The organism is Pseudomonas sp. LAIL14HWK12:I1 (assembly GCF_003202095.1).
In the GTDB taxonomy this organism is placed as follows: domain Bacteria; phylum Pseudomonadota; class Gammaproteobacteria; order Pseudomonadales; family Pseudomonadaceae; genus Aquipseudomonas; species Aquipseudomonas monteilii.
The window spans coordinates 56,747-114,417 of the sequence record NZ_QJKG01000008.1 but is presented as its reverse complement, the minus strand read 5'-3'; the positions used below and the strand labels follow the sequence as shown (position 1 = coordinate 114,417).

Genomic DNA, 57,671 nt, shown 5'->3' with positions numbered 1-57,671 from the left:
ACCGCCAGCTCGTAGCCGTAGGTTGGATCGTAGGTGCGGCAGTTCGGGATGGTGCCCGCCATCATGTGGCTGTGACCGTCTTCGTGCTGCAGGCCTTCACCGTTCAGGGTGGTACGGCCGGCGGTACCGCCGATCAGGAAGCCACGGGTGCGGCTGTCGCCAGCGGCCCAGGCCAGGTCGCCAATGCGCTGGAAGCCGAACATCGAGTAGAAGATGTAGAACGGCAGCATCGGCTGGTTGTGGCAGCTGTACGAGGTACCGGCAGCGATGAACGACGACATGGCGCCGGCTTCGTTGATGCCTTCTTCGAGGATCTGGCCCTTCTTGTCCTCGCGGTAGAACATCACCTGGTCTTTATCGACTGGCTCGTAGAGCTGGCCGACCGACGAGTAGATGCCCAGCTGGCGGAACATGCCTTCCATACCGAAGGTACGGGCTTCGTCCGGGATGATCGGGACGATGCGCTGACCGATTTCCTTGTCCTTGACCAGCTGCGCCAGAATGCGCACGAAGGCCATGGTGGTGGAGATTTCGCGGTCGCCCGAGCCGTCCAGGATCGCTTTCAGCGTTTCCAGTGGCGGGGTCGGTACGCTGAAGCTCTTGGCGCGGCGCTGTGGCACGAAACCGCCCAGGGCAGCACGGCGCTCGGCCAGGTACTTGGCTTCGGCAGAACCTTCTTCCGGCTTGAAGAACGGCAGGTTCTCCAGGTCGGCATCCTTGACCGGGATGTCGAAGCGGTCACGGAAGTGACGCAGGCTGTCGACGTCGACCTTCTTGGTGTTGTGCGCGGTGTTCTTGGCTTCGCCGGCACCGGTACCGTAACCCTTGATGGTCTTGGCCAGGATGACGGTCGGCTGGTCTTTGTGGTTGACCGCCTGGTGGTACGCCGCGTAGACCTTGTACGGGTCGTGGCCGCCACGGTTGAGCTTCCAGATCTCATCGTCGGACAGGTCTTCGACCATGGCCTTGAGCTCTGGGGTGTTGAAGAAGTTCTCACGAACGTACGCGCCGTCTTTGGCTTTGTAGTTCTGGTACTCGCCGTCGATGACTTCGTCCATGCGGCGCTGCAGGGCACCGTTGGTGTCCTTGGCGAACAATGGGTCCCAGAAACGGCCCCAGACAACCTTGTTGACGTTCCAGCCACCGCCACGGAACACGCCTTCGAGTTCCTGGATGATCTTGCCGTTGCCGCGAACCGGGCCGTCGAGGCGCTGCAGGTTGCAGTTGATGACGAAAATCAGGTTGTCCAGCTTCTCGCGGCCGGCCAGGGCGATTGCGCCCAGGGATTCCGGCTCGTCGCACTCGCCGTCGCCCATGAAGCACCAGACTTTCTGCTTGCCGGCCGGGATGTAGCCGCGCGCTTCCAGGTACTTCATGAAGCGTGCCTGGTAGATGGCCTGGATCGGGCCCAGACCCATCGATACGGTCGGGAACTGCCAGAAGTCAGGCATCAGCCATGGGTGCGGGTACGAAGACAGGCCGTTGCCGTCCACTTCCTGACGGAAGTTGTTCATCTGGTCTTCGGTGATGCGGCCTTCCATGAAGGCGCGGGCGTAGATGCCTGGGGAGGCGTGGCCCTGGAAGAAGATCAGGTCGCCGCCGTGTTCTTCGGTCGGGGCCTGGAAGAAGTAGTTGAAGCCGATGTCGTACAGGGTGGCACTGGAGGCGAAGCTGGAGATGTGTCCGCCCAGGTCCGAGTCTTTCAGGTTGGTGCGCATGACCATGGCCAAGGCGTTCCAACGCACCATCGAGCGAATGCGGCGTTCCATGAACAGGTCGCCAGGCATGCGTGCTTCGTGGGTGACAGGGATGGTGTTGCGGTATGGCGTGGTGATCGCATACGGCAGCTGGGAGCCACTACGGGTGGCCAGCTCGCCCATACGGGTCATCAGGTAATGAGCGCGGTCTTCGCCTTCTTTGTCGAGGACCGACTCCAGGGCATCCAGCCATTCCTGGGTTTCGATTGGATCGAGGTCTTGCATGGCTTGCTCCAGGGCGGAAAGGCAACCAGAATCGATTGCCTGAAGTTGCGACTGGCCTTATGGGCAGACGTCGTGAATTCTTGGATTACCGGGGTGTCTTCCGGCGCGTTGTAGTTTTACTACATTTGCTTTCGCATTTCATGCTTTTACACGACGCGAGTAGTAGTAAAACTACATTTGTGCGACGTTTGGTCGCACCTTGGCTTGTGAGGAAAAACGTTCATGTTGGTTGGCATTGTGTCGCGAACGGGTGGTTCTTGATGTTTGTTGCCAAGTTTTCGTTTTTTTCAGCTATTTCCAACTTTTGTACGACAGTCCAACCGTGGTCCGGCTTCCCCTTGGCCGCTTTTTCCCCTCTATTTCACGCCGATCAAGGATAGACCATGCGCCTGCCTTTGCCGTCCGATCTGCCCGCCATCCTTCAGCCACTGGTCGCTCGCAACCAGCAATTCCTCAGCGATGCGCTAGCGGCTCACCCTGAGCTCGACCTGAATGCATGGAGCCCGCTGCACCGGCAGCAATTCGACCAGGTGGCCGCAGCCAGCGATTTTGTCCTGGGCCTGGCCCAGCGCGAGCCGGCCATGCTGTTCGGCCTGCTGACCAGTGGCGAACTGGAGCGTCGTTATGCGCCGGGTGAGCTGCGCGGGCACATCGCGGCGGTCGCCCAGGCGGCGCAAAGCGATGATGAGCTGGCGCGCAACCTGCGCCGCGAGCGCAACCGCCAGCAGTTGCGCATCATTTGGCGCGACATCACCCGTCAGGCGGAACTGAGTGAAACCTGCCGCGACCTGTCGGACCTGGCCGATGCCGCCATCGACGAAGCCTACCAATGGCTGTACCCGCGCCATTGCCAGCAGTTCGGCACGCCCATCGGCAACCGCAGCGGCCAGCCGCAGCACATGGTGGTGCTGGGCATGGGCAAGCTGGGGGCGGTGGAGCTGAACCTGTCGTCGGACATCGACCTGATCTTCGGCTTCCCCGAAGGCGGCGAAACCGAAGGGGTGAAGCGTTCGCTGGAAAACCAGGAGTTCTTCACCCGCCTGGGCCAGCGGCTGATCAAGGCGTTGGACCCGGTTACCGTCGATGGTTTCGTGTTCCGCGTCGACATGCGCCTGCGCCCCTATGGTTCGGCCGGCGCACTGGTGCTCAGCTTCAATGCCCTGGAGCAGTACTACCAGGACCAGGGTCGCGACTGGGAGCGCTACGCGATGATCAAGGCGCGGGTGGTGGCGGGTGACCAGGCTGCCGGCGCACAACTGCAGGAGATGCTGCGCCCGTTCGTGTACCGCCGTTACCTGGACTTTTCCGCGATCGAAGCGCTGCGCACCATGAAGCAGTTGATTCAGCAGGAAGTGCGGCGCAAGGGCATGGCCGACAACATCAAGCTGGGTGCCGGTGGTATCCGCGAGGTTGAGTTCATCGCCCAGGCTTTCCAGCTGATCCACGGCGGGCGCGACCTGAGCTTGCAGCAACGGCCGTTGCTCAAGGTGCTGGCCACCCTCGAAGGCCAGGGTTACCTGCCGCCGGCGGTGGTCGCCGAGCTGCGCGAAGGTTATGAGTTCTTGCGTTATACCGAGCATGCCATCCAGGCCATCGCCGACCGCCAGACGCAAATGTTGCCAGAGGGCGAGACCGACCAGGCGCGGGTGGCCTACATGCTCGGTTTTGCCGACTGGCAGAGCTTCCACGACCAGTTGACCTATTGGCGTGGCCGTATCGACTGGCACTTCCGCCAAGTGATCGCCGACCCGGATGATGAAGACGGTGAAGGCGAACTGGTGGTGGGTGGCGAATGGTCGCCGCTGTGGGAACAGGCGCAGGATGAAGAAGCCGCTGGCCGGCAGCTGGAAGAGGCTGGCTTCAAAGAGCCTGTCGAAGCCTTGCGGCGTTTGGCGGGGCTGCGCTCAAGCCCGCAGTTGCGGTCGATGCAGCGCATTGGCCGTGAGCGGCTGGATGCCTTTATTCCGCGCCTGCTGGCCCAGGCGGTCGAGCACGATAATCCCGACTTGGTGCTGGAGCGTGTGCTGCCACTGGTCGAAGCCGTGGCGCGGCGTTCGGCTTACCTGGTGCTGCTGACCGAAAACCCGGGTGCCCTGCGCCGTCTGCTGACCTTGTGCGCCGCCAGCCCGTGGATTGCCGAGCAGATTGCGCTGTACCCGTTGCTGCTCGACGAACTGCTTAACGAAGGCCGCCTGTTCAGCCCGCCCCTGGCTCCCGAGCTGGCCAGCGAGTTGCGCGAACGCCTGACGCGCATCCCCGAGGATGACCTGGAGCAGCAGATGGAGGCACTGCGCCACTTCAAGCTGGCCCACAGCCTGCGTGTGGCCGCGTCGGAAATCAGTGGCAACCTGCCGTTGATGAAAGTCAGCGACTACCTGACCTGGCTGGCCGAAGCCATCCTCGACCAGGTACTGGCCCTGGCCTGGCGCCAGACCGTGGCCCGCCATGGCCAGCCCAAGCGCAGCGACGGCAGTCTCTGCGATCCGGGATTCATCATCATTGGTTATGGCAAGGTCGGCGGCCTGGAGCTGGGGCACGGCTCTGATCTGGACCTGGTGTTCATCCACGACGGCGACCCGCAAGAGGAAACCGACGGTGCCAAGCCCATCGACAGTGCGCAGTTCTTCACCCGGCTGGGCCAGCGCATCATCCACCTGCTGACCACCCAGACCAACTCGGGCCAGCTGTATGACGTGGACATGCGCCTGCGTCCGTCCGGCGCCTCCGGCCTGCTGGTGAGTTCGCTGGGCGCCTTCGAGCGCTACCAGCAGAACGAAGCCTGGACCTGGGAGCATCAGGCCTTGGTGCGGGCCCGCGTGCTGGTGGGCTGCAAGCAGGTTGGCGCGGCGTTCGAAGGCGTGCGTGCCAAGGTGCTGGGCCAGGCCCGCGACTTGGAAAAACTGCGCACCGAAGTGAGTGAAATGCGCGCCAAGATGCGTGACAACCTGGGGACCAAGGCCACGGCTGCGGGTACTGCGGCTAACGCGTTCGAGGCCGGTGTGCCCTTCGATATCAAGCAGGATGCCGGCGGTATCGTCGATATCGAATTTATGGTGCAATACGCGGCTTTGGCCTGGTCCCATGACCACCCGGCCATACTCCGATGGACCGATAACATCCGCATTCTGGAAGAACTGGAGCAGGCGAGTTTGATGCCGGCCAGTGACGCGGTGCTGTTGCGTGAAGTGTACAAGGCGTTCCGCTCAGCCTCCCACCGCCAGGCCCTGCAGAAGCAGGCCGGGGTGATCGACGCGGCGCAGTTTGCCGATGAACGCCGTCAAGTGCGGCGGATCTGGGGGGAACTGGGTTTGACCTGACGGCCCACCGTCCCCACAGGGGCTGTGATCAGCCATGGACTTGCCTGAGTGGTACACTGTCCGCCACATAGCCTGAATATAAAGAGGGGAGGCCAGGCTGTACCGCAGTCTGTAGCCTCCCCGAGCGTTTCTGGACTAAGCATGAGAATACTGATCATTGGCCCCAGCTGGGTCGGCGACATGGTGATGGCGCAGACCCTGTTCCAGTGCCTGAAACAGCAGCACCCCGACTGCGTGATCGACGTGTTGGCCCCCGAGTGGAGCCGGCCGATCCTGGAGCGCATGCCCGAGGTGCGCCAGGCCTTGAGCTTCCCGCTCGGTCACGGCGCGCTGGAGCTGGCCACGCGCCGGCGCATCGGCAAGTCCCTGGCCGGCCAGTACGACCAGGCCATCCTGCTGCCCAACTCGCTGAAGTCGGCACTGGTTCCGTTCTTCGCCGGTATCCCCAAACGCACCGGCTGGCGGGGCGAAATGCGCTTTGGCCTGCTGAACGATGTGCGCAAGCTGGACAAGGCCCGCTACCCGCTGATGATCGAGCGCTTCATGGCTTTGGCCTACGCGCCTGGTGCCGAGCTGCCGCAGCCGTACCCGCGCCCCAGCCTGCAGATCGAAGCGCAAAGCCGCGACGCCGCACTGGCCAAGTTCGGCCTGGAGCTGGACCGCCCGGTACTGGCGCTGTGCCCTGGTGCCGAGTTTGGTGAGGCCAAGCGCTGGCCGTCCGAGCATTACGCTGCCGTGGCCGACGCGATGATCCGTCAGGGCTGGCAGGTGTGGCTGTTCGGCTCGAAGAAAGACCACCCGGTCGGTGAGCAGATCCGTGACCGGTTGATCCCGGGTTTCCGTGAAGAGTCTTCCAACCTGGCCGGCGAAACCTCGCTGGCCGAGGCCATCGACCTGATGTCTTGCGCCCATGCCGTGGTGTCCAACGACTCCGGCCTGATGCACGTGGCCGCCGCGCTGAACCGCCCACTGGTGGCCGTATACGGCTCGACGTCGCCCGGATTCACCCCGCCGCTGGCCGACCAGGTGGAAGTGGTGCGCACCGGCATCGAGTGCAGCCCGTGTTTCGACCGTACCTGCCGCTTCGGTCACTACAACTGCCTGCGTCTGCTGGAGCCGGGCAAAGTCATTGCCGCCCTGCACAGCCTGAGCGGGCCGGACCTGATCGATACCGTGGCCGAGGTCGACTAAGTGCGGGTACTGATCATCAAGACCTCGTCGCTGGGTGATGTGATCCACACCTTGCCGGCGCTTACCGATGCCGCCCATGCCATCCCGGGCATCCGTTTCGACTGGGTGGTGGAAGAAGGCTTTGCCGAAATCCCCAGCTGGCACCCGGCGGTCGACCAGGTTATCCCGGTGGCCATCCGCCGCTGGCGCAAGAACCTCTGGCAAACCCTCAAGAGTGGCGAGTGGAAGGCGTTCAAGCAGCGTGTGCGCGAACGCCAATACGACCTGGTGATCGACGCCCAGGGCCTGGTGAAGTCGGCCTGGCTGACCCGCTACGTGAAGGCCCCCGTCGCCGGCCTGGACCGCTACTCGGCCCGCGAAGGCTGGGCCAGCCGCTTCTATGACCGGCGTCTGTCGGTTGCCACCGGCCAGCATGCGGTGGAGCGGGTACGCCAGTTGTTCGCCATGGCCTTGGCCTACGACTTGCCGGAAGGCATCGGCAACTACGGCCTGGACCTGGACCGCCTGCAGCTGCCGCCGGCTGCGCCCTATGTAGTGTTCCTGCATGGCACCACCTGGGCAACCAAGCATTGGCCTGAAGCTTATTGGCGCGAACTGGCCGAGCGCATGGGCCGGCGCAAGCTGGAAGTACGTCTGCCTTGGGGTAACCCGGCCGAGAAGGCGCGCGCCGAGCGCATCGCCCAGGGCTTGAACAACTGCCAGGTACTCCCCAAATTGAACCTTGCCGGCGTTGCCCGCGTGCTGGCAGCGGCTAAAGCCTGCGTGGCGGTCGATACTGGCCTTGGCCACCTGGCCGCAGCACTCGATGTACCCACCATTTCGCTGTTCGGCCCGACCAACCCGGGCCTGACTGGTGCCTACGGACGGACCCAGATTCACCAGGCCAGTGACTGGCCTTGCGCTCCCTGCCTGCAGAAGAAGTGCACCTACAAACCGAGCGCCGATGACCTGCGCCGATTCGATCTGAAACGCGAGTGGCCGCTGTGCTTCACTCGCCTGAATCCCGAGCATGTGGCGGGCCGCTTGAGCGCGTTGCTGCTGGCTGAGGATGTCCGTTGATGCAACTGGCTTTCGTGCTTTACAAATATTTCCCCTTCGGCGGGCTGCAGCGCGACTTCATGCGCATTGCCCTGGAATGCCAGAAGCGGGGCCACCAGATCCGTGTATACACGCTGATCTGGGAAGGTGACATTCCCCCGGGCTTTGAAGTGCTGGTGGCGCCGGTGAAGGCGATTTTCAACCACCGCCGTAACGAGAAGCTCAGCGCCTGGATGGCCGCCGACCTGGCCAAGCGCCCGGTCGACCGCCTGATCGGCTTCAACAAGATGCCGGGGTTGGACGTGTACTACGCCGCCGACGGTTGCTTCGAAGACAAGGCGCAGACCCTGCGTGGCGGCCTGTACCGCCGCTGGGGCCGTTACCGGCACTTTGCCGAGTACGAGCGTGCGGTATTCGCCAAGGACGCGCACACCGATGTGCTGATGATTTCCGAAGTGCAGCAGCCGCTGTTCATCAAGCACTACGGCACCCCGGTGGAACGCTTCCATCTGCTGCCGCCAGGCATTTCCCAAGACCGCCGTGCGCCGGCCAATGCCGCTGAAATTCGCGCCGAGTTCCGCAAGGAATTCAACCTGGGCGATGACGACCTGCTGCTGGTGCAGATTGGCTCGGGCTTCAAGACCAAGGGTGTGGACCGCAGCCTCAAGGCGCTGGCCGCACTGCCTTCGGCCCTGCGCAAACGCACCAGACTGATGGTGATCGGCCAGGACGACCCCAAGGTGTTCCAGCTGCAAAGCGCCACCCTGGGCCTGGGCGACCAGGTGCAGTTCCTCAAGGGCCGCAGCGACATCCCGCGCTTCCTGCTGGGTGCCGATTTGCTGATTCACCCGGCCTACAATGAGAACACCGGTACGGTGCTGCTCGAAGCGCTGGTGGCCGGCCTGCCGGTGCTGGTGTCCAAGGTGTGCGGTTACGCCCACTACATTGCCGAGGCCGACTGCGGCCTGGTGCTGGACGAGCCGTTCGAACAGGACCAGCTCAATGGCTACCTGCAACGCATGCTCGAAGACTCGCAGGCCCGCGCCAGTTGGTCGCGCAACGGCCTGGCGTTCGCTGAAACCGCTGATCTGTACAGCATGCCGCAGCATGCTGCCGACGTGATCCTGGGGCAGAAAACCGCATGAAGCTGATAGTGGCCGAGCCCTTCAAACGCCTGTGGGCCGGGCGAGATGCCTTCGACGCCGTCGAGGCGCTGCAAGGCGAGGTCTATCGCGAACTGGAAGGGCGCCGCACGCTGCGTACCGAGGTGGAGGGCGAAGGGTTTTTCGTCAAGATCCACCGCGGCATCGGCTGGGGCGAGATCTTCAAGAACCTGTTCACCGCCAAGCTGCCGGTGCTCGGTGCCGGCCAGGAATGGCAGGCCATCCAGCGCCTGCACGAGGTGGGCGTGCCGACCATGACCGCCGTCGCCTATGGCGAGCGCGGCAGCAACCCGGCTACGCAGCACTCGTTCATCATCACCGAGGAACTGGCGCCGACTATCAGCCTGGAAGATTTCAGCATCGACTGGGTCAAGCAGCCGCCCGCGCCACGCCTGAAGCGCGCGCTGATCGCCGAAGTGGCGAAGATGACCGGTGGCATGCACCGCGCCGGGGTCAACCACCGCGACTGCTACATCTGCCACTTCCTGCTGCACACCGACCGCCCGGTGACGGCGGATGACTTCAAACTGTCGGTTATCGACCTGCACCGTGCCCAGACCCGAGCGAAAATCAGCCGCCGCTGGCGCGACAAGGACCTGGCCGCGCTGTACTTCTCGGCGCTGGACATCGGCCTGACCCAGCGCGACAAACTGCGCTTTTTGCGGGGTTACTTCCAGCGCCCACTGCGGCAAATCCTGAAGGACGAAGCCCGTTTGCTCGCCTGGCTGGACCGCAAGGCGCAGAAACTCTATGACCGCAAGCAACGCTATGGGGATGCACTCTGATGGCGGGTTGGACACTGGCGCCAGGCTATGAACACCTGGCGGCGGACTTCGGCAGCCTCGATGCGGTATTTGCCCTCCAGGGCGAGCGCCTGACCCGCGACCCGCTCAGCGAGGTGGTGCGCATTGAGCGTGACGGGGTCAACTACTACGTCAAACGCTACACTGGGGCCGGCAAGCACATGCGCCGCTACTTGGGCCGACCACGCATCAAGGCCGAATGGCAGAACCTCAAGCAGTTCGCCAAGTGGGGTATTCCCACTGCCGAAGTGGTGGCGTGGGGGCTTGAGCGCAATGGCCTGGCTTTTGGCCGTGGGGCGATGATCACCCGCGAGCTGCCGCGCACCGAAGACCTGTCGGCGCTGGCTGAACGCAACGATGCACGCTTGGCCGACCGGGCCTGGGTCGATCACCTCAGCCGCCAGCTGGCGCGCCATACCCGGGTGATGCACGAGCACCGCTTTGCCCATAACGACCTGAAGTGGCGCAACCTGCTGGTCGATGACCAAGGCACGCTATTCTTCATCGACTGCCCTACCGGCGACTTCTGGCGCGGCTTCATGTGGCGGCACCGGATGATCAAGGACCTGGCCTGCCTGGACAAAGTGGCCAAATACCACCTGTCGGCCACCCAGCGCCTGCGCTTCTACCTGCAATACCGTGGCCGTGACCGGCTGAATGTGCGTGACAAGAAGCGCATTCGCCAGGTGCTGGGCTTTTTCGAGGGAAGGGAATGACCGATTACCTGGCCAGCGCGGACCTCGCGCTGCTCAAACGCCATGGCCTGGACGACTTCGAGGCGCTGTGGGCGCTGCAACTGGATGCCGTGGACGAACCCAACACGGGCCGTGGCGGCTGGAGCAGCGTGTTCCGCCTGGAACTCGAAGGCAAGGGCTACTACCTCAAGCGCCAGAGCGACTACCTGACCCGCACCCTGCACCGACCGTTCGGCGAGCCGACCTTCGCGCGAGAATTTCGCAACATCAGCCGCTACCAGAAGCTGCACATTCCGGCCTTGCAGGCGGTGTTCTATGGTGAGCGCAAGCAAGGCGGCAAACACCGGGCCATCCTGATGACCCGTGCCCTGGACGAATGGGCCGACCTCGACAGCCTGCTGGCCCAATGGCCGCAGCTAGGCGATGGCGAACGCACCGGCATCCTGCAGGCGTGTGGCCAGCTGGCGCGCACCCTGCACAGCGCCGGCCAGGTGCATGGCTGCTTCTACCCCAAGCACATCTTCCTGCGCCAACGCCGCGATGGCTGGGACGCGCAACTGATCGACCTGGAAAAGACCCGGCCTTTGCTGTTCGGCATGCGCGACCGCCTCAAGGACCTGGAGCCGCTGCTGCGCCGCGCCCGGGCCTGGAGCGAGGCCGATGTGCGCACGCTGCTGGCGACCTACCTGGCGCAGCCGGCTGACAGCACACTGGTCGACACCTGGCTGCAACGCCTGACGCAACGCCGTCGTGAAAAAGAGGCCCGCTGATGCGTTTGTCTGAACTGAAGGACGCCGGGCGAAGCCCGTCGTTACCCCTGAGTATCACCCTGGCCGACGCAGCCGGCAGCGCCGACCTACAACTGCTCAGCCTGTTGCGCGTGCTGCCGGGCCAGCGATATGTGGGCGCTGGCGTCTGGCGCGGTACCCCGGTGCTGGCCAAGTTGCTGGTAGGCGGTAGCGCCGCCCGGCATTTCCAGCGTGAGCTACAAGGCGTGAAGCTGCTGGCCGAACAGGGGCTGACCACGCCGAAGCTGCTGGCTGACGGCCTCAAGGAAGGCGAGGGTGGCTGGCTGCTGTTCGAATTCCTCGACGGCGCCGAAAGCCTCGCCGATGCCTGGGCTGCGGTGGAAAACCTGCCGGTGCTATCTGACGAGCAACACCTGGTGCTGGGCGAAGCGCTAACGGCTGTCGCGCAGATGCACGCTAAGGGCCTGTGGCAGGAAGACCTGCACCTGGACAACTTGCTGCGCCACGGCGGTAAGCTGTACCTGATCGATGGCGCTGGCATCAAGGCCGAAACGCCTGGCCAGCAGCTGTCGCGCCCACGCGTGCTGGAAAACCTCGGCGTGTTCTTCGCCCAGCTACCCAAGCGCCTGGAGCCGTTCATCGAAGAACTGCTGGTGCATTACCTGCTGGCCAATGCCGAACATGCACTGCCGATGGAGGCCTTGCAGAAGCAGGTGGACAAGGTGCGCAACTGGCGCCAGAAGGATTACCTGGAAAAGGCCGGCCGCGAGTGCAGCCTGTTCAGCGTCGAGCGCACCCTGTCGGGCTTGCAGGCGATTCGCCGCAGCGAGGTCGATGCCATGCAACCTGTGCTGGCGCAGGCTGATGCGTTGATCGACCAGGGCCACCTGTACAAGACCGGAGGTGCTGCCAGCGTGGCGCGGATCGAGGTCAATGGCCGCCAGCTGGTGCTCAAGCGCTACAACATCAAGAACACGGCGCACTGGTTCAAGCGCTTCTGGCGCCCGAGCCGTGCCTGGCATTCGTGGATCGAAGGCCACCGCCTGGAATTTCTCGACATCGCCACACCCAAGCCGCTGGCGGTGCTGGAACAGCGGGTGATGGGCCTGCGCAGCCGCGCCTACCTGGTCACCGAGTATGTCGATGGCCCGGACCTGACGGCCTGCTTCGCGCCCTATGTGGAGAGCGGCGAGGCCCCCGAGGAACAGGTGGATGCCCTGGTGCACGTGATGCAGCAGCTGATTCGCGAACGCATCAGCCATGGCGACTTCAAGGGCCATAACCTGTTCTGGGACAACGGCCAGTGGTCATTGATCGACCTGGATGCCATGTGCCAGCACGCCACCCAGCTCAGCTTCGCCCCGGCCTACGCCCGGGACCGGGCGCGGCTGTTACGCAACTGGCCGAGTGGCAGCGCTTTGCATCAGCGGCTGGACCGGCTGCTGCCCAAGCTGGCCGAATAGCCCGAGGGTAACGCCAGCCAGTCGCTGCCGCGGCCGGTCTGGCGAACCCGGATGCGCCATTCACCCTCCTGGTGGCGCAGCACCGCCCAGGCAGGCACGACACCAGACAAGCCAGCGGGCAACACCAGGTGATAGTGGCCAGGCAGCAGGTGGCGGCGTACTGGCAACTGATGGTTATGCAGTTGCAGGTACTGTGTGCTGTCGTGGTTGAACAGGTGTTCGTCTTCAATCGCTACGGTGCCCTTGAGCGGTGTTGCTAGCCGGCACTGTTCGAGCAGTTGCGTGATGTCTGGCAAACCGTCATGCCAGCGTACGGGAGAGTCCACTACCCAGTTGCCATCCTGACTGCGCTTGATCGGCAGTTTCAGGTACGCATAAGGCTGGTCGGGATCGGTGGCTCGCCAACGGGTGCCGTCAAAACTGACATTGAAGTAGCGGCCCAGGTTATCCCGCACGAAGTACTGGGTCAGCCCGGGGCTGGCCGACAGTTGTTCATAGACGGCCTCACCATGTACCGAGTCGATCCGGTAGCGCAACCTGGCAAGGTCCGGCGCGGTTTCGTAGTGTTTAGGTAGCGGTATCGGCGGCGGTTTGGGCAGCCCCCGCAAAGCACGGCGCATCAAGCTGGAACCTGCCATATCGTTCAGCCCGGCGGTGGCATGGCCGAGAGCAGCCACGGCATGGTGCAAGGCGCCCGCATGGTCGTCGTGGTCGAACGCTTCGAAGCCATCCCATATGGAAATCGCCATACGGCCAAATGCCAAGGCGACCAAAGTCCGTTGCGGCAGTACGAAGGTGACAATGTCCAGCACCAGCCGCAGCACATTGACCGAGAACTCCCCTAGCAGCTCCTGATTGCTGCGGGTGACGGAGTCGGTGTGCGCGATCAGATTTCTGACCTCGGCCCGGTAGAGTGCCTGATACAGATCGCCAGTGATGGTTTGCCGTGTAATGGATGCACCACCTACCCGCCCCTTGAGCAACCGCGCCTTGAGCTTTTTGCTGCTGGCCTGCGGCAGGCGCTGGACCAGGTAGTCCTGCAACCTCAGGTCACCGCGAATAGCCCGGATCAACGCTTTGATGTCGCGGTACTCACGCCAATAGCGCCTGTCCGGGACGTCAGGGCAATGAACGACGATTCGATTCGAGTTCTCTGGCGAGACGAGCAGCAAAACCCCCATCAATGTATCGCCGTGTACGAGCAGTTGCTGAACGATCACCTGTTGCTCGTTGTAATGTGGGCGTGCATGGCTGTCGGGGTTGCGGATGAGCGTACTGGCCCAGCCATACCCCTGCGCGAAAGTGTCGGCGAGAAAATGGCCTACATAGCGCGCTTTTACCGCTTCGGCATTCAGGCGGGCGCGGTAGACCTGTGTGTATGCCGCCTGGCGCCATCGGCCCTCTGGCGAGTCGAGCAATTGCGTGTGCAGGTAAGCCTTGTAACCGCTGCCGGCATTCAGGCGCCGTACGATCTGTTTTACCCGCAATGGCGTGAGCGCGGGCAAGGGTTGATCACCGTGAAGATAGACCCGGGCAGTCAGCCAGTAGTCCACATCGAACCAGCTGATGTTCAGCAGCGCCAGTTCGTCGAGGCGGTAGGTGTGATTCACCAGTTCGACGGTACCGCCCACCTGTTGTCGGCTGACCACCGGAATGTAGCCCACTGTGCTGCCCAGCGGGAGAGGGTTCACGATCGGCCCTACCTGGCGGGCAAGGGTGACGCTGATGGTGATATCACGCGGATCGCAGTCCAGGCCCGGGTCACGTTGCAGGTACTCGCGCAGGCGCACGTTTACCCACTGCAGCAGCGAATGCTGCTGGCTGAACTGTTCCAAAGTCAGAATGCCAGGCGCACTGGCCGCTTCGATGGCCATCACCTGTTCTTGCATGGCCTGCATGATGTGAGCGACACCTTGCTGCGATGCGGTGCGCAGCCAATTGGGCATGTGCTTCTCCAGCAGCAGGCCGTAGCGGTTGGCCAGTGGGCCACGGCTACCGACGGCTCTGCGTATGTCGAGTGCTGGGGCAAGCGCGTTGTCCAGCTGCTCGATATCACGCTGCTTGCCTTGCTTCCATGCAAGTTGCCAGGCATGGCTCAAGTGCCTTGATTGGGCGTCACGCAAGGTAGAGGCCAGGTAGCCGGCCACGTCCTCGGTATACCAGTCATAACGTAAACGCGCCGCGCAACGCGCGCTTTGCTGGTCAGCAGGGGTAATCATGAGCTTGAGCAGGTGCTCGCTCTGCTGCGGATCTTCCAGGCGCTCGCATACCTCCTTGTGGAGATCGTTCAGGTTGTCGAAGGCTTCGATGCCGTGAGCGATACTGCACAATAGTGCTCGGCCAACCGGTTCAGGGTGCTCAAGCGTACGTCCTTCAGCCCCCTGCTCGGTAATCACCAGAAAACCCGGCACATGGCTGCGCCAGTTGGGGTCAGTGCTGGTTAGCAACAGGCGGTAAACCTGAGGGCGTGCGGTGACGGGCAAGTGCCGCCGCTGCCAAGGTTGTGGCAGTTCCAGGCATGTCCTGAGCAGTTGGGCATGCGCTGCAGACAGGGTCTGATCGGTAGTGCGCAAGCGAATTTCCGCATCCAGCTGGTCGCGGAACAACACTGCCAGGCTGACAGCACGCGTCAGCCCTTTGCTGTTGCGCTCCAGCCAGTACGCTGCCTGGCGCGCGTGCAGTTGCTGACGAATGGTTTGGCAGAAGCTGCCGATACGGCTGCTGAAATCGGGAGGTAGGCTAAGTGCCGGGTAGTCGACATGCCTGATGCGGCTACCCGCAGGCAGACGAAAAGTGCCACCGTCGAACAGATGGAATCCCACCAGTTGCAATAGGTGATGCGTACCGAAAAACAGCGTGCGCGCACTGATGGAGAGGCCCGGGAACAGTTGGGCAAGCGTCAGATCAAGGCTGTGCTCGACGCCATGAATGGGGGGTAGCAGTGCATCAAGCTGGTTATCCAGCGTGTGAAAATGCGGCTGGGTGGTCATGGTCCGGCTCCTGCTGCGAAGGCGGACCATGCTGCGCCCGGGCGCCAGGACGGAGGTGTTAGCCGGCTACCTCAGCGGCGCCACAGGCCGTGTATCGAGAACCATGCTGGTAGGCCGAGCCCGAGCCAGGACAGCCCATCCCACCAACCATCACCCAGCAAGGCGGCGAACAGCCCCAGGGCTCCCAGCACGGCGATCAGCGCCGGCCAGGCAAAAATGCGCGAGGCGCGTTGCGACCTGTGGCTCATGCGCGTGCCTCCTTGAGTTTGCGTTGCTTGCCCCACCACAGGTACAGGCCGCTGCCGAGCACGATGATGGTCAGCACATCGAGCACCGCCCAGAGGAGTTGCATCGGGCGCCCGCCGTAATCGCCAAAATGCAAGGGTTGCGACAGGCCCATGGCGTCCATGTACCAGGGGCGCTCGCCGACCGCTGTAACTTCCAGGGTACGGGCATCGATCAACACGGGTGTGAACAGGTGCGAGCTTAGGTGCGTGGCACCGTTCATGAACACGGCATAGTGGTGCTCGCTGGAAAAGCGCGTACCGGGGAAGGCGATGAAGTCCGGGCGCATGCCGGGGGCAGCCTGTTCGGCAATCTCCAGCAGGCGTGTGGCGGGCGCGCGCTCGGTGAGCGGCGGGGCGTCGCGGTAAGGCGCGACCATGGCAGCCAGGCTGTCGTTGCGCCAGGCGGCGATAACCAGGTCGGACAGGGCGCTGATTACGCCGGTCACGCCTACCGTGAGTGCCCAGGCCAGGGTTACCACGCCGATCAGGTTATGCAGGTCGAGCCAGCGCAGGCGACGGGATTTTTCGTGGCGTACCGTGCCGAAGTCCAGGCGGCGCATGAACGGCGCATAGAGCACGGTGCCGGAGACGATTGCGAGGATGAACAGTACGCCCATGAAGGCCAGCAGCAGCTTGCCGGGCAGGCCGGCGAACATGTCCACATGCAGGCGCAGCATCACCATCATGAACCCGCCATTGGCGGCCGGCATGGCCACCGCTTCGCCGGTGCGGGCGTCGAGCATGAAGGTGTGCGACAAGTTGGGGTCGGTTCCCGCAGTGGCGGCGGTGATGGCGACCACGCCATCGGGTTCGTCTTTGTCGTAGCCGAAGTACTGCATGACCTCGCCGGGGCGGTGCTGCTCCGCTTTCAGTACAAGCTGTTGCAGGTCGAGGTGCGGGGTACCTGCTGGCATGTCACGCAGTTCGGGGGCGTCGCCGAGCAGGTGTTCGAGTTCGTGGTGGAAAATCAGCGGCAGGCCGGTGAGCGCCAGCAACAGCAGGAACAGGGTACAGACCAGGCTGCTCCAGGTGTGGATCACGGACCAGCGGCGGATGGTTGGGCTTTTCATCACGGTACCGTTTGTTGTCTGTTGGAACGGGGGCCGCAAAGCGGCCCCCATTCACTCAGAACTTGTAGTTGACGCTGGCGACCACGTTGCGTTCGTCGCCGTAGTAGCAGTAGTACCCGTCGCACGTCGACAGGTAGTCCTTGTTGAACAGGTTTTTCGCATCTACGGCCACGGTGACACCTTTGAGTGTGCTGTTCAGGCGGCCCAGGTCGTAATGTACGGAGGCGTCGTACACAGTGTACGAGCCCACATGGCCCCAGTCGGTGTTCGTGGTGTTGCCGTAGGTGTCGCCCACATAGCGCACGCCAACGCCTACGCCAAAGCCGTCCAGCGCCCCGCTGTGCCAGGTGTAGTCGGCCCAGGCAGTGGCCTGGTTACGCGGAACCTGCGCCATGCGCTTGCCTTTCTCTTCACGGGTGCCTTTGGTGATTTCGCTGTCGTTGTAGGTGTAGGAGCCCACCAGCTTGAGGTTTTCGCTCACATCCGAAGTAGCCTCAAGCTCAAGGCCTTTCACGCGCACTTCGCCAACCTGGCGGGTGACGCCACCCTCGGTCACCGACATGTTCTGCTGCGTCAGGTCGAATACAGCTGCGGTGAACAGGCTTTTGCTGCCTGGCGGTTGGTATTTGATACCCAGCTCGTACTGCTTGCCTTCGGTCGGCTTGAATGCATCGGTGCTATTGACGGTTGACCCGGTAGCGGCCTGGAACGACTCGGCATAGGAGATGTATGGCGTCAGCCCGTTATCGAACACATAACTGAGCGCTGCGTTACCACTGAACTTCTTGTCGCGCTGGGTATTGGTGGCGTCGCCCTGATTGTGGAAGGTGGTGCCGGTATGCACCCAGTCCTCACGACCACCCAGGGTCAGGCGCCAGTTGTCCAAGGCCATCTGGTCTTGGGCGTACAGGCCGGTCTGCTGGGTTTTCTGATCGTAGTCGTACATGTCGAAGTACTGAACGTTCGAGAAATCCTGGCCGTATATCGGGTTATGGATATTGCTTGATGGCACGCCGGCCGAGCCCCAACGCCAGCGAGCGTTGCTGTCCGAGCGCTGATGGTCGAGGCCCAGCAGCAGGGTATGGGAGAGTTGGCCAGTCTGGAAGTCGGCCTGGAAGTTGTTATCCACTGCGAACTGGGAGATATCTTCTTCGACGATACCGGCAGTACGTTGCACGGTGCCATCGGCGCTGACGGCCTCGTCCGGTCCGGCTGGCCCGATTGAGCCACCGGCGGTAATGCCCTTGAAGTCCAGTTCGTTGCGCGCATAGCGCAGGTTCTGGCGGAACTGCCAGGTGTCATTCAGGCGGGTTTCGAACGCATAGCCGAGGTGGTAGTAGGTGCGGTCGTAGGACTCCCAATCCGGATCACCCAGGTTCTTGTGGTGAGAAATCTTGCCCGCCGGGCTGTCCAGCTTGGTGCCTTGCAGAGGCAAGAACTGGCCAGTAATACCCGTATCATCGCGGGTGTACTGGGAGATGAAGGTCAGCTTGGTGTCGTCGTTGATGTTCCAGGTCAGGCTGGGCGCGATGTTATAGCGCTTGTCCGGTATATGGTCGATCGGCGAGCCGCTGTCACGCACGGTACCGCTCACCCGGTACAGGAACTGGCCTGCATCGTCGAGCTTGCCGGTGCTGTCAAAATTGATCTGCTTGTGATTGTTGCTGCCAACCTGGGCTTCGATTTCATGGCTGCTTTCCAGTTGCGGCCGACGGCTGGTCATGTCCAGCAACCCGCCTGGCGGGGTCTGGCCGTACACTGATGAAGCCGGGCCGCGCAGCACGGCGATGCGCTCCAGGTTCCAGGGTTCGATTTTGGGGGTGGCATAGTTCCCCTTGGGTAATGGCAGGCCATCGAGGAACTGGGTGGGCACAAAACCACGTACCAGCAACCAGTCGCTGCGTGAGTCGGAGCCGTAGCCGCTGCTCTGCACGCCTGCCGTATAGCGCAGGGCATCATTCAGGCTGAGTACTGGCCGATCTTCCATCTGCTGCCGGGTGATCACGGTTATCGAGCGGGGTAGTTCGGCGATGGCAGTGTCTGTCTTGGTGCCTGCTGCCGTGCGGGTTGCGGTGTAACCCTCAACCGCCCCCCAGGCGCTTTCATAATTGGCTGTAGCGTTGATCGCTGTTTCTGGTAACGCCAGTGTCCCTTCCGGCGTAGCCACCAGGCTGTAGCTGCCCACGCTGCTTTGTTGCAGTTGCAGGCCAGTCCCGCGCAAGGCGGCTTGCAGGGCACCTAGGCCGTCGTACTGGCCGGTCACCGGGGCCGAGGAGCGGCCGTTGACCAACGCCGGGTCGATGGCCAGGGCGATACCGACCTGGCTGGCGATCTGGTTCAGGGTGGTGGCCAGCGGGGCGCTGGGCAGGTCATAGGCGCGCGCAGCGGATTGCTCGGCGGCGCACAGGACAGGGCTGGCCAATGGCGCGGCTACGGCGATGGCAAGGGCCATCAGGCTAGGGCGCAAGATACGATCAACAGCACGGGACATGCAGTGGCTCCTGGACGGATAAGTGCTAACTGCTTCCTTGCCGAGCGAGATTTGAAAAGTGACAGGGCTGATCTGAAAATTATCGAGCAGTATTTTTGGCTTTCGGCCTTACTTCGGTACCACGTTCACCCACCACTGGGTATGCCGCTCGATTTTCACAGGCAAAGCCGGCACCAGTGATGCCAGCGCCAGGTCGGTGTCGGTCAGTGGGAAGCTGCCGGTCACGCGCAGGTCGGCGACCTTGGCGTCCACCCCGAGGTGGCCACTGCGGTACTGGCCCAGCGCGGCCAGCAGGTCGCCCAGGCGCACGTTGTCGACCACCAGCATGCCCCGGGTCCAGGCATCGGCACCGGCGGGCACCGTGCCGATCTGGCCAAGGCCGTTGGCGTTCATCAACACTTGCTGGCCTTCACGCAGCACCTGCTCGTCGCCACTGTTATGCGGCATGGCCGCAACCGAGGCTTGCAGCACTTCCAGGCGCGTACCGTCGGCCTCGCGGCGTACCAGGAAGCGCGTGCCCAGTGGCCGCAGGCGACCATCGTCGGTGCGTACCAGCAGCGGACGCGGGTCCTGGTGGCCGGTTTCGACCGAAATTTCGCCTTGGTGCAGCACGATCACCCGTTGCTCGCCTGCGTAGTCGATATCCACGGCGGTGTGGGTGTTCAGGCTCAGCAATGTGCCGTCTTGCAGGCGCAAGGTACGCAACTCGCCAGTCGCGGTGCGCTGGTCGGCCAGCCAGTAGCTGGGTGCCAGCGACGGGGCGCCGACCCAGGCCAGCAGTGAACCGAGCAGGAACATCCCGGCCAGTCCGCCGCCAACCTTGCCGATTCGGCGCCGCATGCTGACGCGCGACTGCAGCAGGGCCTGGCGTGCCGGGCCGGCTGCCGCACTGACCCGTTGGTCCATGGCGCCGAGCTGGCGCCAGGCCCGCGCGTGTTCTTCACTGGCGGCATGCCATCGCGTGAATTCGTTGCGTTCATCCGGTGTGCCGCTGGCGTCGCCGAGGCTCAGTTTCCAGGCGATGGCGGCTTCAAGTACCCGGGACGAAACCGGCGCGTTGCTCACGTCGGCTCCCCGTACAGGGCCACGTAGCACTGGCGCATGCCTTGGGCGATGTACTGGCGCACCCGCGATACCGAAACGCCCAGGCGCTCGGCGATCTCCGCATGGCCCATACCGTCCAGACGGTTGTGCAGGAACGCCGCGCGGGCCTTGCTCGACAGCTTGCCCAGCAGGCGGTCGATGGCCTTGAGGTCTTCGAGGATCAGGTGCTGCACTTCGGGCGAGGGCTGTTCGGCTTCCGGGATCAGCGCCAGCTCGGCCAGGTAGGCCTGTTCCAGCGCCGCACGGCGGAAGTGGTCGAACATCAGCCCCTTGGCCACGGCGGCGAGGAAAGCGCGGGGTTCGCGGGGGGTGTCCAGCTGCTCGCGGCCGAGCAGGCGCACGAAGGTGTCCTGGCTCAAGTCTTCGGCACGTTGGCGGCAGGCCATGCTGCGTTGCAGCCAGGCGAGCAGCCAGCCGCGATGGTCGCGGTACAGCGCACCGACCAGATCGGCGTGTGGGCTCTGTGCAGAAGACAAGCAGCGTCCCCCCGGAACGTATGCATTAACTAACGATAATTATTCGCGATTGTTGCAGAGGGGAGGGGGTGGGTGCAATGGACGCTTATCGGATTGCCATCATGGAAAAGGCTGATGGCCCAATCGCCGGCAAGGCCAATACAAATCTACAGACCGTGACTGTGCACGTTGCGCCTACGCCACCCACGCAACCGCTGCTCCAGCTGCAAAGGGCTGTCCAGCTGCTGGCGCCGGGCCTGGCTGAACAAAATCAGCGCCAGTTCAGCCGTAACCTGAGCATCGGCACTGGCATGGTGGCGCTCTTCCACCTGCAAGCCAAACCGCGCGACCCAGTCATCCAGCCCGGCCTCGCGCAGCACGGTGTCGGGGTTAAGCATCGGCGCCAGTTCGGCCACATCGAGGAACGGTGACTGCAAGCGGTAACCCAGGCTTTCCTTCAGCGCCCGCGCCAGCATGCGTTGGTCGAATGGCGCGTGAAACGCCAGTACCGGGCTGCTGCCAATGAAATCGAGCAAATCCAGCAAGGCCTCGGCCGGGTCGCAACCGGCGGCCAAGGCACTAGGGCCCAGGCCGTGAATCAGCACGCTGGCGTTGGTTTTCTGCAAAGGCCTGTGCAGGGTACGTTCGAACTGTTGCGCAAAGTCGATGGCACCGTCCTCGATAGCCACCGCCCCGATCGACAACACCTGATCACGGTTGGGGTTAAGCCCGCTGGTTTCCAGATCCAGCACTACCCAGCGCTGCTCACGTAAACTGCACACACCCAGCGGTGCGGGCTTGGGCAGCCGGGCCAGGCGCTGACGCATGGCGTGGTCCAGCTCGGGCGCGCTGGGGCGCAGCCAGGCAAACAGGCTCATAGCTGATACCGCAAGGCCAGGCTGCTTTGCAGGCGTTGGGCCTGGCGCAGGGACTCGCGCAGGATGCGCCGGTCCAGGTGGTTGAGGCTGTCCGGGTCGAGCCGGTTGGAGTACGGCAGGTTGTCGCGGGTCTGGCGCTGATGCTGCTGCATGCGGGTCTGCTGGATGAAGTGATAAGCCTCTTCATAGGCAGCGCCGTCCAGTGGCTCGATCACGCCATTGGCCACCAGTTGGCGCAGGCGCTCCAGGGTATTGCAGGCGCCAATGCCATTGGCCAGGGCCAGCAAGCGTGCGCCATCGACGAAGGGCGTCAGGCCCTGGACCTTGAGGTCGAGGGTGGCGGCCTTGTCGTTGCCCTGGCGGGTCAGCACGAATTCGCGCAGGCGGCCTACCGGTGGGCGCTGGCGCAGGGCGTTGTCGGCCAGCATGCGCTGGAAGAGGCGGTTGTCGGCTATTTGCTCCAGCAGGCGCTGGCGCAACTGCTCGCAGCCTTGCTCGTCGCCCCACACCACGCGCAGGTCGAAATAGATGCTGGAGCCCAGCAGGTTCTCCGGGCTGGCTTCGCGGACAAAACCGGCAAAGCGCCGTGCCCACTCGCTGCGCGACAGGCACAATTCAGGGTTGCCGGCCATGATGTTGCCCTTGCACAGGGTAAAGCCGCACTGTGCCAGGCACTGGTTGATGTACTGCGCCAGCGGCAGCAGGCGCGCACGGATGCTGTCGGCCTCGACGCTGTCGGCGGCCTCGAAGAGGATGCCGTTGTCCTGGTCGGTGTGCAGGGTCTGCTCGCGCCGCCCTTCGCTGCCGAAGCACAGCCAACTGAATGGCACGCCCGGGTCGCCGCGCTCGGCCAATGCCAGCTCGATCACTCGGCACACGGTGTGGTCGTTGAGCAAGGTGATGATCTGGGTGATCTGCGTGGACGATGCGCCGTGGGCGAGCATGCGCTCGACCAGCTGGCTGATTTCACCGCGCAGCGAAACCAGGGTGTCCAGCCGAGGTGCATGGCGGATGGTACGCGCCAGGTGCACCAGGTCGACCCGTTGCAGTGAGAACAGGTCACGCTCGGAAACCACCCCGCACAGGCGTCGGTTTTCCACCAGGCACACGTGGGCGATATGCCGTTCGGTCATGGCCATGGCCGCGTCGAAGGCGCTGGCCTGGGGGCTGAGGTAGAAAGGCTTGGCGGTCATGTGCCGCTCGATGGGGGCGCCCAGGTCCGCATCCATCGACGCCACCACCTGGCGCAGATCGCGCAGGGTGAAGATGCCGACAGGGTAGCGCTGCAGGTCGATCACCACGATGCTGCCGACCTGCTGTTCGTGCATCAGCCGCACGGCATCGCGCAACGGTGTATCGGCGCTGCACACCACCGGGTGACGCATGGCCAGCTCACCCAGCGGGGTGTTCAGTGAGTACTGGGTCCCGAGGGTTTCCACCGCGCGCTGGCGAACCTGTTGGTTGACCTGGTCGAGCAGGCTGCTGACCCCACGCAAGGCAAAATCCCGAAACACTTCAGACATCGAGAACACGCGGATGAACGCGGCTTTGTTCAACTGCAGGCAGAAGGTGTCTTCACCGGCCAGGTGCTCGGTGCGGGTCGCCCGTTCGCCCAGCAGTGCGGCCAGCGGGAAGCATTCGCCACTGGTAATTTCGAAGGTGGTCTCAACGCCCGGTTTGACCAGGTGCTGGCGCTCGCCAACCACTCGCCCCTGCTTGACGATGTAGAAGTGCTCCACCGGCCCGTCGGCAGGTTTGACGATGCTTTCGCCGCTGGCATAGAAGCGCAGCTGGCACTGTTCCACCAGGAAGGCCAGGTGGCTGTGCTCCATCTGGTTGAACGGCGGGAAGCGCTGCAGGAACTGCAGGGTGCCCTGGATGTTCTGCAGCACTGCCGTCCTGCCCGCCTGGCTGTAGGCGTCCTTTTTGCTCATGAAACTGACCGTATCGCTATGCCGAACTATATATATCTATATATAGGTGCCGGCCCTGTTGTTCTCTGCCTCCATGGTCGGCTTGCGGCGGGGTGGTGCCCATTGGACGTAAGTCTATGAGCACTCCTGTCAAAGACCCGACGAAAGGCGCACCGGGTTACGCAAGTAAAGTGGTCCTACTGCTGAAGCGGAATTTTTTTGACGAGATGACCATGCCTGAGCAAACCGACATCCTGAGCGACGCCGAGCGCGAGGCATTGGCCGTGGTGAGTGCGCCTGTGGCGCCCAGGCCATTGGTGCTGGTGGTGGATGACAACGCGGTGAACAGGGAGGCATTGATCCTCTACCTGAAAAGCCGTGGGATTGATGCGGTGGGTGCGGACGGGGCCGAGGAGGCCAGGCTATACCTGCATTATCAGCAGCGTATCAGCTTGATGATTACGGATTTGCGCATGCAGCCTGAGGATGGCCTGGACTTGATACGGACCATTCGCGAGTCGGAGCGGGCGGCGTTGTCGATCATCGTGGTGTCGGGCGACACCGATGTGAAAGAGGCGGTAGACGTGATGCACCTGGGGGTGGTGGATTTCCTGCTCAAGCCGGTGGACCTGGGCAAGCTGCTGGAGCTAGTGAAGAAAGAACTGAAACTAGAGTGATACGGAAAGGGGCCGCCAAGCGGCCCCTTACGATTTACAGCCCGTTACGCGCCTTGAACTCACGGCGACGACGGTGCAGCACCGGCTCGGTGTAGCCGTTCGGCTGCTTGCCACCTTCCACCACCAGCTCGACAGCGGCCTGGAACGCGACGTTGTCGTCGAAGTTCGGCGCCATCGGGCGGTACAGGGCGTCGCCGGCGTTCTGCTGGTCAACCACCACGGCCATGCGCTTGAGGCTTTCCAGCACTTGCTCCTGGCTGACTACGCCATGGCGCAGCCAGTTGGCCAGCAACTGGGCCGAAATACGCAGGGTGGCGCGGTCTTCCATCAGGCCGACGTTGTTGATGTCCGGCACCTTCGAGCAACCCACGCCCTGGTCGATCCAGCGCACCACGTAGCCGAGGATGCCCTGGGCGTTGTTGTCCAGCTCGTTGCGGATTTCTTCGGCAGACCAGTTGGTATCGGCAGCCAGCGGGATTGCCAGGATGTCGTCTACCGACGCTGGGGTGCGCGAAGCCAGTTCACGCTGGCGCGCCTGTACGTCCACCTTGTGGTAGTGCAGGGCGTGCAGGGTGGCGGCAGTCGGCGACGGCACCCAGGCGGTGTTGGCACCGGCCAGCGGGTGGGCGATTTTTTGCTCCAGCATGGCAGCCATCAGGTCGGGCATGGCCCACATGCCTTTGCCGATTTGCGCACGGCCTTGCAGGCCGGTGGCCAGGCCAACGTCGACGTTGTTGTTTTCGTAGGCGCCGATCCACTTCTCGTTCTTCATGGCGCCCTTGCGCACCACGGCGCCGGCTTCCATCGAGGTATGGATTTCATCGCCCGTGCGGTCGAGGAAACCGGTGTTGATGAACGCCACGCGCTCGGCGGCTGCCTTGATGCAGGACTTGAGGTTGACCGTGGTACGGCGCTCTTCGTCCATGATGCCGACCTTGACGGTGTTGCGCGGCATGCCCAGCAGGTCTTCGACCTGGCTGAAGATCTCGGCGGCGAACGCCACTTCTTCCGGCCCGTGCATCTTCGGCTTCACGATGTACACGCTGCCGCTGCGGGTGTTCTTGCGGGTGGTGTTGCCGTTGAGGTTGTGCAGGGCGATCAGGTTGGTGAACAGGCCGTCCTGAATACCTTCAGGAATTTCGTTGCCTTGGGCATCGAGAATCGCCGGGTTGGTCATCAGGTGGCCAACGTTACGCACGAACAGCAGCGAACGGCCATGCAGGGTCACGCTGCCGCCGTTTGGTGCGGCGTACTCGCGGTCCGGGTTCATGGTGCGGGTGAAGGTTTTGCCACCCTTGCTCACGCTTTCGGCCAGGTCGCCTTTCATCAGGCCCAGCCAGTTGCGGTAGACGATCACCTTGTCGTCGGCATCGACGGCGGCAACCGAGTCTTCGCAGTCCATGATGGTGGTCAGTGCCGATTCCATCAGGATGTCTTTCACACCCGCAGCGTCGGTGCTGCCAACCGGGGTGCTGGCATCGACCTGGATTTCGAAGTGCAGGCCGTTGTGCTTGAGCAGCACGGCAGTCGGCGCGGCGGCATCGCCGTGGAAGCCGATCAGTTGCGCGTCATCACGCAGGCCGCTGTTGCTGCCGCCTTTGAGGGCCACAACCAGTTTGCCGCCTTCGATGCGGTAGCCGGTGGAGTCGACGTGCGAGCCGGCGGCCAGCGGCGCGGCTTCGTCGAGGAAGGCGCGGGCAAAGGCGATGACCTTGTCGCCACGAACCTTGTTGTAACCCTGGCCTTTTTCGGCGCCGCCTTCATCGCTGATGGCGTCGGTGCCGTACAGGGCGTCGTACAGCGAACCCCAACGGGCGTTGGCGGCGTTGAGGGCGAAGCGGGCGTTCATCACCGGAACGACCAGCTGTGGGCCAGCCATGTGGGCGATTTCTTCGTCCACGTTCTGGGTGGTGGCCTGGAAATCGTCGGCTTGTGGCAGCAGGTAGCCGATTTCCTGGAGGAATGCTTTGTAGGCTACGGCGTCGTGGGCCTGGCCTTTGCGTGCCTGGTGCCAGGCGTCGATCTTGGCTTGCAGCTCGTCGCGCTTGGCGAGCAGGGCTTTGTTCTTTGGAGCGAGGTCATTGATGATCTTCTCTGCACCCGCCCAGAACTGCTCGGCGACGATGCCGGTCCCGGGGATGGCTTCGTTGTTCACGAAGTCGTACAGGACCTTGGCGACCTGAAGGCCACCGACTTGAACGTATCCAGTCATTGCTTGCCTCACTCTGCTCAGCTATTTCGCTCTTCTGTATTAAGCCTGTAGCGCTTCTCTAAACACGGCACCAGTGCATGCCCCCGGGTTGCGCCGGACGCGGCTGGGTGCGGCCTTCCAGACTGGCTGGCGGGCAGTGTGCGTATTTTCACAGGCGCCTTGGCAGACATCCAAACGACGTTTTGTAGTCCGCGCCACGGGATACTACATGAAGCAGTAGGCGGGGCAAAATCAGACTAAAAGCGCCGTTATGCGACCCGTTGGTCGCGTATGGTCACGCTGGGAGTGGGTATGTTCGCAAAAAACAGGTGGATTGTTCCAGATAAATCTTGAAACAGTACACGATTGGTCGTGCGGATTGCCCTGCGGCAGGTTGCCGCGCCTTGCCTATACTGAGTCGATCCCCCGATTTTCTGCCGCCCGGCGCGGTCCGACACGAGGAAGGGCTTGTGGATCATCTTGTACTGACGGTAATTGCCCCTGACAAGGCCGGCCAGGTCGAACGTATTGCCCAATGCATCGCCGACCACAGTGGCAACTGGCTGGAAAGCCGCATGTCGCGTATGGCCGGGCAGTTTGCCGGCATCCTGCGGGTGGCGGTGCCGGCTGAAAACTACGATGAGCTGGTGGCGTCGCTGCAGGGGTTGGTCAGGTATGACATTCGGGTGCTGATTGCCGAGAGCGGGATTGAGCCTTCTTGCACATGGAAACCGATTGCCATGGAACTGGTGGGTAACGACCGGCCAGGGATCGTGCGCGACATTACTCGTTTGCTGGCTGAGTTGCAGGTGAACGTCGAGCGGTTTTCCACAGAGGTGCGGCCTGCACCGATGAGCAGCGAGCCGCTGTTTCATGCCGATGCGCTGCTGGCGCTGCCGTTGACCTTGCCGCTGGATGTGCTGCAGCACAAGCTGGAGAGCCTGGCGGATGACTTGATGGTGGAACTGCACTTGCGGGCCGAGGATTGATTCGAGACTGGCCCTTGCGGTTATCCCGATATCACGGGGAAGGCCCTGTGGATAACCTGGGGGTTCCCCTCTCCAGCCCAGGCCGCGCGTGCCTTGCACAGCTTTGATCAAAAAACACCCAAAAATCAGCACCTTGTGCACAAAGCACGGGGACGAGGGTGTGGATAACCTTTGGAGATGTCTCTGCAGGCCACGCATCACCTGGCCTGCAGAGATTTGATCGTTTTTTGATCAGCTGCGTTTGCGCAAACTTAACCAGGCGTCGACGCTGTAAATGGCCAAACCTGCCCAGATGAACATGAACGCCACCAGGTTGCTCGACGACAGGTGCTCATCGAACAGCAGCACTGCTTGCAGCAACACCAGCGTGGGTGCCAGGTATTGCAGGAAGCCCAGCGTGGTATACGGCAGGTGCCGCGCCGCTGCGTTGAAGCACACCAACGGTATCAGCGTCACCGGCCCGGCAGCCATCAGCCACAGCGCCTCGCTGCTGGTATAGAACGCCGCTTGGGCACTCATCGCCGCCGGGTGCAGCAGCAGCCAGCCAAGGGCCAGCGGCACCAGCATCCAGGTTTCCACTACCAGGCCCGGCAATGCCGCCACTGGCGCCTGTTTGCGAATCAGCCCATAGAAGCCGAAGCTCAGCGCCAGCACCAGCGACACCCAGGGCAGGCTACCCACTTGCCACACCTGCTGGGCCACGCCCACAGCGGCCATGCCCACCGCCAGCCACTGCAGGCGGCGCAGGCGTTCGCCAAGAATCAGCATGCCCAACAGCACATTGATCAGCGGGTTGATGTAGTAGCCCAGGCTGGCTTCGAGCATCCGGCCGTTGTTCACCGACCATACGTACGTCAGCCAGTTACCGGCGATCAGCGCACCGCTCAGGGCCAGGATGCCCAGCCGGCGCGGGTTGTCACGCAGTTCGCGCCACCAGCCGGGGTGCTTCCACACCAGTAGCAGCAGCGAGCCGAACAATGCCGACCAGAGTACCCGGTGGACAATGATCTCCACCGCCGGGACGCTCTGGATCGCCTTGAAGTACAGGGGGAACAGGCCCCAGATGATGTAGGCACTGAGGCCCAGTAGGTACCCGCGACGCGGGTTTGCGGCGTGCATGCAGAATCCTTGCTTAGGTAGCTAAATAAAGCGACGCCTATTGTAGACAGAGGCGGGCGTGCTTCTAGAACAATTTCAGCGGTGCTTCATCCAGTGCCGCCATTTGTTCGCGCAGGGCGAGAATCTGGTCGCCCCAGTAGCGGGGCTGGCCGAACCACGGAAAGCTTGGCGGGAACGCCGGGTCGTCCCAACGCCGTGCCAGCCAGGCGCTGTAATGCAGCTGGCGCAGGGCGCGCAGGGGTTCGATCAGGGCAAGCTCGCGCGGGTCGAAGTCGTGGAACTCGTTGTAGCCGTCGATCAGCTCGGCCAACTGCCCCAGGCGCTCTTCGCGGCTGCCGGCCAGCATCATCCACAGGTCCTGGACGGCCGGGCCCATGCGGCAGTCGTCCAGGTCGACCACATGGTAGACGTCGTCGCGGTGCATCAGGTTGCCGGGGTGCAGATCGCCATGCAGGCGGATCACATTGTGAGGGGTGCGTGCGTAGGCATCTTCGACCCGCTTGAGCAGGTCTCGGGCAACCGATTCGTAGGCAGGCAGCAGCTCTCGCGGTACGAAGTTGCCCTCCAGCAACGTGTTCAGTGACGCGTGGCCAAAGTTGTCCACCGCCAGCGCTTCTCGATGTTCGAACGGGCGGGTGGCACCGACCGCATGAAGCCGGCCGAGCAACTGACCAAGGCGGTAGAGCTGGTCGAGGTTGCCCGGCTCCGGGGCGTGGCCGCCGCGGCGAGGGAACAGGGTGAAGCGGAAGCCCTGGTGCTCGAACAAGGTGCGGCCGTCGTGCTGCATCGGCGCAACCACCGGCACTTCACAGTCGGCGAGCTCGGCGGTGAAGCTGTGTTCTTCAAGGATGGCCGCATCGCTCCAGCGGCCTGGGCGGTAGAACTTGGCGATCAGCGGCTGCGCGTCCTCGATGCCCACCTGATAGACGCGGTTCTCGTAGCTGTTCAGTGCCAGCACCCGTGCATCGCTGAGAAAGCCGATGCTTTCCACGGCGTCCAGGACCAGGTCGGGGGTGAGTGTGTCGAAGGGGTGGGACATGGTGACTCCGGAGGGTAAGCAGCGTGGGGCCATGGTAGCGCGTTCCGCCTGCGCCGGCCTCTTCGCGGCTATAGCCGCTCCCACAGGTTTTGTGCAAATGCCTCAGGCGGCGCAGTTTTTGTGGGAGCGGGCTCACCCGCGAACCGCGCTGAAGCGCGGCCAGGCTATGCAGGAACCCCGATCAGCACATAGGACGGATGAAACTGCGCCCGTACCGAACTACCAGCTGCCACCGATTGCCCGGCCAACCAATCCGCCTCGGCAATGGCGCACAGCGTCTGCCCGTTGCCCAGCGCCAGCCGGACCTCACCAGGCCCATCATCCTCGCTCAGCACGTCTTCCACCGTTGCGCTCAAGCAATTGCTGCCCGCTTCGACCTCTTCCCCCTCCGCCAACAACCGCACCCACCCAGCCTTGAGCAGCGCCACCACCATCGCCCCCAGTGTCAACTCCAGCCGCGCGGTACTGTCGTGCGTGATCAGCGCATCAATTTCCAGCCCACCGCCCAATGCCAGGCTGACACGGTCATACCGGCCTTCACGGCGCAGGCCGCTGACCTGGCCTTGCAGCTGGTTGCGTGCACTGGTGCGCAGCATCAGGCGGCCGAGCAGGTCGAGGTCGCTGGACTCTTCGGCGGCCTCGAGGATTTGCGCCTGCAAGGCCTGCAGCCGCTGATACAGGCGCAGCACCCGCTCGCCTTCCGGCGACAAACGCGCACCGCCACCGCCACGGCCACCTGTGCTGCGCTCCACCAAGGGCTGGCTGGCCAGGTTGTTGAGCTCATCAATGGCATCCCAGGCTGCCTTGTAGCTGATGCCCGCAGCCTTGGCGGCGCGGGTTATCGAGCCTTGCTCGGCAATGTGCTGCAGCAGCGCAATGCGCTGGGGGCGGCGGGCGATGTGCTGGGTAAGCAAAGTAGGCATCGGCATGAGCATTGAGTCGTTGTAGGTGAAGGGCCTGAAGGTGGATTGTGTAGGACTGTGCAGTGTCATGCATACCCCGGCTTGGGCGTGCGCGCCAGGCAATACACATCCACACGCTGCGCGCCGGCCTTGCGCAGCACTTCGGCAATGGCCTGCACGGTGGCACTGGTGGTTACCACATCATCGACAATGGCGACATGCTTGCCTGTCAAATCGCCCGTGACCGCAAACGCCTGACGTAAATTGCGCTGCCGTGCCTTGGCGTCCAGCTGTTGTTGTGCAGGCGTCTCGCGCGTGCGCACCAATAACCGCTCGTCGCAAACCAGTCCAAGTTGCGAAGCCAACCAACGCCCAAGCATCCCCGCCTGGTTGAACCCTCGTTCGCGCAGTCGACGCCTGGCCAAGGGAACGGGCAACAGCAGGTCAGGGCGGGCTAACCCTTCGGCAAAGCGGTGCAGCAGCCCATGCCCCAGCAATTCAGCCATCAACCGCCCCAAGGGCCACTGTCGGTTGTGCTTGAAGCGGCTGACCAGCGTATCGACCGGAAAGCCGAATTGCCAAAGCGCAAACACCTGGTCGAAGGCCGGCAGGCGGCGACAGCACTGAGCGCAGGTCAGGCCCGCCATGGGCAGCGGCAGGGCGCAGCGCAGGCAATGATCACCGAGCCAAGGTAATTCCTGCTCGCAGGCAATACACAGGGGGTAGGCCTGCTCGGCAGGTTCATCACACAACAAACACGATTGATTAATAAATGAGCATTTGTAAACCAGTGTTTTCCAGTATGGTTGACAGTTCATAGGCCTTCCATGAGTATGCGAGCTATCCGTGATGCGCTGGCGGGCTTTCCTGTCCCGGCGCCAGCTACAGCCTAAACAAGGAAACGCCGATGAGCGCCAGCACAACTGCAACAACACGTCACGACTGGTCCCTGGCCGAGGTCAAGGCGCTGTTCCAGCAACCGTTCAATGACCTGTTGTTCCAGGCGCAGACCGTGCACCGCGCGCATTTCGACCCGAACCGCGTGCAGGTTTCGACCCTGCTGTCGATCAAGACCGGCGCCTGCCCGGAAGACTGCAAATATTGTCCGCAGTCCGGCCACTACAACACCGGGCTGGAAAAACAGAAGCTGATGGAAGTGCAGAAGGTGCTGGAAGAGGCCGCGCGCGCCAAAGCCATCGGCTCCACCCGTTTCTGCATGGGCGCGGCGTGGAAGCACCCGTCGGCCAAAGACATGCCCTATGTGCTGGAGATGGTCAAAGGTGTGAAGGCCATGGGCCTGGAAACCTGCATGACCCTCGGCAAACTCGACCAGGAGCAAACCGTGGCCTTGGCCCAGGCGGGCCTGGACTACTACAACCACAACCTCGACACCTCGCCGGAGTTCTACGGCAGCATCATCACCACCCGCACCTACAGCGAGCGCCTGCAAACCCTGGCCTACGTGCGAGATGCTGGTATGAAGATCTGCTCTGGCGGCATCCTGGGCATGGGGGAGTCGCTGGACGACCGCGCCGGCCTGCTGATCCAGTTGGCCAACCTGCCCGAGCACCCGGAGTCGGTGCCGATCAACATGCTGGTCAAGGTGGCCGGCACGCCGCTGGCCGAGGAAGAGGATGTGGACCCGTTCGACTTCATCCGCATGCTGGCCGTGGCCCGCTTGCTGATGCCCAAGTCGCACGTGCGCCTGTCCGCCGGCCGCGAGCAAATGAACGAGCAGATGCAGGCCTTGGCTTTCATGGCTGGCGCCAACTCGATCTTCTACGGCGAAAAACTGCTGACCACCGCCAACCCGCAGGCCGACAAGGACATGCAACTGTTCGCGCGCCTGGGTATCAAGCCCGAAGCGCGTGAAGAGCACGCCGACGAAGTGCACCAGGCGGCCATCGAGCAGGCGTTGGTCGAACAGCGCAGCAGCGAGATGTTCTACAACGCTGCATCGGCCTGACATGGCCTTCGACCTGGCGGCGCGCCTGGCCGAACGGCGCGCCGCAGACCTGTATCGGCAGCGGCCACTGCTGGAAAGCCCGCAGGGGCCGGAAGTGGTGGTCGACGGCCAGCGCTTGCTGGCTTTCTGCAGCAATGACTACCTGGGCCTGGCCAACCACCCTGAAGTGATCGCCGCCTGGCAGACCGGCGCCAAGCGCTGGGGTGTGGGCGGCGGCGCTTCGCACCTGGTGGTCGGCCACAGCACGCCGCACCATCAGGTTGAAGAGGCGTTGGCCGAACTGACCGGGCGCCCGCGTGCGCTGCTGTTCTCCACCGGCTACATGGCCAACCTGGGTGCTATCACCGCATTGGTGGGGCAGGGCGATACCGTGCTGCAGGACCGCTTGAATCACGCGTCCCTGTTGGATGGCGGGTTGCTCAGTGGCGCCCGCTTCAACCGCTACCTGCACAACGACCCGGCCAGCCTGGCCAGCCGCCTGGACAAGGCCGTCGGCAATACCCTGGTGGTGACCGATGGCGTGTTCAGCATGGACGGCGACCTGGCCGAACTGCCGGCACTGGCCGATGTCGCCCGGGCGCGTGGTGCCTGGCTGATGGTCGACGATGCCCATGGTCTGGGTACCTTGGGTACGCAGGGGGGCGGTATCGTCGAGCACTTCGGCCTGGGCGTGGAGGACGTGCCGGTGCTGATCGGCACGCTGGGTAAGGCCTGCGGTACTGCCGGTGCCTTTGTTGCCGGCAGCGAAGAGCTGATCGAAGCGCTGGTGCAATTCGCCCGCCCCTACATCTACACCACCAGCCAGCCACCCGCACTTGCCTGTGCCACGCTAAAGAGCCTGGAGTTGCTGCGCCGCGAAACCTGGCGGCGTGAGCATCTGACTGCGTTGATTCGCCAGTTCCGCGAAGGCGCGCAGCAGATCGGGCTGCAACTGATGGACAGCCCAACGCCGATCCAGCCCATCGTGATCGGCGACAGCGCACAGGCCCTGCGCCTGTCGCGCATGCTGCGCGAGCGCGGCTTGCTGGTGACTGCCATACGCCCACCCACCGTGCCGGCAGGCAGTGCGCGCCTGCGGGTGACCCTGAGCGCCGCGCACAGCAAAGCGCAGGTGCAGCTATTGTTGAATGCATTGGCCGAGTGTTATCCACAGTTGGAGAACGCCGATGCGTAATCGCCTTGTACTGCTGCCCGGCTGGGGCCTGGGCACTGCTTCACTGGAGCCGCTGGCCGCCAGCCTGCGCGCCCAGGACGCCCGCCTGCAGGTGGAGTTGATGCCCTTGCCGGAACTGGCCGACAGCGATGTTCAGGCCTGGGTCGACCACCTGGATCGCAAGCTGCCGAACGACGTGTGGCTGGGCGGCTGGTCGCTCGGCGGCATGCTGGCCAGCGCCTTGGCACACAAGCGCGGTGACCATTGCTGTGGCCTGCTGACCTTGGCCAGCAACCCCAGCTTCGTGGCCCGCCCGGACTGGCCCCATGGCATGGCCGAAGACACCTTCGGCACCTTCCTCGATGGCTGCCGCAGCCATACCCAGGTCACGCTCAAGCGCTTCCGCACGCTGTGCAGCGATGGCGCCCAGCAACCGCGCACGTTGCTGCGGCAACTGGGTGTCGGCGTGCCGGATACCGACCCGCTGTACCTGGCCACAGGCCTTGAAGTGCTGGCCAGGCTTGATACCCGTGAAGCCCTGCAGGCCTATGCCGGCCCGCAGTTGCACCTGTTTGCCGGTAGCGATGCACTGGTGCCGTCAGAGGCGGCAAAAGCGTTGAGCGAGTTGTTGCCCGATGTGGAAGTGGGCCTGGTCGAAGACAGTTCCCACGCATTCCTGCTGGAGTATCCGCAGGAGCTGGCGGCGGGCATCAAGAGTTTTCTGCATGAGAGTGGCGATGACTGACCTTTCCCGTCCGACTTTACCCGGCGCGCTGCCCGACAAGCGCCAGGTGGCCGCTTCGTTCTCCCGCGCTGCCGCCAGCTACGACAGCGTGGCAGCCTTGCAGCGCGCTGTAGGTTTAAGCCTGCTGGAGCAGTTGCCGACTGGCCTGCAGCCGTCGCGCTGGCTGGACCTGGGCAGCGGCACTGGCCATTTCAGCCGTATCCTGGCGCAGCGTTTTACCCTGGCCAGCGGCGTGGCGGTGGATATCGCCGAAGGCATGCTGCGCCATGCCCGTCATGAACAGGGTGGGGCGCAGTATCACGTGGCAGGTGATGCCGAGCGTTTACCGCTGCGTGACGGCAGTGTCGACCTGGTGTTTTCCAGCCTGGCTGTGCAGTGGTGCGGCCAGTTCGCCAGCGTGCTGGCAGAGGCCTCGCGTGTGCTGCGCCCCGGCGGTGTGCTGGCCTTCAGCAGCCTGTGCGTGGGCACCCTCGACGAGCTGCGAACCAGTTGGCAGGCAGTGGATGGCCTGGTGCATGTGAACCGCTTCCGCCGTTTTGAGGATTATCAGCGCCTGTGTGCTGGCAGCGGGCTGGAACAGCTTCAATTGCAGCGTTGCCCGCACGTGCTGCACTACCCGGATGTACGAAGCCTGACCCATGAACTCAAGGCGTTGGGGGCACACAACCTGAACCCCGGGCGACCTTCCGGGCTTACCGGTCGGGCGCGCATGCAGGGCCTGTTGCACGCCTATGAGGCATTTCGCCAGCCTGCGGGGCTGCCAGCCACCTATCAAGTGGTCTATGGTGTGTTGCGCAAGCCACAGGCGTAAGGGGAGCACGATGAGCCAGGCCTATTTCATCGCCGGTACCGATACCGATGTCGGCAAGACCACCATCGCCGCCGGGCTGTTGCATGCGGCGCGGTTGCAGGGCATGAGCACGCTGGGCGCCAAGCCGGTGGCCTCGGGCTGCACGATGACGCCGAAAGGGTTGCGCAACAGTGATGCCCAGGCGCTGATCGATGAAAGTACGATCAAGTTGCCGTATGAGCAGGTCAACCCGTTCGCCTTCGAGCCGGCGATTGCGCCGCATGTCGCGGCGCGCGAGGCGGGGGTGACGCTGGCCGTGCCGGCGCTGTTGGCAGCGATGCGCAATGTGCTGCAACAAAATGCCGATTTCACGTTGGTTGAAGGTGCGGGTGGCTGGCGTGTGCCGTTGTCGGGGTTGGAGAACCTTTCGGACCTTGCCGTTGCCCTTAAATTGCCAGTGATACTGGTTGTGGGCGTTCGCTTGGGTTGTATCAGCCATGCCTTGCTCAGCGCCGAGGCGATTGAGCGTGACGGGCTGCAGTTGGCCGGGTGGGTAGCGAACATCATCGAGCCGCGTACTTCGCGGCTGGAAGAAAACCTGGCCAGCCTGGCCGAGCGCCTGCCGGCGCCTTGCCTGGGGCGGGTACCCAAACTCAAGCAGGCCAGTGCCGATATGGTGGCTGAACACCTGCAACTGGATCTTCTGGATTAGTGGCTTCCTGGCCTGACGGTTTGGCGTGCAGGAATACCCAAGGCCTATCAGCTGGCACCAGGCCATTAGGGATTTAAACGGGCCTTTTCACGGCAGGCCTGCTTTAATTGAGCCTGTTCGTCATCCAGCGTCAATGGAGTCCTGACATGGAAATCACCGGTAGCTCCGCCTACTACGCGGGCCTGAGCGCAATCCAGACCGGCCAGAACCGCGTCGATCAGGCCGCCGGCCAGATCGCCAACACCACCGCCGAACGTACCGCCACCAGCCAGTCCAGCGACTTCCAGGCTGAGCGTTTGCGCGCGGTCGACCGCAGCCAGCAGATGGACCTGGCCACCAGCACCGTGCAGATGGCCTTGGGCAAAACCGAAGTCGGGCTTGGCGCAAAGGTGGCCAAGGCATCCGACGAAATGCTCGGCCGGATTATCGACACTTACGCCTGACAGTTCGCCCCTTCGAATTTAACCCAGCCCCTGTGGGAGCGGGCGTGCCCGCGAAAGCGTCAGGTCAGGCACCTCAATGGCCTGATCGGACGCTTTCGCGGGCACGCCCGCTCCCACAGGAGCATTGTTTTCTCTAGGTTTGGCGTATTTGCCATTTTTCGTGGCGTAAATGGCACCATAGTCCATCCTTGACAGAACGCGGTGCTAAACGTAAGTTTCAAACAACTGTTTGATAAGACGGCCGCCAAGAGCTGGTCACCCCACAGAACTGACTCAGAGGTTCATCGCAATGCCTGATTACAAAGCCCCCTTGCGTGATATCCGCTTCGTTCGCGACGAGCTGCTTGGCTATGAGGCGCACTATCAGAGCCTGCCGGGCTGCCAGGACGCCACGCCTGACATGGTCGACGCGATCCTCGAAGAAGGCGCGAAGTTCTGTGAGCAGGTGCTTTCGCCGCTGAACCGTGTGGGTGACCAGGAAGGCTGCACCTGGAGCGAATCGGGCGTTAAGACCCCGACTGGCTTCAAGGCAGCCTACGAACAGTTCGTCGAAGGCGGCTGGCCGAGCCTGGCCCATGACGTCGAGCACGGCGGCCAGGGCCTGCCAGAGTCGCTGGGCCTGGCCCTGAGTGAAATGGTCGGTGGTTCGAACTGGTCGTGGGGCATGTACCCAGGCCTGTCCCATGGTGCGATGAACACCATCTCTGCGCACGGCACCCCCGAGCAGCAGCACACTTACCTGACCAAGCTGGTGTCCGGTGAGTGGACCGGCACCATGTGCCTGACCGAGCCACACTGCGGCACCGACCTGGGCATGCTGCGCACCAAGGCCGAGCCACAGGCTGACGGCAGCTATAAGGTGTCGGGTACCAAAATCTTCATTTCGGCCGGTGAACACGACATGGCCGACAACATCGTCCATATCGTCCTGGCCCGCCTGCCGGACGCACCGGCCGGTACCAAGGGTATTTCGCTGTTCATCGTGCCGAAGTTCCTGCCTAACGCCGAGGGCGGTGTGGGTGAGCGCAACGGCGTGAGCTGCGGCTCCATCGAACACAAGATGGGCATCCACGGTAACGCTACCTGCGTGATGAACTTCGATGCGGCCACCGGTTACCTGATCGGCCCGGCGAACAAAGGCCTGAACTGCATGTTCACCTTCATGAATACCGCTCGCCTGGGTACCGCGCTGCAAGGCCTGGCCCACGCCGAAGTGGCGTTCCAGGGTGGCCTGAAGTACGCCCGTGAGCGCCTGCAGATGCGCTCCCTGACTGGCCCGAAAGCGCCGGACAAGGCTGCTGACCCGATCATCGTCCACCCGGACGTGCGCCGCATGCTGCTGACCATGAAGGCCTTCGCCGAAGGCAACCGCGCGATGGTGTACTTCACGGCCAAGCAGGTGGACATCGTCAAGTACAGCCAGGACGAAGAAGAGCGCAAGAAGGCCGATGCCCTGCTGGCGTTCCTGACCCCGATTGCCAAGGCGTTCATGACCGAAGTCGGCTTCGAGGCCGCCAACCATGGTGTGCAGATCTACGGCGGCCACGGCTTTATCGCCGAGTGGGGCATGGAGCAGAACGTACGCGACAGCCGTATCTCGATGCTGTACGAAGGCACCACCGGCATTCAGGCGCTGGACCTGCTCGGCCGTAAAGTGCTGATGACCCAGGGCGAAGCACTGAAGGGCTTCACCAAGATCGTGCACAAGTTCTGCCAGGCGCAGGAAGGTAACGAAGCGGTCAAGGAGTTCGTCGAGCCGCTGGCGGCAATCAACAAAGAGTGGGGCGAGCTGACCATGAAAGTGGGCATGGCCGCCATGAAGGACCGCGAAGAGGTGGGTGCGGCCTCGGTCGATTACCTGATGTATTCCGGCTATGCCTGCCTGGCCTACTTCTGGGCCGACATCGCCCGCCTGGCGGCCGAAAAACTGGCAGCCGGCACCAGCGAAGAGGCGTTCTACACCGCCAAGCTGCAAACGGCGCGTTTCTACTTCCAGCGCATCCTGCCGCGCACCCGTACCCATGTGGCGACCATGCTGTCGGGTGCCAACAACCTGATGGCGATGGACGAAGAAAACTTCGGCCTGTCGTACTGATCCTACCGCTGTACACGGAACCCGCCTGCCCTCACCGGCAGGCGGGTTTTTCGCATCTGGGGCCAATTGACCCAACGGCAAATTCAACTGTTCATGTGCACTGCCGATGAACTAAGGGCACAATGCCACTATTGATCTGCCGGGTTGGAGATTACCCTTGTTTCGTCTTAATGCTGTTCGCGCAAGCCACTTCCTGCCTTCGCTGTTCTTGTTGCTGGCAGGGCTCGCCGCAGCCTATGTGAGAGACCTCAGCGTCTTTTTCACATCGCTGTTCAATGTCTTGCCTACTTTGGTTCTGCTGCTGGGCGGCGCCTACTGCGCCGTGTATCGCCGGCAACGTGAGCTGTTCCTGATGCTTACGGTGTACATCGCCTACTTTCTGCTCGACACCCAGACCGACTTCTACCGTGACCATGGCCGCGTGCGCGAGGACGCGGCGGTAATCTTCCACCTGGTGTGCCTGTTGCTGCCCACGCTGTTCGGCTTGTATGGCGCCTGGCAGGAACGTACCCACTTGCTGCAGGACCTGGTTGCCCGCGGCGCTGTGCTGTTTGCCGTGGGCAGCGTGGCGGTGGCCCTCGAACAAAGTTACCCCGAAGCCCTGTTGAGCTGGTTGGCGGAAATCCGCTGGCCAGCCTTGCATGGCCAGTGGATGAGCCTGATCCAGATGGTTTACCCACTGTTCCTCGTAGTGTTCATCCTGCTGGTAGTGCAATACCTGCGTGCCCCCAGGCCGCTGCATGCTGCGCAGTTGACCGGCCTGCTGGGCATTTTCTGGATGCTGCCGCAAACGTTCATCCTGCCGTTCACCCTTAACATCATGTGCAGCCAGGTGATGTTGATGATCGCCGCAGCGGTAGCGCACGAGGCCTACCAGATGGCCTTCCGCGACGAGCTGACCGGTCTGCCGGGGCGCCGCGCGCTGAACGAGCGCATGCAGCGCCTGGGGCGCAACTATGTGATCGCCATGACCGACGTGGACCACTTCAAGAAATTCAACGATACCCATGGCCACGACGTGGGTGACCAGGTGTTGCGCCTGGTGGCCAGCCGTTTGTCCAAGGTGACTGGCGGCGGCCGGGCCTACCGATATGGCGGCGAGGAGTTCGCCCTGGTGTTCGCGGGCAAGACAGCCGAGGAGTGCGTGCCCCACGTGGAAGCGGTGCGTGAGGTGATCGCCAACTATGTGATGCACCTGCGCGATCAGTACAACCGCCCGCAGGACGATACGGCCGGGCGCCAGCGCCGGGCGGGCAGCAGTGGCGGCACGGTGTCGGTCACCATCAGTATCGGCGTGGCCGAGCGCCAGGCCGATCATCGCAACCCCGAAGCGGTGCTGAAATCCGCCGACCAGGCGCTGTACAGCGCCAAAGGCGCGGGACGCAATTGTGTCATGGTGCATGGGCAACAATCGCAGCGAGGGGCCGTACGCACCGCGTGACCATGCAATACTGTATGGTCAATTGATGACCCTATGTCTCGTAAAAGTTGTTCGGTTACACTGCCAGTAACCCCTGTGTCGCGGTTCCCCGAGACCGCCCCGACCCGACTAGCGAGAGGTTGTCATGGCTGACTATAAAGCGCCCCTGCGCGACATGCGCTTCGTACTGAATGAAGTCTTCAACGTGGCCGAGCAGTGGGCGCAGTTGCCCGGGCTGGCTGACGTTGTCGATGCCGACACCGCTCTGGCCGTGCTGGAGGAAGCCGGCAAGGTCACCGCCAAGTCCATCGCGCCGCTCAGCCGTGCCGCAGATGAAGAAGGTTGCCACTGGGACAACGGCGCTGTGCGCACCCCCGCCGGTTTCATCGAGGCCTACAACACCTACGCCGAAGGCGGTTGGGTCGGCGTGGGTGGCGACCCGCTGTTCGGCGGCATGGGCATGCCCAAGGCCATCTCGGCCCAGGTCGAGGAAATGGTCAACGCCTCCAGCCTGGCCTTTGGCTTGTACCCGATGCTGACCGCCGGTGCCTGCCTGTCGATCAACGCCCACGCCAGCGAAGCGCTGAAGGAAAAGTACCTGCCGAACATGTATGCCGGCGTATGGGCCGGTTCCATGTGCCTGACCGAGCCGCACGCCGGGACCGACCTGGGCATCATCCGTACCAAGGCCGAGCCCCAGGCCGATGGCAGCTACAAGGTCAGCGGCACCAAGATCTTCATCACCGGTGGCGAGCACGACCTGACCGAGAACATCATCCACCTGGTGCTGGCCAAGCTGCCGGACGCACCGGCGGGGCCGAAAGGTATTTCGCTGTTCCTGGTGCCCAAATTCCTCGTCAACGAAGATGGCAGCCTCGGTGCACGCAACCCGGCCACTTGCGGTTCGATCGAACACAAGATGGGCATCCAGGCCTCGGCTACCTGCGTGATGAACTTCGACGAAGCAGTCGGCTATATCGTCGGTGAGCCGAACAAGGGCCTGGCGGCCATGTTCACCATGATGAACTACGAGCGCCTGGGTGTTGGTATACAGGGCCTGGCCTCGGCCGAGCGCTCCTACCAGAACGCCGTGGAATACGCCCGCGACCGCCTGCAGAGCCGTGCCCCTACTGGCCCGCAGGCCAAGGACAAGGCCGCCGACCCGATCATCGTCCACCCGGACGTGCGCCGCATGCTGCTGACCATGAAAGCGCTGATCGAGGGCGGCCGCGCCTTCTCCACCTACGTAGCCATGCAACTGGACAGTGCCAAGTACAGCGAAGATGCCAGTGTGCGCAAACGCAGCGAAGAGCTGGTGGCGCTGCTCACGCCGGTGGCCAAGGCCTTCCTCACCGACCTGGGGCTGGAGTGCGCGGTGCATGGTCAGCAGGTGTTCGGCGGGCATGGCTACATTCGCGAATGGGGGCAGGAGCAGTTGGTGCGTGATGTGCGCATCACACAGATCTACGAAGGCACCAACGGCATCCAGGCCCTCGACCTGATGGGGCGCAAGGTGGTGGCCAGTGGTGGCGCGTACTACCGGTTGTTCTCCGACGAGATCCGCCAGTTCATTGCCAGCGCAGGTGGCGAGCTGGACGAATTTGCCAAGCCGTTGGCGGCCAGCCTCGACCAGCTCGACGGGCTGACTGAGTGGGTGCTGGAAAAGGCCAAGGGCAACCCGAATGAAATCGGCGCGGCTTCGGTCGAGTACCTGCATGCGTTTGGTTATGTGGCCTACGGCTATATGTGGGCACTGATGGCACGGGCGGCCAAGGCGGGTGAGGGCGACGAGGCGTTCTACTTGGGCAAGCTGGGTACGGCGCGGTTCTACTTTGCGCGGTTGCTGCCAAGGGTGGATTCGCTGGTGGCGTCGGTGAAGGCGGGCAGTGAATCGCTGTACCTGCTGGATGCCGAGCAGTTCTGACGTATTTAGGGGCCGCGCGGCGGCCCCGATTTTCGGTATGTCTGGGAATGAATCCCCTTTGTAAGCTTTTTCCTACACGACGTGGTGACTTTTCACCACTGTTCTCAGATTGGATCCACGGTTAATCTTTACCCCATGGACGTTGCGCAGGAAGCGCAAAGGACAGATCAAGGAAGACGACGAAGGACCACCTGCCAGGATGGCGGGGCGATACGGATGTCACAGGGAAACAGTCTGGAAAACCCCGCTTCGGCGGGGTTTTCTTTGTGTGCGTGTTTTTCAGGCCAGCACATCCAGCGGTGATGCGCCCAACAGGCGGGCGTCCGTCTCTTCTTCCAGCAGCGTGCGCAGTAGCTCCACAGAGGCCTGCTGGCGCTGGGCATCGCGGAACACCAAGCCAACCTTCAGCGGCACCCGTGGCTCGCTCAATGGTTTCCACAACAGCCCCTGATCATCTTCGGCGGCCTCCTTGGCCCGCCCCGGCAGGATGGTTGCCAGCGCCGTGTGCGCCAGGCTGTCGAGAATACCCGCCATGTTGTTCATCTCAGCCTGAACCTGCGGTCGACGGCCCTGGCTGGCCAGTTGCGCCTGCCAGATCTGACGGATCTGGAATTCTTCGCCAAGCATCAGCATGGGCAATTCGGCAGCCTGGCGGATAGACACCTTCTTGAAATCCTTCAGCGGGTGAGTATCTGGGATGACCAACTGCAGCTCGTCTTCATACAGCAGCAGGCCATGCAACCCGGGCTGGCGCGGTGGCAGGTAGCTGATGCCGATGTCCAGGCTGCCGTTGAGCAGGCGCCGTTCGATCTCCAGCCCCGACAACTCGTAGATCTGCACGACAAGGTGCGGCTGTGCCTTGCGTAGCCGTTCGAGCAGCTGTGGCACCAGGCTCGGTCGCACGGTCTGCAGCACGCCGATGGCCAGGGTGCGTAACGACTGGCCCTTGAAGTTGCGCATGGCTTCGTGGGCGCGCTGTAGGCCGTCAAGCAAGGGCAAGGCATGGTTGTACAGGGTATGGGCAGCCAAGGTGGGCAACAGGCGCTTGTTGCTGCGCTCGAACAGGCTCAAATCAAGGCTGTGCTCCAGTTGCCGGATCTGCTGGGAGAGTGCCGGCTGGGACAGCGACAGGCGTTCTGCAGCGCGGCCCACGTGGCCTTCTTCATACACCGCGACGAAATAACGCAGTTGGCGGAAATCCATAAGTAACACTTATCGAAAATGCTGGAAAAACGAAATGGTCGAAAACCCTTGCGAAGCCTAGTCTATCGCCGTATTCCAACGGGTTACAGCGATGAATCGTTCGATTGTTACCCCGGATGAAAAACACTTTTGATAGGCAAGGCAAAATATCGAGTGGCGGCACCAAGACCGCACCGTTGCCGCCCCTTACCGTGATTGGTTGGAGCCCTGATGAACCTGTTCAACCTGCGCCGCTCGGCCCCTGTCGCTGCCGCTGAGCCCAAGCGTGCGCCGGTGATCGTGCCGCAAGCCGATGAGCTGTCGCGTGATCGCCTGATGCCCAGCGCCGAGCGCGCAGCGCAGGTGTTCGTGCGCGGCCAAGGCTCCTGGTTGTGGGACAGTGAAGGGCATGCCTACCTGGACTTCACCCAAGGCGGCGCGGTCAACAGCCTGGGCCACAGCCCCAGCGTGCTGGTGAAAGCGCTGAGTAACCAGGCCCAGGCGTTGATCAACCCGGGGTCGGGTTTCCATAGCCGTGGCTTGCTGGGGTTGGTGAACCGCTTGTGTCAGAGCACTGGCAGCGACCAGGCCTACCTGCTCAACAGTGGTGCCGAGGCCTGCGAAGGCGCGATCAAGCTGGCGCGCAAGTGGGGCCAACTGCACCGCAACGGCGCCTATCACATCATCACGGCCAGCCAGGCCTGTCACGGTCGCAGCCTGGGTGCTCTGTCGGCGTCCGACCCGCTGCCATGCAACCGCTGCGAGCCTGGGCTGCCGGGGTTCAGCAAGGTGCCGTTCAATGACCTGGCGGCACTGCACGCCGAGGTGGATTCACGCACCGTGGCGATCATGCTCGAGCCGATCCAGGGCGAGGCGGGCGTGATTCCGGCAACCCAGGAATACCTCAAGGGTGTGGAAACGCTCTGCCGCGAACTAGGCATCCTGCTGATCCTCGATGAGGTGCAGACCGGTATTGGCCGCTGTGGTGCGCTGCTGGCCGAGGAAACCTACGGCGTGCGTGCCGACATTATCACCCTGGGCAAGGGCTTGGGCGGTGGGGTGCCACTGGCCGCCTTGCTGGCTCGGGGTACGGCGTGCTGCGCCGAGCCTGGCGAACTGGAAGGCAGCCACCACGGCAATGCACTGATGTGCGCTGCCGGCCTGGCGGTGCTGGACACCGTGCTTGAGCCTGGCTTTTTCACGCAAGTGCAGGACAACGGCCGTCACCTGCGTGAAGGCCTGAGCCGGCTGGCCGGGCGCTATGGCCAGGGCGAAGTGCGTGGGCAAGGCCTGCTGTGGGCATTGCAACTCAAAGAAAACCTGGCCCGTGAACTGGTGGCTGCGGCGCTGCACGAAGGCCTGCTGCTCAATGCGCCACAAGCGGATGTGGTGCGTTTTTCACCTGCGCTGACCGTGAGCAAGGGCAACATCGACGAAATGCTGCTACGCCTGGCACGCGCTTTTGCCCGCCTTCATGCCCAGCAGCAGGCCCGCCGCGAAGTGCCGGCCTGACTGTGTAGCAACACTGAGAATTCAACGAACCGTCTGGCGTTCCTGCGCATCGCCCCTGGCCTGTTTCATTCGGCCCGGGGCGTTTTTTTTGCCTGTGGAACCTCTGCGTAGAGCGGCTAGTCTGTGAGATAACCCCTTCAGGAGAGACTTGCATGGACTTTATTCGCATCATCATCGCCATCATCCTGCCGCCGCTTGGCGTGTTCTTGCAGGTGGGGTTTGGCGGGGCGTTCTGGCTGAATATTCTGCTGACCTTGCTGGGCTACATTCCGGGGATCGTGCATGCGGTGTACATCATCGCCAAACGGTGAGGTTTTCCGGGGCCGCCAAGCGGCCCCGGTATTTCAACCTTTCAACACCCGGCAATAGAACTTCCACTCTTCTTCCAGCGCATGCGCCAGGTTCTCTGCCTTGCGGAACCCATGCCGTTCCCCCGCATAGAAGTGCCCCTCGGCCTCAATCCCGTTAGCCTGCAGCGCCGCCAGCATCGACCGCGTCTGTTCCGGCACCACCACCGCGTCCAGCTCACCCTGGAAGAAAATCACCGGCACCTTGATCTGCCCCGCATGCAGCAGCGGCGTGCGCTGGCGGTAGCGCTCGGCATCCTGTTGCGGATCGCCGATCAGCCAGTCCAGATAATCGCCCTCAAACTTGTGCGTGGCCCGGCCCAGGGCAACCGGGTCGCTGACCCCGTACAGGCTGGCACCGGCGCGGAACACGTCGTGGAAGGCCAAGGCACAGAGGGTGGTGTAGCCACCCGCGCTTCCGCCACGGATGAACGCCTTGCGTTTGTCGACCAGGCCCTGAGCCGCCAGGTACTCGACCGCCGCGCAGGCATCGGCCACATCGCTTTCGCCCCAGCGCAGGTGCAATGCCTGGCGGTATTCCCGGCCATAGCCGGTGCTGCCCCGGTAATTCAGGTCGGCCACGGCAAAGCCGCGCTGGGTCCAGTACTGGATGCGAGGCTCGAGCACCGGATAACAGGCCGAGGTCGGCCCGCCGTGGATGAACACCACCAGCGGCGTGGCGCCTTGTGAGTGCGCTGCGGGGTAGAAGAATCCGTGGGCCCGCTCGCCGTCACTGCCATAGTGAATCGACTGCGGCAGGCTGATTTGCCCTGCCGGCAGTATCTCGGCCCCCCCGGCAAGCACACGTACTTCGTGGTTACTGCGGTCGATGGCAATCACTGCAGGCGGGCTGATGGGCGAGGCGGCAATGGCATAAAGGTGATCGCTGTCCATGGCCAGGCTGCGAAAGCGCGTGTAGCCACTGGCGAAGCGCTCCATACGTCCATCGGTGTTACGCAGCCCCAGTTGCCCGAAGCCGTCTTTGAACCAACTCGCCAGATAGCTTTGCGGCCCCAGTGCCAGCCAGGTGCAGGTACCCAATTGCCAGGGCGCAGCAGCATGGTCCGCAGTCTCGGCAGGCAACGCCTGCCAGTGGCCATCGACCTCGCCCCAGGGCTGCCAGAAGCCATTGCGGTCGGACAGGCCGTAGAGTCGGCCTTGGGCATCGAAACGCGGTTGTTGCAGCGATTCATCATCGCTTGCCACGCATTGCACGGGGCCCCAGTGGCCACTGCTGTCGCGTGAGCGGCACATCAATCGGGTGATAGTCCAGGGCTGTGCCGGCCGGTCCCATTCGATCCATGCCAGGCGCATGCCATCTTCACTCACTGTGGGTGAGGCGTAGAAATCGGCGCCCTCGGCGAGCACCACCCGGTCGCTCTCACTCAACGCGACAAGCCGATGCTCCACCTGCTCGGCATGGCGTTCCTCGACGGCCAGCACATGGCCATCGTGCCACTGCACATCGCCGTAGCGGCAGCTGGCATCCTGGGTCAGCGCACGCGGTTGCGAATCGTCCAGCGGCTGGGTGTAGACCTGCTGGTCCTTTTCGTTGACGAACACCAGCCCGTCGCCACCCAGGCAGAAGCTACCACCGCCGTACTCGTAGACCCGGCTGCGCACGCTGAAGCCATCCGGCGTCAGGCAGCGGGCCTGGTGGTACAGCCAGTGCCAGATACGGCAAGCACCATCGGCCGGGCGGAACTCGATCCAGAACAGCCCGTCGGCACTGGCTTTGAGTTCGGCGAAGTCGGTGCCGGCGGCAACGGCCTGGGCCGCGCTGAATTCAGCCACGGGCGATGACACGGGAGTTTCGTTCATTGCGGAAGGTCATCTGTTCAATGGCGAGCTGGGCGCTTTCTGCCTCCTCGCGGGCCTTGAGGATGATGCGGTGGTCGGCCGACTTGGCACACACCGGGTCGGCGTTGCTGGCATCACCGGTCAGCATGAAGGCCTGGCAGCGACAGCCGCCGAAGTCCTTTTCTTTTTCGTCACAGGAGCGGCACGGTTCGCGCATCCACTCGTAACCACGGAAGCGGTTGAAGCCAAACGACTCATACCAGATGTGGTGCAGGTCGTGGTCGCGGACATTGGGGAACTGCACCGGCAGCTGGCGGGCGCCGTGGCAGGGCAGCGCGGTGCCGTCCGGGGTAATGGTGAGGAACAGGTTGCCCCACCCATTCATGCAGGCCTTGGGACGCTCTTCGTAGTAGTCCGGGGTGACGAAGATCAGCTTGCACGGGTTGCCCTCGGCCTTGAGTTTGTCCCGGTATTCGTTGGTGATGCGCTCGGCCCGCTCAAGCTGCGCACGGGTCGGCAGCAGGCCCAGACGGTTGAGTTGCGCCCAACCGTAGAACTGGCAGGTGGCAAGCTCGACGAAGTCTGCTTCCAGGGCGATGCACAGCTCGATGATGCGGTCGATCTTGTCGATGTTGTGCCGATGGGTAACGAAGTTGAGCACCATCGGGTAGCCGTGGGCCTTCACGGCGCGGGCCATCTCCAGCTTTTGCGCAAAGGCCTTTTTCGAACCGGCCAGCAGGTTGTTCACCTGCTCGTCGCTGGCCTGAAAGCTGATCTGGATATGGTCCAGGCCTGCCTTCTTGAACTCAGCGATACGCGCTTCGGTCAGGCCGATGCCCGAGGTGATCAGGTTGGTGTAGTAACCCAGCCGGCGGGCTTCGCCGATCAGCTCAGCCAGGTCCTGGCGAACTAGCGGTTCACCGCCGGAAAAGCCGATTTGCGCCGCGCCCATCTCCCGCGCCTCGGCCATGACCTTGAACCACTGCTCGGTGCTCAGCTCCTGGCCCTGGGCGGCAAAGTCCAGCGGGTTGGAGCAGTACGGGCATTGCAGCGGGCAGCGGTAGGTGAGTTCGGCCAGCAACCACAGCGGCAGGCCGACCTCGGGCGTGGGCGGCAACTCAGGCGAGGACGATCCAGTGTTCGGCACGGGCCACCTCCATGAACTGCTCGATGTCGTCGGCCACTTCCGGGACATCGGGGAATTGCTGTTCGAGTTCGCTGATGATGGCGGCCACGTCACGTTGGCCGTCGATCAAGCCGCCAATCAGGCTGGCGCTGTCGTTGAGCTTGATCATGCCTTCGGGGTACAGCAGCACATGGCCTTTCTGCGCCGGTTCGTACTGGAAGCGGTAGCCGGGGCGCCAGTTCGGCACCTGATTGCGGTCGAAACTCATAGGGTGATCCCCTTGTGCCACACCCGTTCCTGGGTGACGGAATGATAGGGCGGGCGGTTCAGCTCGTAGGCCATGCTCATGGCGTCGAGCATGCTCCAGAGGATATCCAGCTTGAACTGCAGGATCTCCAGCATACGCTCCTGGGCCGCGCGGGTGGTGTAGTGCTGCAGGGTAATCGCCAAGCCGTGCTCTACGTCACGACGAGCCTGGCCCAGGCGGGTGCGGAAGTATTCGTAGCCGGCCGGGTCGATCCACGGGTAGTGCTGTGGCCAGCTGTCCAGGCGCGACTGGTGGATTTGCGGGGCGAACAACTCGGTCAGCGAGCTGCTGGCCGCTTCCTGCCAGCTGGCGCGGCGGGCGAAGTTGACATAGGCATCGACGGCAAAACGTACGCCGGGCAGCACCAGCTCTTGCGAACGCAGCTGGTCCGGGTCCAGGCCGACAGCCTGGCCCAGGCGCAACCAAGCTTCGATGCCGCCGTCCTCGCCGGGCGCGCCGTCGTGGTCGAGCAGGCGCTGGATCCACTCGCGACGTACTTCGCGGTCCGGGCAGTTGGCCAGGATCGCGGCATCCTTCATCGGGATGTTGACCTGGTAATAGAAGCGGTTGGCTACCCAACCCTGGATCTGCTCACGGGTGGCGCGGCCCTGGTACATCGCCACGTGGTACGGGTGATGAATGTGGTAATAGGCGCCCTTGGCGCGCAGGGCCTGCTCGAATTCGGCAGGGGACATTGGCAATGCGTCGCTCATCAGGGCTCCTTACAACTCAATGCTCATTCCGTCGAAGGCAACTTCCACACCGCGGCGCTGGACTTCGGCGCGCTCCGGGGAGTCTTCATCGAGAATCGGGTTTGTGTTGTTGATGTGGATAAGCACTTTGCGCTGACGCGGGAAAGCGTCCAGCACTTCGAGCATGCCGCCCGGGCCGTTCTGCGCCAGGTGGCCCATTTCGCGGCCCGTGCGAGTACCCACGCCACGGCGTTGCATCTCATCGTCTTCCCACAGCGTGCCGTCGACCAGCAGGCAGTCGGCGCCGTGCATCATCGCCAGCAGCTTGTCGTCCACCTGGCCCAGGCCTGGGGCGTAGAACAGCTTGCCGCCGGTGCGGGTGTCTTCGACCAGCAGGCCCAGGTTGTCGCCCGGGTGCGGGTCGAAGCGGTGCGGCGAATAAGGCGGTGCGGCGCTGCGCAGGGGGAATGGGGTGAACTTGAGGTTTGGGCAGGCCTCGATAACGAAGCTACCTTCCAGCTCGATGCGGTTCCACTGCAGGCCACCGTTCCAGTGGCTGAGCATGTTGAACAACGGGAAGCCGGTGGTGAGGTCCTGGTGGACCATGTCGGTGCACCACACCTGGTGCGGGCAGCCTTCACGCAGGCTGAGCAGGCCTGTGGTGTGGTCGATCTGACTGTCCAGCAGCACGATGGCGTTGATGCCGGTGTCGCGCAGGGCCCGGGCTGGCTGCATCGGCGCGAAGGCCTGGAGCTGGGCGCGGATGTCGGGCGAGGCATTGCACAGCACCCAGTGTACGCCGTCGTCGGACAGGGCGATGGACGACTGGGTGCGCGCGGTGGCCCGCAGGGTGCCGTCACGAAAGCCCTTGCAGTTGATGCAGTTGCAGTTCCACTGCGGGAACCCGCCACCGGCGGCGGAGCCGAGAACCTGGATGTACATGGCCACTCTCTATGCAGAAAACCGGATCGGAAAAACGAAAACGCCCCGGCAGGCCGAGGCGTGGAACCCTAAGCCGGGCTTAGCGGTTAGCGAAGTACATGGTGACTTCGAAGCCGATACGCAGATCAGTGTATGCAGGTTTGGTCCACATGGGATTACTCCTTCCGGATGGGTTTGGGGTTGCTCAGTTACTACTTGGGTACCACCGCGCAAAGGCGGTTCCCGGAACTGGGATTGCGCTATCTTACAAGAAAAATTTGTACTGGAAGGTTAATTATTCGAAAAGTGCCGTTGCATGTTGCGTAACAATCACGGGCCTGGATCACTTCCACGTAGGGGTTGGCGCGGCAGCGTTGGCCAAACACAACCAGGAGGCGTCTGCATCGAGCAGGTTACCCAGCAGGTTGTCCAGATCCGTCTGCCGCGTGTTCAGAATAGCCCTGCGCAACGTATCCAGCCTGCCGGGTTGTGTAGCCAGGTGTGTCTGCCACGCCCATTCGGCGACATCGGCGTTGGCCATGGCCGGTTCATCGAATTGACTGGCCAGGGCTTGTTGGGTGCCTGGGTCAAGGGTGACACCCTTGTTGAGTAGCGTGAGCAGGTGGTCGAGGATCTGTGCCTGGTGGGTATGAGGCGATTGCACCCCGAACAGCAGGCCGCCGACCCCCTCTATCTGACGAAAGGTACTGAATACCGCATAGCCGAGTTGCAGTTCCACCCGCAGCCGCTGGTAAACCGGCCCTTGCAGCAGTTGCGCGAGCAGGCGGCCGCTGGCTTCGCTGGCGGCAGGTAGCGGGCAGAACAGCAGCATGGCGTGTTCGCTGCCCGGTACTTCGGCATGCTGCCAACGGCGTTTGGCCCAAGTGGGCAGGAGGCTAGGCAGCGAGCCGCGCCCCGGGCAGTGCTGTAGCGCAGTGCCCAGGGCGCTCAGGGCTGAATCGTCGAAGCCTGCGACCAGGCCGTGCCAGCGTGTGTGCTGCCACAGCTTGTCGAGTTGCTGCTGCTCCAGCGTACAGGCAGGGCCAGTTGGGGGCGGGGTGCCGAGCACCGCGTCGGGCAGTTGCTTGAGCAAGGCCCTGATGGGGATCAGCGCCGCTGTTGGCGTTGTGCAAGGCAACCAGCATCTGGCCGGGGGGGTGACCATCAACGCCAAGGCCTGCGTCACTGCCCGCAGCACCGCTGCCGGTAGCCCGGCGCAGCGTAACTGCCAGTATTCCCCGGCAGCCGTGAATTGCAGTTGTACCGAGGCGCGTTCACAGCGCTCCTGCAGTGGCGCCAGGGCCTGTTCGAGCACACCCTGCAAACGTTGGCGCAACGGTGAGGGTACGTGCCAGCGCAGGTAGAGCGCTGCGTATTGGCGGGCACCAGGGAGTTGCTCACTGACCCTCAGCGCTGCCGGTAGCGGTATGGCATTGGCCTGGGGCAGATCAGCCATCAGCAAGGGGTCGACCAAGGGCATGTGCCATTGGCCATACACGTTGCATGGCAGGCCTTGCAGCACGGCTTGAAGGGCCTGCAAACCGTGCGCATCCAACTGGGCAAACGGCTGCCCCGTGCTGCCACGGCGGGCCAGTTCAAGTGCACTGGCGCTGCGTTCGCGGCTGTGCTGCAACAGGCCGAATTCGCGGTTCAACAGCTCAAGGTCGGCCTGGCGGATGAAGCTGAACCAGCCGTGCAACAGGGCGCTGGCTTCGTCTGGGCAGGCGTCGGCGCTGAGCTTGAGGTCGAGGTGCCACAGCAACTGGCCGGCAAAGGCATAAAGTGTTTCGGCCTTGAAACGTTGCAGCCAGCCACGCTCGCGAAGTGCACCCAGCCAGGTACCCGGGCGGCTGTCGCCGAGGCAGGCGATCAGCAGCTCCAGCGCTTGCTCGGCACCTGCCGGGAGGTTTTCGTGAGTGAAGGCCAGTGGTGTAGCCGTCGCCGACAATGGCGGCGGTTTGATTTGCGGCACATGCTTGCCTGTGGCGAACAGCGTCGCATGCTGCCGGCCAAATTGCTCCAGCTCATCCAGCGGCTGCGGCCCGCACAGGCTCAAGACGATCTGGCCGCCCTGGTAGAAGCGTTGGTGGAAGCCCGTCAGTGCTTGCTGAAAGGCAGGGGCCTGCAGGGCCAGGGTATACCGGTTGCCGGCATGAAATGCGCCCAGCGGATGGCCTTGCGACACCGACTGCAACAAGGCGAATTGCTGCTGGGCCTGCGGGTTGCGTGACCAGGCAATGAACTCGGCGTGGATCACTTCACGCTCGCGGCGTTGGCGCTCGATGCCCAGATCCGGTTCGGCCAGCATCTGGCAGAGGCGCTCAAGGCCCCCGGCCAACGCATTGGGCGGGACTTCGAAGAAAAAGTCGGTGGTGCGTTCCCGGGTGCTGGCGTTGACCTGGCCGCCCAGGGTCTGCACGTAACGCATCAGGCCGTCGTCCAGCGCAAAGCGTGGGGTGCCGAGGAAGAACAGGTGTTCGAGGAAGTGGGCCAGGCCCGGCCATTTGCCCGGTGCGTCGTGGCTGCCCGCATGCACCCGCAGTGCGGCGGCCGAACGTTTCAGGCGCGGGGCGTGGCGCAGTGTCAGTTGCAGGCCGTTGGCGAGAGTGAGGTGGCGGATGGCGTCAGGCATGGGGGCTCCGGTTGCTGCTGTCCATGCTAACCCATTTGTTTGCAGGCCCGGCCCTTTCGCGGGCTTGCCCGCGAAAGGGCCATCAGCCTTTACGCATGTGCAGTTCCTGACGCAAATCGTTCAGGTACGGGAATGCCTCCCGCCCCTGCACAACCTGCTCATGTTCCAGCTCGGCCAGCAACAGGCATTCATCCCGCCCGCCCATGGCCAGCAAACTACCATCCGGGCCGATGATGCTGCTCTGCCCGCAATACTGGATCTCGTCTTCCGCGCCGCAATAATTGGCATACACCAGGTAGCACTGGTTCTCCTGCGCCCGTGCCCTTACGGTCACCTGGCAGATGAAGTCATACGGCGCCATGTTCGCCGTCGGCACCAGAATCAGCTCGGCACCCGTCAGCGCCAGGCGTCGGGCGTTTTCCGGGAACTCGATGTCGTAGCAGATCAGCAGGCCGACTTTCCAGCCTTCAAGCTCTACCACCGGAAAGTGGTCCGGGCCTGCGCTGAACATCGAACGGTCCAGTTCGCCAAACAGGTGGGTCTTGCGGTAGTTGCACAGGCTGCGGCCATGGGCATCGATCAACTGCACGCTGTTGTAGATCGCGCCATCGTTCGCCCGCTCCGGATAGCCATAGACAAGGGCAATGCGGTGCGCCTGGGCGATTTCCGCTACCTCCATGGCCGCCGGGCCATCGTCAGCTTCGGCCAGGCGCTCGACCCGGGGCAGGCCGATGTTGTAGCCGGTCAGGAACATCTCCGGGCACACCAGCAACTGTGCGCCGCGCTCGGCTGCCAACTGCGCCTGATGGCGCAGCCGTTGCAGATTGCCGGGCACATCCAGTGGCTTGGGTGCGCCCTGGAACAAAGCGATGCGCATGACGCCTCCTTGATTCAGTCTGCCAGGGCAATAGGGCCGATTTCATCGAACACATCGCCTGGGCCTGGGTTGTCCGGGTGGGTGTGGCCACCGAAGTGGTTCATGATACCCCACACCGCATTCAGCGATGTTTGCACTGCGCCCTCCACCCAGGCGGGTGTCCACGATACATCGTCACCGGCGATGAACATGCCGCGCTGCTCGGCGGGCATGTCCTGCTGCATGAAGTGTGCGTACATGCGCTGGTTGTAGCGGTAATGACCCGGCAGTGCGCCCTTGAAGGCGCCCAGGAAGTGCGGATCAGCCTCCCACGAAATGGTGATCGGGTCGCCGATGATGTGCCCGGCGATATCGGTTTTCGGGTAGATCTTCTTCAGCGCATCCAGGGCCAGCTGCACGCGCTTTTCCACCGGATGCGGCAGCATTTTCAGCGCATCGCTCATCCACGCATAGGACAGGCAGATCACCCCCGGCTTGTCGTCGCCGTTGTCGAACAGGTAGGTGCCGCGGGTGAGGCGGTCAGTGAGGGTCATGCTCATCAGGTCACGACCGGTTTCCGGGTCCTTGTCCTTCCAGAATGGCCGGTCGACCATGACGAACGTCTTCGATGACTGCATGTAGCGGGTGCGGTCCAGGGCCATCCACATCTTTTGCGAGAACAGTGATTCCTCGCAGTCGATCTGGGTGGTCAGCAGCCAGGTCTGGCAGGTGGCGAGCACGGCGCCGTAGTGGCGAGTGTCGCCCCAGTTGTCGGTAACCGCCAGGCGGCCGTCAGCAGCGCGGGCGATGCGCTTGACCCCGGTACGCGGTGCACCGCCATGCAGGCCGCTCAGGCTTGTGCCCTCCGGCCAGTGGGCGCAGCGCTCCGGCACATGGCGCCAGATCCCTTGCGGTACCTGCTCCACACCGCCGACGACCAGGTGTTGGTGGTCGTCGCAGTTGGTCATCACCACGCGGAAAATTTCCAGCATCGAGTTTGGGAAGTCCGAGTCCCAGCCACCGGTGCCGAAGCCAACCTGGCCGAACACTTCGCGGTGCTGGAAGCTCAGTTTGGCGAACGAACGTGAGGTGGCGACGAAGTCGTAGAACGTGCGGTCGTCCCACAGTGGGACCAGCTTGTTCCACAGCGCTTTAAGGCGCGGTACATCCCGATCGCGGATGGCTTGCTGGATGTCGGCGAACTGGGCACCGCTTTCCAGCGCATCGGCCCAGGCGTCGGCCACTTCGTGGAACAGCTTGGGCAAGTCGGTGGTTTTTTCGGCGTAGTAGGTCTGGCCTTCAAGGTCGATCACGGTGCTGCCCGAGGCTGGGGTCAGCGGGTTGGGGAAAGGCTTGGTTTCCAGGCCCAGCTTGTCCACGTAGTGGTAGAAGGCAGTGGACGACACCGGGAAGCGCATGCCGCCCAGCTCGGCGATGATCCCGTCGGTGCCATTGAAGGCTTGCGAACGCAGCCGGCCGCCCAGCTTGGAGGCCTCGTACACCACCGGCTTTAGGCCTAGCTTCATCAGCTCGTAGGCCGCCACCAGGCCGGCAATACCGGCACCCACGATGGCCACTTCTTCACCCTGGCGCTCAGCCGGAATACTGCCCAGGCCTGCGGGGTGCTCCAGCCAGTCATCGAAAGCGAAGGGGAAGTCCGGGCCGAAGATGGTGATGGGCTTTTTGCCGTCGGCGGGGTGGCGGTTTTTCTTGTTCATGAAGTGACCTTGCCAGAGGGGCTGCGCGGGTGGCGGAGCCTGAGTATAGGAGATGGCTGGAGGTCATTTTAAGGAGTGGGGGAATCGTAATTAAGGTGCATATTGGTGTCTTAATGTATTACTTTTCGTCGAAAACATAAGTTTAAAGTTATTTATGACGAAGAGTTTGTAGTGCGATTTACTGCGCCTATCAGATCGAGCGCCGCCCGCGCGGCGCTCGATCTGATAGGCGCAGTGAATTGCAAGGCAAGCACCTGAGCCTCACGCGGCCTCTCCGGCGGGCATAAGTACACGTTGGACGGGGTGTGAGCAGCTAGAGGCGCACTGCTATGGCAGCTGTGCGCGGGCAGGCTTTGCCTGGCCGGGTATGCGCCTCCAAGTTCGCCGGTTCTCACCTCGCGCATGGCTGCCACCCAATTCCCGTGAGAAGGGAGCGATTGGCCGCCAGTCATCCCTGTGATCTGGAGGCTATACCATGACTGACCGTTTGCCCGATCAACCTGTAAAACTGCAACCCACCGCTGAAAAACCCTTTTGTAACTGCGAATCCAGCCACCCGCCGTTATTTGCCATCCGTCCTGGCATCGACCCCGCCGACGCTCTAGTCCACGCCTGCCTGCTGGCCCGTGGCCTCAACCAGATTGTCACTGACTACGCCCAGCACCACGCCCCCGAGCGTAGCCGAGACATCGTCTGGTCGATGCAGCATTCTGCCGAGAGCCTTTCGGCGATTCTGGAGGGGCTGCTCGACGGCCAGGAGGCCTTATTGATCAGAGCGGCTGCCCCCGGTCCACCTTGCTGCTGAGAATGATCGACGTGGTGGTCTTCTCCACCCCGTCGACACTGCCGATCTGGTCGAGCAACTGGTCCAGCTGTTCGGGTGAATCCGTAAGCAGCCAGGCTACATAGTCAAACTCGCCGCTTACCGCGCACAATTGCTGCACCTGCCCCATGGCACCCAGGCGCCGCACCACTTCCTTGCCGGAGCGCGGCTGCACCTTGATCCCCACATACGCCTGCAGCCCGCCTCCCAGCACCCGCTGACCCAGACGTACGCCATAACCGGAGATGACCTTGTTCTTCTCCAGACGCTCCAGGCGCGAATTGACGGTGGTGCGGGCGATACCCAACTGGCGGGCGAGGGTGGCGACGCTTTCGCGGGCGTTGATTTGCAGCAGGGCGATCAGCTGGCGATCGATTTCATCCAGCGTGATGGAGCGGGAATCCGACATGGCGAGTCTCTACGGTTGGCCTGCTAGCCTATCGAGCGACTGCCAATCAGGGCAAGACCGCATCTACAGCGACCGCGCTGGCCTGAAGGCTGGGCCTTCGGCATGATGAAACGCTAGTCCAACGAGAACCTGAGCGTGAACCTCGACAACCTGCTCGAATGCTGGCGACTGGAAGTCTCCAACAAGAAAAGGCCAGGACGCCGTATCAGCCTGCTGTTCAACGTACTGCGCCGCGCACGCAAGGACAACAAACTGCGCTTTCTCTTTGCCTTCCGCCTGGCCCAATACCTCGATGCTCGCGGCGGCCTGGCCCGGCGTCACGCTCGGCGCATGCAACAACGGCTTAACCTCAAGTACGCGTTGGACATCGACATCGGCGCACAAATCGCGCCCGGCCTGCGCATCGCGCACCTGCCGGGGGTGGTGATTACCCGGCATGTCAGCATCGGGCGAAACTTCTTCATTCGCCAGAACTGCTCTATCGGCATCAAGACGCTCGGGCTGGAGGAGTACGCGCTGCGCATTGGCGACAACGTGAGCATGGGTGCCAACAGCTGCATCGTTGCTGATCGCATCGTTATTGGTGACGACGTGGTGATTGGCGCGATGTCGCTGGTTACGCGGGATATTCCGACTGGGATGGTCTTCTACAACCAGAGGCAGGTCGAGATGCGGCCGATAGGCGAGTAAGGGCTCACAAAATCTAACGATTAATCCCTGCGGTATTAGCCGTTGTAAGGTCGAGAATGGTCCGCTCATGAGGCGGAGTTCGGAACCGAACCCATGACCACCAATCATTTTCAGTTGAGCGAGGTCGTTGCTACGCCCGCGAGTACCTTGCGACTAACCTTTGCGGACAGGCAGCAACTCACTGTGGCTCTGGATGAAATCATCCGGAACACGCATCTTTGGCTCCTCTTGCCGACCCTAAGGTATTCGCAACGGCTGCAATGGGTGAGTGCAACGACACGGTCATCCGGGCAGGTGACGACAATCTTGAGCTTGCTGCCGCCAACCTGCGCGTACGCGCGGTCGAACAAGCAGGGGAGTGTTCGCATGAGCTTATCTGGAACTGGATGGCCCAGCATGGGTTGACGTTGGATCGCGCAGCTCAGGAGCTGGGTTTGAGCTGGCGCCTGCTGGCTTACTACCGAAGCGGCGAGAAGCCTGTGCCTAGGACAGTCGCCCTGGCAATGAAGGGGGGAAGCGTTGCGGATGGCTGATGGTAAGCGCAGCGGCAGGACATGCCTCGAAGAAACGGGCGCGATACCTAAAAAGACAACGGGCACAAAAAAGCCGCGCAATTGCGCGGCTTTTTCATATCTGGTGGGCCCACACGGACTCGAACCGTGGACCAAAGGATTATGAGTCCTCTGCTCTAACCGACTGAGCTATAGGCCCTCAGTAAGTGGCCGGATTATAACGAGGGTTTCGCACCTGTGCCATCTGAAAGATCCGATAGTGCTATGCGAAGAAACGCGGCCGCAAATTCCTCGGGTGGCAGTGGCAGGCTGACGATGTAGCCCTGGATCTGCTCGCATCCCTCCGCTGCCAGAAAACGCTGCTGGGCCTGGTTTTCAACACCCTCGGCA

General features: G+C 63.0%; 49 protein-coding genes and 1 tRNA gene (2 of these 50 running past the window's edge). 23 read left to right on the top strand and 27 right to left on the bottom strand.

Going from position 1 to position 57,671, the window contains the following annotated elements; all coding sequences use genetic code 11:
• Positions 1-1,982: the 5' portion of a pyruvate dehydrogenase (acetyl-transferring), homodimeric type gene (gene aceE, locus D906_RS19750; RefSeq protein WP_019096920.1), read on the bottom strand. It extends 664 nt beyond the left edge of the window; 1,982 of the gene's 2,646 nt are visible here — the first part of the coding sequence; the start codon lies at positions 1,980-1,982; its stop codon lies beyond the left edge, outside the window.
• Between the two features lie 383 nt (positions 1,983-2,365).
• Here aceE and glnE point away from each other — a divergent pair, with 383 nt between their 5' ends.
• The 8 genes from glnE (at position 2,366) to D906_RS19710 (ending at position 12,401) form a co-directional block, all read left to right on the top strand.
• On the top strand, positions 2,366-5,299 hold the full coding sequence (glnE, locus tag D906_RS19745) for a bifunctional [glutamate--ammonia ligase]-adenylyl-L-tyrosine phosphorylase/[glutamate--ammonia-ligase] adenylyltransferase (protein WP_025754053.1): 2,934 nt from the start codon (positions 2,366-2,368) through the stop codon (positions 5,297-5,299).
• Positions 5,300-5,440: 141 nt separating this feature from the next.
• Complete coding sequence (gene waaF, locus D906_RS19740; protein WP_016714541.1) at positions 5,441-6,490, top strand: lipopolysaccharide heptosyltransferase II; 1,050 nt, start codon at positions 5,441-5,443, stop codon at positions 6,488-6,490.
• The gene (waaC, locus tag D906_RS19735; RefSeq protein ID WP_016714542.1) at positions 6,491-7,549 is read left to right on the top strand and encodes a lipopolysaccharide heptosyltransferase I; all 1,059 of its coding nucleotides are present in this window, start codon (positions 6,491-6,493) and stop codon (positions 7,547-7,549) included.
• Positions 7,549-8,673, top strand: a complete 1,125-nt coding sequence (locus D906_RS19730) for a glycosyltransferase family 4 protein (protein WP_016714543.1) — start codon at positions 7,549-7,551, stop codon at positions 8,671-8,673. The genes waaC and D906_RS19730 overlap by 1 nt, the downstream gene beginning before the upstream one ends.
• A complete protein-coding gene (gene rfaP, locus D906_RS19725) occupies positions 8,670-9,476 on the top strand; it encodes a lipopolysaccharide core heptose(I) kinase RfaP (RefSeq protein WP_016714544.1) in 807 nt (268 codons plus the stop codon). Before D906_RS19730 ends, rfaP begins: the two co-directional genes overlap by 4 nt.
• Positions 9,476-10,210 carry a lipopolysaccharide kinase InaA family protein gene (locus D906_RS19720; protein ID WP_016714545.1) on the top strand — a complete coding sequence of 245 codons (735 nt, stop codon included), beginning with the start codon at positions 9,476-9,478 and terminating at the stop codon, positions 10,208-10,210. Before rfaP ends, D906_RS19720 begins: the two co-directional genes overlap by 1 nt.
• Complete coding sequence (locus tag D906_RS19715) at positions 10,207-10,959, top strand: lipopolysaccharide kinase InaA family protein (RefSeq protein ID WP_025754051.1); 753 nt, start codon at positions 10,207-10,209, stop codon at positions 10,957-10,959. Before D906_RS19720 ends, D906_RS19715 begins: the two co-directional genes overlap by 4 nt.
• The gene (locus tag D906_RS19710; RefSeq protein ID WP_019096917.1) at positions 10,959-12,401 is read left to right on the top strand and encodes a lipopolysaccharide kinase InaA family protein; all 1,443 of its coding nucleotides are present in this window, start codon (positions 10,959-10,961) and stop codon (positions 12,399-12,401) included. Before D906_RS19715 ends, D906_RS19710 begins: the two co-directional genes overlap by 1 nt.
• Here D906_RS19710 and D906_RS19705 read toward each other — a convergent pair.
• From D906_RS19705 to D906_RS19675, 8 genes are all read right to left on the bottom strand, one after another.
• Positions 12,362-15,391: a dermonecrotic toxin domain-containing protein gene (locus tag D906_RS19705; RefSeq protein ID WP_027615924.1), complete on the bottom strand. Its 3,030-nt coding sequence runs from the start codon at positions 15,389-15,391 to the stop codon at positions 12,362-12,364. The genes D906_RS19710 and D906_RS19705 overlap by 40 nt on opposite strands.
• Positions 15,392-15,462: 71 nt before the next feature.
• Entirely contained in the window at positions 15,463-15,639 is a 177-nt protein-coding gene (locus tag D906_RS26650) for a DUF4175 domain-containing protein (protein WP_143503503.1), read from the bottom strand.
• A complete protein-coding gene (locus tag D906_RS19700) occupies positions 15,636-16,748 on the bottom strand; it encodes a PepSY domain-containing protein (protein WP_027615923.1) in 1,113 nt (370 codons plus the stop codon). The genes D906_RS26650 and D906_RS19700 overlap by 4 nt, the downstream gene beginning before the upstream one ends.
• Positions 16,749-16,803: 55 nt before the next feature.
• The gene (locus D906_RS19695) at positions 16,804-19,239 is read right to left on the bottom strand and encodes a TonB-dependent siderophore receptor (RefSeq protein ID WP_027615922.1); all 2,436 of its coding nucleotides are present in this window, start codon (positions 19,237-19,239) and stop codon (positions 16,804-16,806) included.
• Between the two features lie 108 nt (positions 19,240-19,347).
• On the bottom strand, positions 19,348-20,304 hold the full coding sequence (locus D906_RS19690; protein ID WP_025754046.1) for a FecR domain-containing protein: 957 nt from the start codon (positions 20,302-20,304) through the stop codon (positions 19,348-19,350).
• Complete coding sequence (locus D906_RS19685; protein ID WP_019097171.1) at positions 20,301-20,819, bottom strand: RNA polymerase sigma factor; 519 nt, start codon at positions 20,817-20,819, stop codon at positions 20,301-20,303. Before D906_RS19685 ends, D906_RS19690 begins: the two co-directional genes overlap by 4 nt.
• 146 nt (positions 20,820-20,965) lie before the next feature.
• Positions 20,966-21,676 (bottom strand): PolC-type DNA polymerase III, encoded by a 711-nt coding sequence (locus tag D906_RS19680; RefSeq protein WP_019097170.1) that lies wholly within the window; start codon positions 21,674-21,676, stop codon positions 20,966-20,968.
• Positions 21,673-23,610, bottom strand: a complete 1,938-nt coding sequence (locus tag D906_RS19675) for a DUF294 nucleotidyltransferase-like domain-containing protein (protein ID WP_027615921.1) — start codon at positions 23,608-23,610, stop codon at positions 21,673-21,675. The genes D906_RS19680 and D906_RS19675 overlap by 4 nt, the downstream gene beginning before the upstream one ends.
• 116 nt (positions 23,611-23,726) lie before the next feature.
• On the opposite strand from D906_RS19675, the gene D906_RS19670 reads away from it, so the two are divergent.
• Positions 23,727-24,266 (top strand): response regulator, encoded by a 540-nt coding sequence (locus D906_RS19670; RefSeq protein WP_019097168.1) that lies wholly within the window; start codon positions 23,727-23,729, stop codon positions 24,264-24,266.
• Positions 24,267-24,300: 34 nt separating this feature from the next.
• On the opposite strand, the gene D906_RS19665 is transcribed toward D906_RS19670, so the two are convergent.
• On the bottom strand, positions 24,301-26,478 hold the full coding sequence (locus D906_RS19665) for a malate synthase G (protein ID WP_016714557.1): 2,178 nt from the start codon (positions 26,476-26,478) through the stop codon (positions 24,301-24,303).
• Positions 26,479-26,927: 449 nt separating this feature from the next.
• On the opposite strand from D906_RS19665, the gene D906_RS19660 reads away from it, so the two are divergent.
• A complete protein-coding gene (locus D906_RS19660; RefSeq protein WP_019097167.1) occupies positions 26,928-27,446 on the top strand; it encodes a glycine cleavage system protein R in 519 nt (172 codons plus the stop codon).
• 231 nt (positions 27,447-27,677) lie between these two features.
• On the opposite strand, the gene rarD is transcribed toward D906_RS19660, so the two are convergent.
• The 4 genes from rarD to D906_RS19635 form a co-directional block, all read right to left on the bottom strand.
• The gene (gene rarD, locus D906_RS19655) at positions 27,678-28,565 is read right to left on the bottom strand and encodes an EamA family transporter RarD (protein ID WP_016714559.1); all 888 of its coding nucleotides are present in this window, start codon (positions 28,563-28,565) and stop codon (positions 27,678-27,680) included.
• A 64-nt stretch (positions 28,566-28,629) separates the two neighbouring features.
• Positions 28,630-29,604, bottom strand: a complete 975-nt coding sequence (locus D906_RS19650; RefSeq protein ID WP_019097165.1) for a serine/threonine protein kinase — start codon at positions 29,602-29,604, stop codon at positions 28,630-28,632.
• 164 nt (positions 29,605-29,768) lie between these two features.
• Entirely contained in the window at positions 29,769-30,533 is a 765-nt protein-coding gene (locus tag D906_RS19640) for a TOBE domain-containing protein (protein ID WP_027615919.1), read from the bottom strand.
• A gap of 59 nt (positions 30,534-30,592) precedes the next feature.
• The gene (locus D906_RS19635; protein ID WP_025754042.1) at positions 30,593-31,324 is read right to left on the bottom strand and encodes a ComF family protein; all 732 of its coding nucleotides are present in this window, start codon (positions 31,322-31,324) and stop codon (positions 30,593-30,595) included.
• Positions 31,325-31,413: 89 nt separating this feature from the next.
• Between D906_RS19635 and bioB the strand changes: the two genes are divergently transcribed.
• The 9 genes from bioB to D906_RS19590 all read left to right on the top strand — a co-directional run bounded on the left by bioB (position 31,414) and on the right by D906_RS19590 (position 41,754).
• Positions 31,414-32,472 (top strand): biotin synthase BioB, encoded by a 1,059-nt coding sequence (gene bioB / locus D906_RS19630; RefSeq protein WP_016714563.1) that lies wholly within the window; start codon positions 31,414-31,416, stop codon positions 32,470-32,472.
• A 1-nt stretch (position 32,473) separates the two neighbouring features.
• On the top strand, positions 32,474-33,646 hold the full coding sequence (bioF, locus tag D906_RS19625; RefSeq protein WP_025754041.1) for an 8-amino-7-oxononanoate synthase: 1,173 nt from the start codon (positions 32,474-32,476) through the stop codon (positions 33,644-33,646).
• On the top strand, positions 33,639-34,370 hold the full coding sequence (locus D906_RS19620) for an alpha/beta fold hydrolase (RefSeq protein WP_019097161.1): 732 nt from the start codon (positions 33,639-33,641) through the stop codon (positions 34,368-34,370). Before bioF ends, D906_RS19620 begins: the two co-directional genes overlap by 8 nt.
• Positions 34,363-35,181, top strand: coding sequence for a malonyl-ACP O-methyltransferase BioC (gene bioC, locus D906_RS19615; RefSeq protein ID WP_019097160.1), 819 nt, complete (start codon positions 34,363-34,365; stop codon positions 35,179-35,181). The genes D906_RS19620 and bioC overlap by 8 nt, the downstream gene beginning before the upstream one ends.
• 10 nt (positions 35,182-35,191) lie before the next feature.
• Positions 35,192-35,872: a dethiobiotin synthase gene (bioD, locus tag D906_RS19610; RefSeq protein WP_019097159.1), complete on the top strand. Its 681-nt coding sequence runs from the start codon at positions 35,192-35,194 to the stop codon at positions 35,870-35,872.
• Between the two features lie 146 nt (positions 35,873-36,018).
• Positions 36,019-36,315 carry a hypothetical protein gene (locus tag D906_RS19605; RefSeq protein ID WP_019097158.1) on the top strand — a complete coding sequence of 99 codons (297 nt, stop codon included), beginning with the start codon at positions 36,019-36,021 and terminating at the stop codon, positions 36,313-36,315.
• Between the two features lie 289 nt (positions 36,316-36,604).
• On the top strand, positions 36,605-38,410 hold the full coding sequence (locus D906_RS19600; RefSeq protein WP_019097157.1) for a phenylacyl-CoA dehydrogenase: 1,806 nt from the start codon (positions 36,605-36,607) through the stop codon (positions 38,408-38,410).
• A gap of 157 nt (positions 38,411-38,567) precedes the next feature.
• A complete protein-coding gene (locus D906_RS19595) occupies positions 38,568-39,851 on the top strand; it encodes a diguanylate cyclase (protein ID WP_019097156.1) in 1,284 nt (427 codons plus the stop codon).
• Positions 39,852-39,975: 124 nt separating this feature from the next.
• Positions 39,976-41,754, top strand: coding sequence for an acyl-CoA dehydrogenase C-terminal domain-containing protein (locus tag D906_RS19590; RefSeq protein ID WP_019097155.1), 1,779 nt, complete (start codon positions 39,976-39,978; stop codon positions 41,752-41,754).
• 279 nt (positions 41,755-42,033) lie between these two features.
• On the opposite strand, the gene D906_RS19585 is transcribed toward D906_RS19590, so the two are convergent.
• Positions 42,034-42,957: a LysR family transcriptional regulator gene (locus D906_RS19585; protein WP_012270171.1), complete on the bottom strand. Its 924-nt coding sequence runs from the start codon at positions 42,955-42,957 to the stop codon at positions 42,034-42,036.
• 210 nt (positions 42,958-43,167) lie between these two features.
• On the opposite strand from D906_RS19585, the gene D906_RS19580 reads away from it, so the two are divergent.
• Positions 43,168-44,448, top strand: coding sequence for an aspartate aminotransferase family protein (locus D906_RS19580; RefSeq protein ID WP_019097154.1), 1,281 nt, complete (start codon positions 43,168-43,170; stop codon positions 44,446-44,448).
• 152 nt (positions 44,449-44,600) lie between these two features.
• Positions 44,601-44,759 (top strand): YqaE/Pmp3 family membrane protein, encoded by a 159-nt coding sequence (locus D906_RS19575; RefSeq protein WP_009681539.1) that lies wholly within the window; start codon positions 44,601-44,603, stop codon positions 44,757-44,759.
• 33 nt (positions 44,760-44,792) lie between these two features.
• Here the strand turns inward: D906_RS19575 and D906_RS19570 are convergent, their stop codons facing one another.
• The 9 genes from D906_RS19570 to D906_RS19530 all read right to left on the bottom strand — a co-directional run bounded on the left by D906_RS19570 (position 44,793) and on the right by D906_RS19530 (position 54,847).
• Positions 44,793-46,616, bottom strand: coding sequence for a S9 family peptidase (locus tag D906_RS19570; protein WP_027615918.1), 1,824 nt, complete (start codon positions 46,614-46,616; stop codon positions 44,793-44,795).
• Positions 46,582-47,742: a pyrroloquinoline quinone biosynthesis protein PqqE gene (gene pqqE, locus D906_RS19565; protein ID WP_027615917.1), complete on the bottom strand. Its 1,161-nt coding sequence runs from the start codon at positions 47,740-47,742 to the stop codon at positions 46,582-46,584. Before pqqE ends, D906_RS19570 begins: the two co-directional genes overlap by 35 nt.
• Positions 47,714-47,989 carry a pyrroloquinoline quinone biosynthesis peptide chaperone PqqD gene (gene pqqD / locus D906_RS19560; RefSeq protein WP_003255595.1) on the bottom strand — a complete coding sequence of 92 codons (276 nt, stop codon included), beginning with the start codon at positions 47,987-47,989 and terminating at the stop codon, positions 47,714-47,716. The genes pqqE and pqqD overlap by 29 nt, the downstream gene beginning before the upstream one ends.
• Positions 47,986-48,741 carry a pyrroloquinoline-quinone synthase PqqC gene (gene pqqC / locus D906_RS19555; RefSeq protein ID WP_019097151.1) on the bottom strand — a complete coding sequence of 252 codons (756 nt, stop codon included), beginning with the start codon at positions 48,739-48,741 and terminating at the stop codon, positions 47,986-47,988. Before pqqC ends, pqqD begins: the two co-directional genes overlap by 4 nt.
• 9 nt (positions 48,742-48,750) lie before the next feature.
• Positions 48,751-49,662: a pyrroloquinoline quinone biosynthesis protein PqqB gene (gene pqqB / locus D906_RS19550; protein ID WP_019097150.1), complete on the bottom strand. Its 912-nt coding sequence runs from the start codon at positions 49,660-49,662 to the stop codon at positions 48,751-48,753.
• Positions 49,663-49,741: 79 nt separating this feature from the next.
• Positions 49,742-49,813 carry a pyrroloquinoline quinone precursor peptide PqqA gene (gene pqqA, locus D906_RS19545; RefSeq protein WP_003243383.1) on the bottom strand — a complete coding sequence of 24 codons (72 nt, stop codon included), beginning with the start codon at positions 49,811-49,813 and terminating at the stop codon, positions 49,742-49,744.
• Positions 49,814-49,984: 171 nt separating this feature from the next.
• Complete coding sequence (gene pqqF, locus D906_RS19540) at positions 49,985-52,273, bottom strand: pyrroloquinoline quinone biosynthesis protein PqqF (protein WP_027615916.1); 2,289 nt, start codon at positions 52,271-52,273, stop codon at positions 49,985-49,987.
• Positions 52,274-52,355: 82 nt separating this feature from the next.
• The gene (locus D906_RS19535) at positions 52,356-53,150 is read right to left on the bottom strand and encodes a carbon-nitrogen hydrolase family protein (protein ID WP_027615915.1); all 795 of its coding nucleotides are present in this window, start codon (positions 53,148-53,150) and stop codon (positions 52,356-52,358) included.
• 14 nt (positions 53,151-53,164) lie between these two features.
• Positions 53,165-54,847, bottom strand: a complete 1,683-nt coding sequence (locus D906_RS19530; RefSeq protein WP_016714578.1) for an NAD(P)/FAD-dependent oxidoreductase — start codon at positions 54,845-54,847, stop codon at positions 53,165-53,167.
• A gap of 475 nt (positions 54,848-55,322) precedes the next feature.
• On the opposite strand from D906_RS19530, the gene D906_RS19525 reads away from it, so the two are divergent.
• Positions 55,323-55,652: a hypothetical protein gene (locus tag D906_RS19525; RefSeq protein ID WP_027615914.1), complete on the top strand. Its 330-nt coding sequence runs from the start codon at positions 55,323-55,325 to the stop codon at positions 55,650-55,652.
• On the opposite strand, the gene D906_RS19520 is transcribed toward D906_RS19525, so the two are convergent.
• On the bottom strand, positions 55,618-56,079 hold the full coding sequence (locus D906_RS19520) for an Lrp/AsnC family transcriptional regulator (RefSeq protein ID WP_025754035.1): 462 nt from the start codon (positions 56,077-56,079) through the stop codon (positions 55,618-55,620). The two genes, D906_RS19525 and D906_RS19520, sit on opposite strands and share 35 nt — an antisense overlap.
• A 135-nt stretch (positions 56,080-56,214) precedes the next feature.
• Between D906_RS19520 and D906_RS19515 the strand changes: the two genes are divergently transcribed.
• Positions 56,215-56,769 carry a serine acetyltransferase gene (locus D906_RS19515; RefSeq protein ID WP_027615913.1) on the top strand — a complete coding sequence of 185 codons (555 nt, stop codon included), beginning with the start codon at positions 56,215-56,217 and terminating at the stop codon, positions 56,767-56,769.
• Between the two features lie 634 nt (positions 56,770-57,403).
• Here D906_RS19515 and D906_RS19505 read toward each other — a convergent pair.
• Both D906_RS19505 and D906_RS19500 read right to left on the bottom strand, forming a co-directional pair.
• Positions 57,404-57,480 (bottom strand) — tRNA-Ile (locus D906_RS19505).
• A 16-nt stretch (positions 57,481-57,496) separates the two neighbouring features.
• Positions 57,497-57,671: the end of a bifunctional diguanylate cyclase/phosphodiesterase gene (locus tag D906_RS19500; protein WP_027610116.1), read on the bottom strand. Its footprint extends 3,569 nt past the window's final position; only the last 175 of its 3,744 coding nucleotides appear in the window; its start codon lies off the right edge, out of view; the stop codon is at positions 57,497-57,499.

Excerpts from the sequence above, each read along its gene's own strand:
- glnE (WP_025754053.1), top strand. The coding sequence starts at position 2,366 with ATGCGCCTGCCTTTGCCGTCCGATCTGCCCGCCATCCTTCAGCCACTG.
- waaF (WP_016714541.1), top strand. The coding sequence starts at position 5,441 with ATGAGAATACTGATCATTGGCCCCAGCTGGGTCGGCGACATGGTGATG.
- D906_RS19730 (WP_016714543.1), top strand. The coding sequence starts at position 7,549 with ATGCAACTGGCTTTCGTGCTTTACAAATATTTCCCCTTCGGCGGGCTG.
- rfaP (WP_016714544.1), top strand. The coding sequence starts at position 8,670 with ATGAAGCTGATAGTGGCCGAGCCCTTCAAACGCCTGTGGGCCGGGCGA.
- D906_RS19720 (WP_016714545.1), top strand. The coding sequence starts at position 9,476 with ATGGCGGGTTGGACACTGGCGCCAGGCTATGAACACCTGGCGGCGGAC.
- D906_RS19715 (WP_025754051.1), top strand. The coding sequence starts at position 10,207 with ATGACCGATTACCTGGCCAGCGCGGACCTCGCGCTGCTCAAACGCCAT.
- D906_RS19710 (WP_019096917.1), top strand. The coding sequence starts at position 10,959 with ATGCGTTTGTCTGAACTGAAGGACGCCGGGCGAAGCCCGTCGTTACCC.
- D906_RS19705 (WP_027615924.1), bottom strand. The coding sequence starts at position 15,391 with ATGACCACCCAGCCGCATTTTCACACGCTGGATAACCAGCTTGATGCA.
- D906_RS26650 (WP_143503503.1), bottom strand. The coding sequence starts at position 15,639 with ATGAGCCACAGGTCGCAACGCGCCTCGCGCATTTTTGCCTGGCCGGCG.
- D906_RS19700 (WP_027615923.1), bottom strand. The coding sequence starts at position 16,748 with ATGAAAAGCCCAACCATCCGCCGCTGGTCCGTGATCCACACCTGGAGC.
- D906_RS19695 (WP_027615922.1), bottom strand. The coding sequence starts at position 19,239 with ATGTCCCGTGCTGTTGATCGTATCTTGCGCCCTAGCCTGATGGCCCTT.
- D906_RS19680 (WP_019097170.1), bottom strand. The coding sequence starts at position 21,676 with ATGAGCCTGTTTGCCTGGCTGCGCCCCAGCGCGCCCGAGCTGGACCAC.
- D906_RS19675 (WP_027615921.1), bottom strand. The coding sequence starts at position 23,610 with ATGAGCAAAAAGGACGCCTACAGCCAGGCGGGCAGGACGGCAGTGCTG.
- D906_RS19670 (WP_019097168.1), top strand. The coding sequence starts at position 23,727 with ATGAGCACTCCTGTCAAAGACCCGACGAAAGGCGCACCGGGTTACGCA.
- D906_RS19665 (WP_016714557.1), bottom strand. The coding sequence starts at position 26,478 with ATGACTGGATACGTTCAAGTCGGTGGCCTTCAGGTCGCCAAGGTCCTG.
- rarD (WP_016714559.1), bottom strand. The coding sequence starts at position 28,565 with ATGCACGCCGCAAACCCGCGTCGCGGGTACCTACTGGGCCTCAGTGCC.
- D906_RS19650 (WP_019097165.1), bottom strand. The coding sequence starts at position 29,604 with ATGTCCCACCCCTTCGACACACTCACCCCCGACCTGGTCCTGGACGCC.
- D906_RS19640 (WP_027615919.1), bottom strand. The coding sequence starts at position 30,533 with ATGCCGATGCCTACTTTGCTTACCCAGCACATCGCCCGCCGCCCCCAG.
- D906_RS19635 (WP_025754042.1), bottom strand. The coding sequence starts at position 31,324 with ATGAACTGTCAACCATACTGGAAAACACTGGTTTACAAATGCTCATTT.
- bioB (WP_016714563.1), top strand. The coding sequence starts at position 31,414 with ATGAGCGCCAGCACAACTGCAACAACACGTCACGACTGGTCCCTGGCC.
- bioF (WP_025754041.1), top strand. The coding sequence starts at position 32,474 with ATGGCCTTCGACCTGGCGGCGCGCCTGGCCGAACGGCGCGCCGCAGAC.
- D906_RS19620 (WP_019097161.1), top strand. The coding sequence starts at position 33,639 with ATGCGTAATCGCCTTGTACTGCTGCCCGGCTGGGGCCTGGGCACTGCT.
- bioC (WP_019097160.1), top strand. The coding sequence starts at position 34,363 with ATGACTGACCTTTCCCGTCCGACTTTACCCGGCGCGCTGCCCGACAAG.
- bioD (WP_019097159.1), top strand. The coding sequence starts at position 35,192 with ATGAGCCAGGCCTATTTCATCGCCGGTACCGATACCGATGTCGGCAAG.
- D906_RS19605 (WP_019097158.1), top strand. The coding sequence starts at position 36,019 with ATGGAAATCACCGGTAGCTCCGCCTACTACGCGGGCCTGAGCGCAATC.
- D906_RS19600 (WP_019097157.1), top strand. The coding sequence starts at position 36,605 with ATGCCTGATTACAAAGCCCCCTTGCGTGATATCCGCTTCGTTCGCGAC.
- D906_RS19590 (WP_019097155.1), top strand. The coding sequence starts at position 39,976 with ATGGCTGACTATAAAGCGCCCCTGCGCGACATGCGCTTCGTACTGAAT.
- D906_RS19585 (WP_012270171.1), bottom strand. The coding sequence starts at position 42,957 with ATGGATTTCCGCCAACTGCGTTATTTCGTCGCGGTGTATGAAGAAGGC.
- D906_RS19580 (WP_019097154.1), top strand. The coding sequence starts at position 43,168 with ATGAACCTGTTCAACCTGCGCCGCTCGGCCCCTGTCGCTGCCGCTGAG.
- D906_RS19575 (WP_009681539.1), top strand. The coding sequence starts at position 44,601 with ATGGACTTTATTCGCATCATCATCGCCATCATCCTGCCGCCGCTTGGC.
- D906_RS19570 (WP_027615918.1), bottom strand. The coding sequence starts at position 46,616 with ATGAACGAAACTCCCGTGTCATCGCCCGTGGCTGAATTCAGCGCGGCC.
- pqqD (WP_003255595.1), bottom strand. The coding sequence starts at position 47,989 with ATGAGTTTCGACCGCAATCAGGTGCCGAACTGGCGCCCCGGCTACCGC.
- pqqC (WP_019097151.1), bottom strand. The coding sequence starts at position 48,741 with ATGAGCGACGCATTGCCAATGTCCCCTGCCGAATTCGAGCAGGCCCTG.
- pqqB (WP_019097150.1), bottom strand. The coding sequence starts at position 49,662 with ATGTACATCCAGGTTCTCGGCTCCGCCGCCGGTGGCGGGTTCCCGCAG.
- pqqF (WP_027615916.1), bottom strand. The coding sequence starts at position 52,273 with ATGCCTGACGCCATCCGCCACCTCACTCTCGCCAACGGCCTGCAACTG.
- D906_RS19535 (WP_027615915.1), bottom strand. The coding sequence starts at position 53,150 with ATGCGCATCGCTTTGTTCCAGGGCGCACCCAAGCCACTGGATGTGCCC.
- D906_RS19530 (WP_016714578.1), bottom strand. The coding sequence starts at position 54,847 with ATGAACAAGAAAAACCGCCACCCCGCCGACGGCAAAAAGCCCATCACC.
- D906_RS19525 (WP_027615914.1), top strand. The coding sequence starts at position 55,323 with ATGACTGACCGTTTGCCCGATCAACCTGTAAAACTGCAACCCACCGCT.
- D906_RS19520 (WP_025754035.1), bottom strand. The coding sequence starts at position 56,079 with ATGTCGGATTCCCGCTCCATCACGCTGGATGAAATCGATCGCCAGCTG.